The organism is Pseudoduganella sp. GW821-FHT05F09, from assembly GCF_059419605.1.
The window spans coordinates 1-57,671 of the sequence record NZ_JBWKSD010000014.1 but is presented as its reverse complement, the minus strand read 5'-3'; the positions used below and the strand labels follow the sequence as shown (position 1 = coordinate 57,671).

General features: G+C 66.3%; 38 protein-coding genes and 1 riboswitch (1 of these 39 running past the window's edge). Of the genes, 22 read left to right on the top strand and 16 right to left on the bottom strand.

Translation table 11 applies throughout. The features are described from left to right. Window positions 1-8,383, top strand: the 3' portion of a protein-coding gene (locus tag AC07S4_RS29510; RefSeq protein WP_494989984.1) for a glycoside hydrolase family 94 protein. It extends 284 nt beyond the left edge of the window; the window shows 8,383 of its 8,667 coding nt (coding positions 285-8,667); the start codon falls outside the window, past its left edge; the stop codon is at window positions 8,381-8,383. Between the two features lie 40 nt (window positions 8,384-8,423). On the opposite strand, the gene AC07S4_RS29505 is transcribed toward AC07S4_RS29510, so the two are convergent. Continuing rightward, window positions 8,424-8,999: a TMEM165/GDT1 family protein gene (locus AC07S4_RS29505; protein ID WP_494989983.1), complete on the bottom strand. Its 576-nt coding sequence runs from the start codon at window positions 8,997-8,999 to the stop codon at window positions 8,424-8,426. A gap of 16 nt (window positions 9,000-9,015) precedes the next feature. Continuing rightward, window positions 9,016-9,199, bottom strand: a riboswitch (yybP-ykoY riboswitch). An 85-nt stretch (window positions 9,200-9,284) separates the two neighbouring features. On the opposite strand from AC07S4_RS29505, the gene AC07S4_RS29500 reads away from it, so the two are divergent. Beyond that, window positions 9,285-11,138, top strand: a complete 1,854-nt coding sequence (locus AC07S4_RS29500; RefSeq protein ID WP_494989982.1) for a M1 family metallopeptidase — start codon at window positions 9,285-9,287, stop codon at window positions 11,136-11,138. Then, the gene (locus AC07S4_RS29495; protein WP_494989981.1) at window positions 11,135-12,754 is read left to right on the top strand and encodes a serine hydrolase; all 1,620 of its coding nucleotides are present in this window, start codon (window positions 11,135-11,137) and stop codon (window positions 12,752-12,754) included. The genes AC07S4_RS29500 and AC07S4_RS29495 overlap by 4 nt, the downstream gene beginning before the upstream one ends. Window positions 12,755-12,769: 15 nt before the next feature. Here AC07S4_RS29495 and AC07S4_RS29490 read toward each other — a convergent pair whose 3' ends face one another. After that, window positions 12,770-13,597, bottom strand: a complete 828-nt coding sequence (locus AC07S4_RS29490; protein WP_494989980.1) for a hypothetical protein — start codon at window positions 13,595-13,597, stop codon at window positions 12,770-12,772. Between the two features lie 55 nt (window positions 13,598-13,652). After that, a complete protein-coding gene (gene aqpZ, locus AC07S4_RS29485) occupies window positions 13,653-14,345 on the bottom strand; it encodes an aquaporin Z (RefSeq protein ID WP_494989979.1) in 693 nt (230 codons plus the stop codon). A gap of 201 nt (window positions 14,346-14,546) precedes the next feature. On the opposite strand from aqpZ, the gene AC07S4_RS29480 reads away from it, so the two are divergent. Beyond that, complete coding sequence (locus AC07S4_RS29480; RefSeq protein WP_494989978.1) at window positions 14,547-15,233, top strand: substrate-binding periplasmic protein; 687 nt, start codon at window positions 14,547-14,549, stop codon at window positions 15,231-15,233. Here the strand turns inward: AC07S4_RS29480 and AC07S4_RS29475 are convergent, their stop codons facing one another. Then, window positions 15,234-16,055 carry a class I SAM-dependent methyltransferase gene (locus tag AC07S4_RS29475; RefSeq protein WP_494989977.1) on the bottom strand — a complete coding sequence of 274 codons (822 nt, stop codon included), beginning with the start codon at window positions 16,053-16,055 and terminating at the stop codon, window positions 15,234-15,236. A gap of 287 nt (window positions 16,056-16,342) precedes the next feature. Between AC07S4_RS29475 and AC07S4_RS29470 the strand changes: the two genes are divergently transcribed. From AC07S4_RS29470 to AC07S4_RS29425, 10 genes are read left to right on the top strand one after another with little or no spacing between them, the layout of a single operon-like run. Next, on the top strand, window positions 16,343-17,980 hold the full coding sequence (locus AC07S4_RS29470; RefSeq protein ID WP_494989976.1) for a TldD/PmbA family protein: 1,638 nt from the start codon (window positions 16,343-16,345) through the stop codon (window positions 17,978-17,980). A 15-nt stretch (window positions 17,981-17,995) separates the two neighbouring features. Then, the gene (locus tag AC07S4_RS29465; protein WP_494989975.1) at window positions 17,996-19,333 is read left to right on the top strand and encodes a TldD/PmbA family protein; all 1,338 of its coding nucleotides are present in this window, start codon (window positions 17,996-17,998) and stop codon (window positions 19,331-19,333) included. A gap of 26 nt (window positions 19,334-19,359) precedes the next feature. Continuing rightward, window positions 19,360-20,997, top strand: a complete 1,638-nt coding sequence (locus AC07S4_RS29460) for a TldD/PmbA family protein (RefSeq protein ID WP_494989974.1) — start codon at window positions 19,360-19,362, stop codon at window positions 20,995-20,997. Between the two features lie 14 nt (window positions 20,998-21,011). After that, a complete protein-coding gene (locus tag AC07S4_RS29455; protein WP_494989973.1) occupies window positions 21,012-22,349 on the top strand; it encodes a TldD/PmbA family protein in 1,338 nt (445 codons plus the stop codon). 7 nt (window positions 22,350-22,356) lie between these two features. Further along, window positions 22,357-22,974 (top strand): DUF4159 domain-containing protein, encoded by a 618-nt coding sequence (locus AC07S4_RS29450; protein ID WP_494989972.1) that lies wholly within the window; start codon window positions 22,357-22,359, stop codon window positions 22,972-22,974. After that, the gene (locus AC07S4_RS29445; RefSeq protein ID WP_494989971.1) at window positions 22,971-23,969 is read left to right on the top strand and encodes an AAA family ATPase; all 999 of its coding nucleotides are present in this window, start codon (window positions 22,971-22,973) and stop codon (window positions 23,967-23,969) included. The genes AC07S4_RS29450 and AC07S4_RS29445 overlap by 4 nt, the downstream gene beginning before the upstream one ends. Before the next feature lie 24 nt (window positions 23,970-23,993). Beyond that, window positions 23,994-24,914 carry a DUF58 domain-containing protein gene (locus tag AC07S4_RS29440; RefSeq protein ID WP_494989970.1) on the top strand — a complete coding sequence of 307 codons (921 nt, stop codon included), beginning with the start codon at window positions 23,994-23,996 and terminating at the stop codon, window positions 24,912-24,914. After that, window positions 24,911-25,969, top strand: a complete 1,059-nt coding sequence (locus AC07S4_RS29435; RefSeq protein ID WP_494989969.1) for a BatA domain-containing protein — start codon at window positions 24,911-24,913, stop codon at window positions 25,967-25,969. The genes AC07S4_RS29440 and AC07S4_RS29435 overlap by 4 nt, the downstream gene beginning before the upstream one ends. Beyond that, window positions 25,953-28,028: a hypothetical protein gene (locus tag AC07S4_RS29430; protein WP_494989968.1), complete on the top strand. Its 2,076-nt coding sequence runs from the start codon at window positions 25,953-25,955 to the stop codon at window positions 28,026-28,028. Before AC07S4_RS29435 ends, AC07S4_RS29430 begins: the two co-directional genes overlap by 17 nt. Continuing rightward, on the top strand, window positions 28,025-29,701 hold the full coding sequence (locus tag AC07S4_RS29425) for a hypothetical protein (protein WP_494989967.1): 1,677 nt from the start codon (window positions 28,025-28,027) through the stop codon (window positions 29,699-29,701). Before AC07S4_RS29430 ends, AC07S4_RS29425 begins: the two co-directional genes overlap by 4 nt. Here AC07S4_RS29425 and AC07S4_RS29420 read toward each other — a convergent pair whose 3' ends face one another. Continuing rightward, window positions 29,702-30,340, bottom strand: coding sequence for a pyridoxamine 5'-phosphate oxidase family protein (locus AC07S4_RS29420; protein WP_494989966.1), 639 nt, complete (start codon window positions 30,338-30,340; stop codon window positions 29,702-29,704). Window positions 30,341-30,408: 68 nt separating this feature from the next. Between AC07S4_RS29420 and pdxR the strand changes: the two genes are divergently transcribed. Next, window positions 30,409-32,007 carry a MocR-like pyridoxine biosynthesis transcription factor PdxR gene (pdxR, locus tag AC07S4_RS29415; RefSeq protein ID WP_494989965.1) on the top strand — a complete coding sequence of 533 codons (1,599 nt, stop codon included), beginning with the start codon at window positions 30,409-30,411 and terminating at the stop codon, window positions 32,005-32,007. A gap of 33 nt (window positions 32,008-32,040) precedes the next feature. On the opposite strand, the gene AC07S4_RS29410 is transcribed toward pdxR, so the two are convergent. The 8 genes from AC07S4_RS29410 to AC07S4_RS29375 all read right to left on the bottom strand — a co-directional run bounded on the left by AC07S4_RS29410 (window position 32,041) and on the right by AC07S4_RS29375 (window position 42,880). After that, on the bottom strand, window positions 32,041-34,485 hold the full coding sequence (locus AC07S4_RS29410; RefSeq protein ID WP_494989964.1) for a TonB-dependent receptor plug domain-containing protein: 2,445 nt from the start codon (window positions 34,483-34,485) through the stop codon (window positions 32,041-32,043). A 220-nt stretch (window positions 34,486-34,705) separates the two neighbouring features. Next, window positions 34,706-35,476, bottom strand: coding sequence for a spermine/spermidine synthase domain-containing protein (locus AC07S4_RS29405; RefSeq protein ID WP_494989963.1), 771 nt, complete (start codon window positions 35,474-35,476; stop codon window positions 34,706-34,708). 86 nt (window positions 35,477-35,562) lie between these two features. Further along, complete coding sequence (locus AC07S4_RS29400) at window positions 35,563-36,906, bottom strand: sensor histidine kinase (RefSeq protein ID WP_494989962.1); 1,344 nt, start codon at window positions 36,904-36,906, stop codon at window positions 35,563-35,565. A 7-nt stretch (window positions 36,907-36,913) separates the two neighbouring features. Next, on the bottom strand, window positions 36,914-38,281 hold the full coding sequence (locus AC07S4_RS29395; protein WP_494989961.1) for a sigma-54-dependent transcriptional regulator: 1,368 nt from the start codon (window positions 38,279-38,281) through the stop codon (window positions 36,914-36,916). A 33-nt stretch (window positions 38,282-38,314) separates the two neighbouring features. Next, window positions 38,315-39,550 carry an ABC transporter permease gene (locus tag AC07S4_RS29390; RefSeq protein ID WP_494989960.1) on the bottom strand — a complete coding sequence of 412 codons (1,236 nt, stop codon included), beginning with the start codon at window positions 39,548-39,550 and terminating at the stop codon, window positions 38,315-38,317. Between the two features lie 12 nt (window positions 39,551-39,562). Next, on the bottom strand, window positions 39,563-40,876 hold the full coding sequence (locus tag AC07S4_RS29385) for an ABC transporter permease (protein WP_494989959.1): 1,314 nt from the start codon (window positions 40,874-40,876) through the stop codon (window positions 39,563-39,565). Window positions 40,877-40,886: 10 nt separating this feature from the next. Beyond that, window positions 40,887-41,582, bottom strand: a complete 696-nt coding sequence (locus tag AC07S4_RS29380; RefSeq protein ID WP_494989958.1) for an ABC transporter ATP-binding protein — start codon at window positions 41,580-41,582, stop codon at window positions 40,887-40,889. Window positions 41,583-41,611: 29 nt separating this feature from the next. After that, a complete protein-coding gene (locus AC07S4_RS29375; RefSeq protein ID WP_494989957.1) occupies window positions 41,612-42,880 on the bottom strand; it encodes an efflux RND transporter periplasmic adaptor subunit in 1,269 nt (422 codons plus the stop codon). Window positions 42,881-43,220: 340 nt separating this feature from the next. Here AC07S4_RS29375 and AC07S4_RS29370 point away from each other — a divergent pair, with 340 nt between their 5' ends. The 3 genes from AC07S4_RS29370 to AC07S4_RS29360 all read left to right on the top strand — a co-directional run bounded on the left by AC07S4_RS29370 (window position 43,221) and on the right by AC07S4_RS29360 (window position 49,636). Next, complete coding sequence (locus tag AC07S4_RS29370; protein ID WP_494989956.1) at window positions 43,221-46,325, top strand: TonB-dependent receptor; 3,105 nt, start codon at window positions 43,221-43,223, stop codon at window positions 46,323-46,325. 56 nt (window positions 46,326-46,381) lie between these two features. Continuing rightward, complete coding sequence (locus tag AC07S4_RS29365; RefSeq protein ID WP_494989955.1) at window positions 46,382-47,992, top strand: GH35 family beta-galactosidase; 1,611 nt, start codon at window positions 46,382-46,384, stop codon at window positions 47,990-47,992. Between the two features lie 66 nt (window positions 47,993-48,058). Continuing rightward, the gene (locus tag AC07S4_RS29360; RefSeq protein WP_494989954.1) at window positions 48,059-49,636 is read left to right on the top strand and encodes a MutS-related protein; all 1,578 of its coding nucleotides are present in this window, start codon (window positions 48,059-48,061) and stop codon (window positions 49,634-49,636) included. Between the two features lie 2 nt (window positions 49,637-49,638). On the opposite strand, the gene AC07S4_RS29355 is transcribed toward AC07S4_RS29360, so the two are convergent. The 3 genes from AC07S4_RS29355 to AC07S4_RS29345 all read right to left on the bottom strand — a co-directional run bounded on the left by AC07S4_RS29355 (window position 49,639) and on the right by AC07S4_RS29345 (window position 53,827). Continuing rightward, complete coding sequence (locus AC07S4_RS29355; protein ID WP_494989953.1) at window positions 49,639-50,805, bottom strand: acetyltransferase domain-containing protein; 1,167 nt, start codon at window positions 50,803-50,805, stop codon at window positions 49,639-49,641. Between the two features lie 8 nt (window positions 50,806-50,813). Then, window positions 50,814-52,784, bottom strand: a complete 1,971-nt coding sequence (locus tag AC07S4_RS29350) for a phosphoethanolamine transferase (protein ID WP_494989952.1) — start codon at window positions 52,782-52,784, stop codon at window positions 50,814-50,816. A gap of 62 nt (window positions 52,785-52,846) precedes the next feature. Continuing rightward, a complete protein-coding gene (locus tag AC07S4_RS29345; protein WP_494989951.1) occupies window positions 52,847-53,827 on the bottom strand; it encodes a GlcNAc-transferase family protein in 981 nt (326 codons plus the stop codon). 256 nt (window positions 53,828-54,083) lie between these two features. On the opposite strand from AC07S4_RS29345, the gene rpsL reads away from it, so the two are divergent. The 4 genes from rpsL to AC07S4_RS29325 all read left to right on the top strand — a co-directional run. Beyond that, window positions 54,084-54,467 carry a 30S ribosomal protein S12 gene (gene rpsL / locus AC07S4_RS29340; protein ID WP_056392507.1) on the top strand — a complete coding sequence of 128 codons (384 nt, stop codon included), beginning with the start codon at window positions 54,084-54,086 and terminating at the stop codon, window positions 54,465-54,467. Window positions 54,468-54,612: 145 nt separating this feature from the next. Beyond that, window positions 54,613-55,083, top strand: a complete 471-nt coding sequence (gene rpsG / locus AC07S4_RS29335) for a 30S ribosomal protein S7 (RefSeq protein WP_161071442.1) — start codon at window positions 54,613-54,615, stop codon at window positions 55,081-55,083. 111 nt (window positions 55,084-55,194) lie between these two features. Beyond that, on the top strand, window positions 55,195-57,300 hold the full coding sequence (gene fusA, locus AC07S4_RS29330; RefSeq protein ID WP_494989950.1) for an elongation factor G: 2,106 nt from the start codon (window positions 55,195-55,197) through the stop codon (window positions 57,298-57,300). Window positions 57,301-57,374: 74 nt separating this feature from the next. Beyond that, window positions 57,375-57,671 (top strand): GTP-binding protein (locus AC07S4_RS29325; protein ID WP_494989949.1); only part of this gene is annotated, 297 nt, incomplete at its 3' end.

The window sequence follows — 57,671 nt, the reverse complement described above, 5'->3', positions numbered from 1 at the left end:
CGACAATTCCTACCTGATCGAAGAACAGATCCGCACGGCGCGCCGCCACCTGCCCAAGGACTACAGCAAGGAGCTGCCGCGCCTGGCCAAGGGTGCGCCGGACGGCACGCCGCGCGTGTACCAGATCGCGCTGGAAATCATCGCCCACGGCGACGGCCGCGTCGATCCGGAAAGCCTGTGCCGCTTTGTGGACGCCTACCAGGAAGTGGCCGCGCTCAAGCTGGGCGAACTGTGGGCCATTCCCATCATGCTGCGCCTGGCGCTGATCGAGAACCTGCGCCGCGTGGCCGCGCGCGTGGCCGAGAACCGCCTGCAGCGCGACCTGGCCAACACCTGGGCCGACCAGATGATGGACGTGGCCGACAAAAACCCCAGCGGCCTGATATTGCTGGTGGCCGACATGGCGCGTTCCAACCCGCCCATCACCAGCGGCTTCGTGGCCGAACTGGCGCGCCGCCTGCAAGGCCAGAGCGCCATGCTGACGCTGGCGCTGACCTGGGTCACGCAGCGCCTGGCCGAATCCGGCCAGACCATGGAACAGCAGATCCAGGCCGAGATCCAGCAGCAGGCCGCCGAACAGCTCTCCATCGCCAACAGCATCGGCAGCCTGCGCTTCCTCGGCACCATGGACTGGCAGGAGTTCGTTGAGACCATGAGCGCGGTCGAACAGACGCTGCGCCTGGACCCGGCCGATATCTACGGCGAAATGGACTTCGCCACGCGCGACCAGTACCGCCACGTGATTGAAAAACTGGCGCGCTGCTCGCCGCACAGCGAGCAGGAAATCGCCGTGATGGCGCTGCAGCTGGCCAGCGCGCGCAGCGGCAGCGTGGACCCGCGCCAGGCCCACATCGGCTACTACCTGGTGGGACGCGGCCTGCTGGCGCTCGAGCAGCAGGCTGGCGTGCGCCTGCCGCCGCTGGCCTCGCTCCAGCGCACCATGCGCGCCGCGCCGCTGGCGTCCTACCTGGGCGCGATAGGCGCCATCGCCGTGGTGCTGACCGGCCTGCTGGCCGAGCACGCGGGCCGGGAGGGCGTGGGCGGCTGGCCGCTGGCGCTGCTGGCCGTGCTGGCGCTGCTGTGCAGCAGCCAGCTGGCGCAGGCGCTGGTGAACTGGGCCGCCACCTTGCTCACGCGGCCGCATCCCTTGCCGCGCATGGACTACCGGCGCGGCATCCCGTCGGACGCGCGCGCGCTGGTGGTGGTGCCCACCCTCCTGTACAGCAAGGACAATGTGGAGCAGCTGTTCGAGCAGCTCGAGGTGCGCTTCCTCGCCAACCGCGACCACAATCTGCGCTTTTGCCTGCTGACCGACTTCGCCGACGCGCAGGAAGAGGTGCTGCCCGGCGACGCCGCGCTGCTGGAGCAGGCGCAGCAAGCCATTACGCGTCTCAATGCGCAGTACGCGGCCGGCGCGGACGCCACGCCGCGCGGCGCCGCCCCCAACGCGGGGCCGCAGGGCAACGCGGCGGCCGGGCCTTTCCTGCTGCTGCACCGGCCGCGCATGTGGAACGGGTCCGAAAATGCGTGGATGGGGCGCGAGCGCAAGCGCGGCAAGCTGGAGGACCTGAACCGCTTCCTGCGCGGCGGCGCGCGCGACCGCTTCTCGCTGGTGGCGGGCGACACCAGCGACCTGGAAAGCTTCAAATACGTCATCACGCTCGACACCGACACCCAGCTGCCGCGCGACGCCGCGCGCCTGTTCGTGGCCACCATGCAGCATCCGCTGAACCGGGCGCGCGTGGACCAGCAGCTGCGGCGCGTGACCGAAGGCTATGGCATTCTGCAGCCGCGCGTCACGGTCAGCCTGCCCAGCGAGCAAGCCTCGCGCTATGAAAAGCTGTGCGGCGGCGAGCCCGGCATCGACCCCTACACCCGCACCGTGTCCGACGTCTACCAGGACGTGTTCTACGAAGGCTCCTTCATCGGCAAGGGCATCTACGACGTGGACGTGTTCGAGCAGGTGCTGGGCGGCCGCATGCCGGACAACCGCATCCTCAGCCACGACCTGCTGGAAGGCTGCTACCTGCGCGCCGGCCTGCTGAGCGACGCCCAGCTCTACGAGCAGTACCCGGCCCGCTACAGCGACGACATCAGCCGCCGCCAGCGCTGGGTGCGCGGCGACTGGCAGCTGCTGTCCTGGCTGGGCCGCAAGGTGCCGCTGCGCGGCAGCCAGCGCGAACGCAACCCGCTGTCGGCGCTGTCGCGCTGGAAGCTGTTCGACAATCTGCGCCGCAGCCTGGTGGCGCCGGCGCTGACGCTGTCGCTGCTGCTGGCCTGGGCCGCGCTGCCCGACCCGTGGTTCTGGACCCTGGCCGTGCTGGCCGTGATCTTCGTGCCGCCGCTGGCCAGCGCCTTGTACGACCTGCTGCACAAGCCGCGCGACACGCTGTGGACGCAGCACGTCAACGCCAGCGCGCGCCGCAGCGGCATGCAGTTCTCGCACGCGCTGCTCACGCTGGTGTTCCTGCCCTACGAAACCTGGTTCAGCCTGGACGCCATCGGTCGCACGCTGTGGCGCACGCTGGTGTCGAAACGCCGCCTGCTGCAATGGCGCGCCTCCACGCTGGCGCGCGAGGGCGCCGAGGCGGGCCGCGACCCGGCCAACGAAATGCCCGCTTACTGGCGCGCCATGGCCGCTTCGCCCGTGCTGGCGCTGGCCGCCGGCGCGGCGCTGGCGGTTTGGCGTCCGTCCGCGCTGGGCGCCGCGCTGGTGCTGCTGGGCGCCTGGCTGGGCGCGCCGGCCGTGGCGTGGTGGATCAGCCAGCCGCTGCGCCGCGAGCGGGCGGAACTGAACGCCGCGCAGCACAGCTTCCTGCATCTGCTGGCGCGCAAGACCTGGGCCTATTTCGAGACCTTCGTCGGCCCCGCCGACAACTGGCTGCCGCCCGATAATATGCAGGAGCACCCGGTCCAGGTGATCGCCCACCGCACCTCGCCCACCAATATCGGCATGGCGCTGCTGGCCAATCTCACCGCGCACGATTTCGGCTACATCTGCGGCGCCCAGCTGGTGGCGCGCACCGAGGGCACGCTGCACGCCATGAGCCAGATGGAGCGCCACCAGGGCCACTTCTACAACTGGTACGACACGCTCACCATGAAGCCGCTGTACCCGGTCTACATCTCGACGGTGGACAGCGGCAACCTGGCCGGCCATTTGCTCACCCTGCAGCAAGGCTTGCTGCAGCAGATAGACGCGCCCATCGTGGCGCCGCAGATCGTGGACGGCATCTGCACCACCATCGAGGTGCTGGCCGAGGCTGCCGCGCAGCAGGCCGCCGCCGGACCGCAGGGAAGCGCGGACGCGCCGGAAGCGCTGCTGCGCCTGCTGCGCCTGCAGCAGGACATTGCGCCGCTGCGCCCCATGTTCCCGGCCAATCTGCTCGAGCTGCACGCCTGGCTGAAGCAGGCCGCCGCCGCCAGCGCGCAGTACACCCCCGGCGACGCCGGGCTGCAGATGTGGGCCGCCGCGCTGGCCGTGCAATGCCAGGCCGCGCTGGACGACCTGCTGCTGCTGGCGCCGTGGGTGGCGTCGGGCGAAGTGTTCGAGGCCAGCCTGCTGCGCATCCCCACGCTGCGCGAGCTGGCCGCCATGCCGCAAGGCGAAGCGCAGGCGCGCGCGCGCATTGCGGAGCTGGAGCGCCTGGCGCGCCAGGCGCAGGAATACGCGCAGATGGAATACGGCTTCCTGTACAACTCCACCACCAATCTGCTGGCCATCGGCTACAACGTCACCGAGCGCCGCCTGGACGCCAGCTATTACGACCTGCTGGCCTCCGAAGTGCGGCTGGCCAGCTTCGTCGCCATCGCGCAGGGCCAGCTGCCGCAGGAGCACTGGTTCGCGCTGGGCCGCCAGCTGTGCATGCTGGGCGCCAAGCCGGTGCTGCTGTCGTGGAGCGGCTCCATGTTCGAGTACCTGATGCCGCTGCTGGTGATGCCGAACTACCCCAGCACCTTGCTGGACCAGACCTACCATTCCGTGATCGGCGCGCAGATCGACTACGGCAAGCAGCGCAACGTGCCGTGGGGCATATCCGAGTCCGGCTACAACACGGTGGACGCGGCGCTGAACTACCAGTACCGCGCCTTCGGCGTGCCCGGCCTGGGCCTCAAGCGCGGCCTGGCGGACGACCTGGTGGTGGCGCCTTACGCCACCATGATGGGCCTGATGGTGAACCCGGAAGCCTCCTGCAGCAATCTTCAGAAAATGGCCGCCCTGGGCTTCATGGGCCGCTATGGCTTCTACGAGGCGATCGATTACACGGCGGCGCGCCTGCCGCGCGGCCAGAGCCACGCGGTGGTGCGTTCCTTCATGGTGCACCACCAGGGCATGGGCCTGCTGTCGCTCAGCTATCTGCTGCACGACCGGCCCATGCAGCGCCGCTTCGAGGCGGATCCGCTGCTGCAGTCGGCGCTGCTGGTGCTGCAGGAACGCAGCCCGCAGGCGGGCGCCTTCTATTCCAACACCGCCGAGCAGGCCGCCATCCGCAGCGACGCGGCCGAACAGTCCATGCCGATGCGCATCCTGAACCAGCCCAACGCACCGGTGCCGGAAATCCAGCTGCTGTCGAACGGGCGCTACCACGTCATGGTGACGGGCGCCGGCGGCAGCTACAGCCGCTGGAAGGACCTGTCCGTGACGCGCTGGCGCGAGGACAGCACGCGCGACAACTGGGGCGGCTTCTGCTACGTGCGCGACCTGGACGACGGCACCTACTGGTCCACCACCTACCAGCCCACGCTGGTCGAGCCGCGCAAATACGAGGTCATCTTCTCCGAAGGCCGCGCCGAGTTCCGGCGCAGCGACCGCGACCTGGAGCTGTACACGGAAATCGTGGTCTCGCCGGAGGACGACATTGAAATGCGGCGCACCCGCATCACCAACAAGTCGGACCGCCGCCGGACAATCGAAGTGACCAGCTTTGCCGAGGTGGTGATGGCGCCGGCGGCGGCCGACGCGGCGCACCCGGCCTTCTCCAAGCTGTTCGTGCAGACCGAGATCCTGCCGCAGGAGACGGCCATCCTGTGCACGCGCCGTCCGCGCGGCAAGGGCGAACACATGCCCTACATGCTGCACCTGATGACCTTGCACGACGCGGCCATCAGCAACGTCTCGTATGAAACCGACCGCGCGCGCTTCATCGGGCGCGGCAACACCGCCGCCGCGCCGCGCGCGCTGCGCGAGCCCGGCCCGCTGGGCGGCGCCGAAGGCTCGGTGCTCGACCCCATCGTGGCGATCCGCTACCAGATCGTGCTCGAGCCGGACGAATCGGCCACGGTCGATATCGTCACCGGCATGACGGACACGCGCGAATCGGCGCTGCACCTGATCGACAAATACCAGGACCGCCACCTGGCCGACCGCGTGTTCGAACTGGCCTGGACCCACAGCCAGGTGGTGCTGCGCCAGCTCAACGCCAGCGAAACGGACGCCCAGCTGTACGGCCGCCTGGCCAGCCATGTGATCTACCCGAACGCCACCCTGCGCGCCGACGCCGGCGTCCTGAGCAAGAACCAGCGCGGCCAGTCCGGCCTGTGGGCCTACGCCATATCGGGCGACCTGCCGATTGTGCTGCTGCAGATCCGCGACCCGGCCAATATCGAGCTGGCGCGCCAGATGGTGCAGGCGCACGCCTACTGGCGTCTGAAAGGGCTGGTGGTGGACCTGGTGATCTGGTGCGAGGACCTGTCCGGCTACCGCCAGGCCTTGCAGGACCAGATCATGGGCCTGATCGCCTCCGGCATCGACGCCCAGGCCATCGACCGTCCCGGCGGCATCTTCGTGCGCGTGGGCGAGCAGATCGCGCCGGAAGACCGCATCCTGCTGCAGTCGGTGGCGCGCGCCGTCATCAGCGACGAGCGCGGCACCCTGGCCGAGCAGCTCAAGCGGCCCGGCCCGGCGCCGCTGCGCATGCCGCCGCTGCAGGCGGACCCGCGCGGCGAATACGAGGAAGCCGCGCCCCACCTGCAAACCCAGGCCACGCAGGGCCTGCAGCTGGCCAACGGCATCGGCGGCTTCTCGGCCGACGGCAGCGAATACGTGATCGTCACCAGCGAAGGCCAGCGCACGCCGGCGCCGTGGTCCAACGTGCTGGCCAATCCGCAGTTCGGCAGCGTGATCTCCGAAAGCGGCCAGGCCTACACCTGGCAGGAGAACGCGCACGAGTTCCGCCTCACGCCCTGGCATAACGACCCGGTGTCGGACGGCAGCGGCGAGGCCTTCTACCTGCGCGACGAACAGAGCGGCCATTTCTGGTCTCCCACCGCCTTGCCCGCGCGCGGCAGCGGCGACTACGTGACCCGCCACGGCTTCGGCTACAGCGTGTTCGAGCACACCGAGTCCGGCATCGCCAGCGAGCTGACCACCTACGTGGCGCTGGACGCGCCGCTGCGCTACACCGTGCTCAAGATACGCAACGACTCGCAGGCACCGCGCCGCCTGTCGGCCACCGGCTATGTGGAATGGGTGCTGGGCGACATGCGCTCCAAGTCCGGCATGCACATCATCACCGAGGTCGATCCCATCAGCGGGGCGCTGTTTGCCCGCAATCCCTACAACACCGAGTTCTCCGGCCGCGTGGCCTTCTTCAATGCGGACGCCACCACGCGCTCGATCACGGCGGACCGCACCGAATTCCTGGGCCGCAACGGCAGCATGGCCAGCCCGCAGGCGCTGCGGCGCATGCGCCTGTCCGGCAAGGTCGGCAGCGCGCTCGATTCCTGCGCCGCCATCCAGGTGCCGTTCGAGCTGATGCCGGGCCAGGAGCGCGAGATCGTCTTCCTGCTCGGCCTGGGCGGACGCCGCAACGCGGACGCATCCAGCCTGGTGCAGAAGCACGGCGGCCAGGCCGCCGCGCGCGACGCGCTGGCCGCCGTGCGCGCGCACTGGGACCGCACGCTGGGCGCGGTGCAGATCGCCACGCCGGAGCCGGAGCTGGACGTCATCGCCAACGGCTGGCTGATGTACCAGACCATCGCCTGCCGCATGTGGGCGCGCAGCGGTTACTACCAGTCCGGCGGCGCCTTCGGCTTCCGCGACCAGCTGCAGGACGCCATGGCCATGGTGCACACCGAACCGAAGCTGCTGCGCGACCATATCGTGCTGTGCTGCGCGCACCAGTTCGTGGAGGGCGACGTGCAGCACTGGTGGCATCCGCCGTCGGACCGGGGCGTGCGCACGCACTGCTCGGACGACTACCTGTGGCTGCCGCTGGCCGTGGCGCGCTACGTGGCCAGCACCGGCGACCTGACGGTGCTGGACGAAGTGGTCCACTTCCTGGAAGGCCGCCTGGTCAAGCCGGAGGAGGACTCCTATTACGACATGCCGACCCGCTCGGCCGTCACCGGCAGCGTGTACGAGCACTGCGTGCGGGCCATCCGCAACGGCCTGCGCTTCGGCGTGCACGGCCTGCCGCTGATCGGCTCCTGCGACTGGAACGACGGCATGGACAAGGTGGGCGAGGAGGGCAGGGGCGAGAGCGTGTGGCTGGCCTTCTTCCTGTACGACGTGCTGCAGCGCTACGCCGTGGTGGCCGAGCGCCACCACGACGACGCCTTCGCCGCCGAGTGCCGCGAGGAGGCGCGCAAGCTGTCCGCCAACGTGGAGCAGAACGCGTGGGACGGCGAGTGGTACCGCCGCGCCTATTTCGACGACGGCACCCCGCTCGGTTCGCGCGAGAACGAGGAATGCCAGATCGATTCCATCTCCCAGAGCTGGGGCGTGCTGTCCGGCGCGGCCGCCAAGGAGCGCGTGCACGGCGCCATGCTGCAGGTGGACCAGCGCCTGGTGCGGCGCGACTTCGGCCTGATCCAGCTGCTCGATCCGCCGTTCGACAAGGCCGACCTGAATCCGGGCTACATCCGGGGCTACGTGCCGGGCGTGCGCGAGAACGGCGGCCAGTACACGCACGCCGCCATCTGGACCGTGATGGCGTTTGCCCAGATGGGCGACGTGGAGAAAGCCTGGGCGCTGATGCGCATGATTAACCCGGTGCGCCATGGCAGCACGGCGGAGAGCTGCGCGGTGTACAAGGTGGAACCCTACGTGGTGACGGCGGACGTGTACGCCGTCTCGCCGCACGTGGGGCGGGGCGGGTGGAGCTGGTACACCGGCTCGTCGGGCTGGATGTACCGGCTGATACTGGAGTCGCTGCTGGGCCTCACGCGCGCGGCGGACAAGCTCACGCTGGCGCCGCGCATCCCGGCCGCGTGGCCGGGCTACACGCTCAGCTACCGTTATGGCGCGAGCGTGTACACCATCGCGATCAAGCGCGAAGGCCCGGCCGGCGTGACGGTGGACGGCGTGGCGCAGCCCGGCGCCGAGATCCAGCTGGTGGACGACGGCCGGCCGCACGCCGTCACGCTGGGCCTGGCGCCGTAGTTGGCGGGTTACGGCTGCGCCTAACCCGCCACGAGCCGCCTCAGACGCCGAACGAAGCCCCTGCGCCCAGCAGCGTCGCCACGCCGATCGCCGCGAAAATGGCGGCGGCGATGCCGTGCACCAGCTTGAGCGGAATCTTGGCGGCCACGCTCTTGCCCAGGTAAACGGCCGGCACATTGGCCAGCATCATGCCGAAGGTGGTGCCCGCGACGACGGCCAGCAGGCTGTCGAAGCGCGCCGCCAGCGCCACGGTGGCGATTTGGGTCTTGTCGCCCATCTCGGCCAGGAAGAAGGCGATCACGGTGGTGACGAACACGCCGTATTTCGCGGCCGGCTGCTCGTCCTCGTCTATCTCGTCCGGCACCAGTATCCACGCCGCCATCGCCAGGAAGGACAAGCCGAGCACCCAGCGCAGCACCTCCGGTCCCAGCAGGCTGGTGATCCAACTGCCTACCGCGCCGGCGAAGGCATGGTTGGCCACGGTGGCCGTGAAAATGCCCAGCACGATAGGTATCGGGCGGCGGAATTGCGCGGCGAGACAGAATGCGAGCAGCTGGGTTTTATCGCCGATTTCAGCGAGGGCAACGATGCCGGTAGAAATGAGGAAAGCTTCCATGGGGATGAGGTCTTCAGGGCCGGACGTTAACCAAAGATCCAGGAGCAGCTCCGGCCCATAGCGGCCGCCCCTCGATCGATAGTCTCGTCAAGCTGCGCGGCGCGTGCATGCTGCACTTGCTGCGGCCATCTGCACCACGGCCTGCGGGCCGATTATGTTGACGCAGATTCTTCCGGTGGGACCGGAAGCCGACTACTCCCTAAAGTTCAGCCGTCATTATAGCACTGCTTGCCCCCGGCCCTTTATGCTATTCTGCTCCGCGCCCTTTCTTAACCAAAGAAGCCTATGCCCAACCATACCCCCCTGCGCCTGTTGCTGTGCGCGCTGCTGGCACAAACCGGAAGCGCCGCGCTGGCGCAAGACCCGCTCAGCTACGCGCGCTACGACCAGGTCCGTACCACGGACCTGCACCTGGACCTGAAAGCGGATTTCAGCCGCAAGACCCTGAGCGGCTACGCCGAGCTGACGCTGGACTGGCTCGACAAGTCGGCCCGTTCGCTGGTGCTCGATACGCGCCAGCTCAGCATCGCCAAGGTGCAGATACTGCAGCCGAACGGCCGCTGGAGCGCCGCCTCCTACATGATGGACAAGCCGGACGCCGAAAAAGGCCAGGCCCTGCGCATCGCGCTGTCCACCCAGCCGCAGAAGGTGCGCGTGTACTACCACACCGCGCCCACCGCCTCCGCGCTGCAGTGGATGACGCCGCAGCAGACCATGTCCGGCAAGCGCCCCTTCATGTTCAGCCAGTCTGAAACCATCGACGCGCGCTCCTGGGCGCCGGTGCAGGACACGCCCGCCGTGCGCTTCACCTACAGCGCGCGCGTGGACGCGCCAGCCGGCCTGCGCGTGGTGATGAGCGCCGAGAACGACCAGAAGAGCACCGGCCAGGGCGGCTGGAAATTCAAGATGCCGCAGCCGGTGCCGTCCTACCTGCTGGCCATCGCCATCGGCGAAATCGAAGTGCGCAACCTGGGGCCGCGCACCGCCGTATACGCCGAGCCGGCCCGCATCGACGCCGCCGCCTACGAGCTGGCCGACACCGAGAAGATGGTCGAAGCGGCCGAATCGCTGTACGGCCCGTATCGCTGGGGGCGTTACGACATGCTGGTGCTGCCGCCGTCCTTCCCCATAGGCGGCATGGAAAACCCGCGCCTGACCTTCCTCACGCCCACCATGATCGCGGGCGACCGCAGCCTGGTGGACCTGATCGCGCACGAGCTGGCGCACTCCTGGTCCGGCAACCTTGTCACCAACGCCTCGTGGAAGCACTGGTGGCTCAATGAAGGCTTCACCACCTACGTCACCAGCCGCATCGTGGAAAGCCTGTACGGTCCCGAAGTGGCGCTGATGGGCTGGCAGCTGGAGCAGGAAGAACTGTTTACGTCGCTGAAGGACATCCCGGCCGCGAAGCAGGCGCTCATCACGCGCGACCCGGACACCGGCTCGGCCACCTATACCGACGAAGGCCTGGCCTATCCGAAAGGCGCCTGGCTGCTGCACACGCTGGAGGAGCGCGCCGGCCGCGCCGTGTTCGATCCCTTCCTGCGCGGCTGGTTCGACCAGCACGCCTTCCAGTCCGCCACCACCGAGCAGTTCGTGAGCTACCTGCAGAAGAACCTGCTGGCCCAGCATCCGGAGGTGATGACCCAGGCCGAGCTGGAGGAATGGCTGTACGGCGCCGGCGTGCCGGCCAGCGCCAAGCGCGCCGCCTCGCCGCGCCTGGCGGGCCTGGACGCGCAGCGCGACGCCTGGCTGAAAGGCGAACTGCCCACCGCCGGCCTGGCCACCAAGAACTGGGTCGCGCTCGAGTGGATGCACTTCCTGAACGACATCGACGGCAAGGCCAGCGCCGCGCAGCTCAAGGAACTGGACCAGGCCTTCGCCCTGGCCAAGAGCGGCAACAATGAAATCGCCTTCCGCTTCTACCTGGCTTCCGTGAAGGCCGGCTACGACGTGCGCGCGCCGCTCAACACCTTCCTCATGAGCGTGGGCCGCAAGAAGTTCGTGCTGCCGCTGTACACCGCGCTGTTCAAGAGCCCGGCCGACCGCGAGTGGGCGCTGGCGCTGTACAAGCAAGCCAGCCCGCGCTACCACCCCGACACCCAAAAAGCAGTCAACAAGCTGCAGGAGAAGAAATGAAAGCAGTGAACACCAAACTGGCCTTGGCGCTGGCCTTCGCGTTTTCCGCCAGCGTCGCCTTCAGCGGCGCGGCATGGGCCGCAGGCGAATCCGCCACCGCCGCCACGGCCGCCGCCGCGCTGGCGCCTTTCGATCTCGACGCCGATGTGAACCGCGTGCTGAAAACCTTCGACGTGCCCGGCATCGCCATCGCCATCGTCAAGGACGGCAAGGTCATCGCCGCCAAGGGCTACGGCGTGCGCAAGTTGGGCGACCCGGCGCCGGTTACCGGCCGCACGCTGTTCGAGGTGGCCTCCAACTCCAAGGCCTTCACCGCAGCCGCGCTGGCCATGCTGGTGGACGAGGGCAAGCTGAAATGGGACGACCCGGTCACCAAGCACCTGCCCGGCTTCCAGATGTACGACTCCTACGTCACCGGCGCCATGACCGTGCGCGACCTGCTCACGCACCGCAGCGGCCTGGGCCTGGGCGCCGGCGACCTGATGTGGTGGCCCACCTCCAATTTCAGCAGCGACGAGATCATCGAGCGCCTGCGCTACATCAAGCCCGCCACCAGCTTCCGCAACAGCTACGCCTACGACAACCTGCTCTACATCGTGGCCGGCAAGATCATCGCGGACAAGGCCGGCAAGTCCTGGGGCGATACGGTGCGCGAGCGCATCCTCGCCCCGCTGGGCATGGACGGCACCACCACCAGCGTGGCCGCCATGCTGAAGACGGCCGACTACTCGGCCCCGCACAGCAAGGTGGGAGAAACCACCACCGTGGTCAAGCCCATGCCGGTGGAGAACGCCATCGGCGCGGTGGGCATCAACACCAGCGCCGAGGACATCGCGCGCTGGATGAATATGCTGCTGAACGGCGGCAAGACGCCGGACGGCAAGCAGCTCATCAGCGACAAGCAACTGCGCGAAATGTGGACCGCGCAAACGCCGATGAAGATCAGCGACCCCAAGCCGCCGCTGGCCGCCACCAAGCCGAACTTCGCCGCCTACGGGCTGGGCTTCCAGCTGCGCGACTACCGTGGCCGCAAGATCGCCCTGCATGGCGGCGCGCTGCAAGGCTTCTACTCGCGCGTGCTGATGGTGCCGGAGGAGAAACTGGGCATCGCCATCTTCACCAACGCCGAGAACAGCGGCTCGATGACGGCGCTGCAATGGCGCCTGCTGGACCAGTACATGAACGTGCCGGCCAGCGACTGGATCGGCATCGTGTCGGCGGACGAGCAGGCCAAGCACAAGGAAGAACTGGCGAAAGTGGGCACGGCATCGGCCGCGCGCGCCGCCAAGTCGCAGCCCTCGCTGGCCCTGGCCGCGTATGAAGGCGAATACCAGGACGCGTGGTACGGCGCGGTCACCATCCAGCGCGAAGGCGGCAAGCAGGTGATGCGCTTCGTGAAGACGCCGGACCTGGTGGGCGACCTGGAGCACTTCCAGCATGACACCTTCATCGTCCGCTGGCGCCAGCGCAACTTCAACGCCGACGCCTACGTCAGCTTCGCGCTGAACCCGGACGGCAGCATCGAGCGCATGAAGATGAAACCGGTCTCCGCCGAAACCGACTTCAGCTACGACTTCCAGGACCTCAACCTGACCCCGGTCCCGCCGAAGAAATAGCATGCGCAGGGCGGGTTAGGGCACGCGCAGCTCGAACACCCGGCGCTTGTGCGCCGTGATCTCCGCCATGCCGCGCTGGAAGGCGGGGATGCTGTTGAACAGGCGTTCAAAGCTGCCGTCCTTCTGCGCCATGCGCAGCCCGCGTTCGATGCGCACGGCCAGCTCCGGCCGGCTGCGGCTGACGAAGAAATAGAAGGGCACCCGGTAGTGCAGGAAAATGCTGGACTCCACCTGCAGGCCCTCGCCCTGGTGCAGATCGATCTCCGCCCACGCCTCCTGCACGCCGCGCGGCATATAGTCGAAGCGCTTCACGCGCAGCATGGGGAACAGGTATTCATAGCCGCCCGAGGTTTCCACCGGCAGGCCGTTAAAACGCAGCACGTCGGCCGACGGCCAGTTGGCGCCCGCGCCGGCCGTCAGCTTGCGCAGGTCGTCCAGCGTGCGCACCGCCGCGAAGCGGGGCGCGTCCTCGCTGCGTATCAGGAACACCCGATAGTCGTTCAGTTCCTTGAGCAGCGAGATGCGCACCGGCAGCAGTTCGGCTTCGCGCTGGCGGTTGGCGCCGTCCCACATCACATTGATCACGCCATTGTTTTTCAGCTCGATATTGCGCCGCAAGCTGGTCAGCTCGTTTTCGTAGTAGGCCAGTTCGTAAGGGCCGTCGCTGGCCACGGTCTTGTCCAGCGCGAGGCGCAGCAGGCGCGGGAAATAGGCGGCGTGCTCCCTGGCGCTGGCGGAGATGGCGGGCAGCACAAAGCGCTGCGGCGCCTGTGCTGCCGCATGGGCCTGCGGCACAAGGCAGCAGGCCAGCAGCACGGCTTGGAAAAAATAAAACTTGATCATCACGCCGCTATAGTAGCGCATTGGCGCATGGCGGCGGGATGCGGCCCGGACTGCCTCAGTCCTTGCCGTCGCCGCCGATAAAGCGGTACACCAGCGCGCCCAGCACCGCGCCAACGATAGGCGCCAGCCAGAACAGCCACAGTTGTCCCACGGCCCAGTCGCCCACATACAGCGCCACGCCGGTACTGCGTGCCGGGTTCACCGACGTATTGGTGACGGGGATGCTGATCAAGTGGATCAGGGTCAGCGCCAAGCCGATAGGCAGCGGCGCAAAGCCGGCCGGTGCGCGGCGGTCGGTGGCGCCCAGGATCACGATCAAAAACATCATCGTCATCACCACTTCGGTCACCAGCGCGGCCAGCAGCGTGTAGCCGCCCGGCGAATGCTCGCCGTAGCCGTTCGAGGCCATGCCGCCGGCCAGGCTGAAGCCGGCCTTGCCGCTGGCGATCAGGTACAGCACGCCGCCGGCGGCGATGCCGCCCAGAACCTGCGCCACGATGTAGGGCAGCAGCTTGTTGGCGGGGAAGCGGCCGCCGGCCCACAGGCCGATCGATACCGCCGGGTTCAGATGGCAGCCGGACACGTGGCCGATGGCGTAGGCCATCGTGAGCACCGTCAGGCCGAAGGCCAGCGACACGCCCAGCAGGCCGATGCCGACGCCCGGAAACGCCGCCGCCAGCACCGCGCTGCCGCAGCCTCCCAGCACCAACCAGAAGGTGCCTACAAATTCCGCGCCATATGCTTTCATGGATACTCCCTTTTTTGCTTATTAAAAGCGCAATGTAAACCGCTGTGGCGAAAATGTCCATTGTTTGGCGGTACACTGGCCCGTATCCCTGCCGCCGTGCGAGAATCGGTGCGGGAGGAGGGTGTGATGAGGCGGATCTTGGCGGCAGTAGTATGCGTGTGCGCGGCGGCGGCAGCTGCGGCGGCCCCGCATGCCGGAAGCATGCAGATCCTGACGGCCGACATTCCGCCCATGGCCTTTATGAAGGACGGCCGCGTCACCGGCTACTGCGTGGACATCGTGCGCGAAATCCAGCGCCGCATCGGCAACCGCACCGAGATAGAACTGCAGCCGTGGGCGCGCGCCTACCGTTCCGCGCTGGAAGGCGAGAACGTGCTGCTGGTCTGCCCCAAGCGCACGCCTGAGCGCGAAGCCAGGTTCAAATGGGTGGGGCCGCTGTTCACTTCGCAGACCAATTTCTATGCGCGCCCCGCCGACCGCGTGCGCATCCATTCGCTGGAGGACGCGAAGAAGCTGAGCGGCGTGCTGGCGCCGCGCGATTTCTATTCCTATCAATACCTGAGCGATGCCGGCTTCAAGAACCTGGAGCCGACCAACAACACGCTGACCATGCTGCGCATGCTGCTGGGCGGGCGGCGCCCCGTGATGGTGCTGGACCACCGGCAGCTGCAGCCCTTGCTGGAGGAGGCCGGCGCGCAGCCGGAACAGGTGGAGATGGTGTACACCGCCTTCACCATAGGCAGCTACCTGAGCTTCCCCAAGCAGGCACCGGCGGAGCAGGTGGCGCAATGGCAGCGCGCGCTCGACAAAATGAAACAGGACGGCGCTTTCGCGCGCATCTACCGGCAGTGGTACCAGGAGGCGCCACCGCCGGATGTGATGAAGTGATTACGGCTTGACGAACTTGAGCGTCATGCGGTCGCTCTCGCCGATGGCCTGGTACTTGGCGCGGTCCTTGTCCTTGTTGGTGTAGGTCGGCGGCAGCGCCCACACGCCGCCTTCATGGTCGGCCTTGTCCTTGGGGTTGGCGTTGATTTCCGACTTCGCGGCCAGCTTGAAGCCCGCGTTCTCGGCCAGCTTGATCACATACGCTTCATGCACATAGCCCGAGCTGGCCTTGGCGTCCTGCGCCACGCCTGCCGGCAGGCGGTGCTCCACCACGCCGAACACGCCGCCCGGTTTCAGGCTGTCGTACACGCTGCTGAACAGCGCCTTCAGGCTGGCGTCGCCGTTGCCTATCCAGTTGTGGATGTTGCGGAAGGTGAGCACCATGTCCACGCTGCCTTTGGGCGCGTAGCTGAAGACATTGTTGTTCGGCTCGAAAGCGCCCAGCACCACTTTGTCATACGAGGCCGGCACGGCGTTCAGCTTGTCCTGGAAGCGCACAGCGGCTTTGCGCACGTTCTCGTTGGCCGACGTGGGCGTATTGCCGGCGGCGATCAGCTTGCCGTCCTTGCGCAGATAGGGGCCGAGGATCTCGGTGTACCAGCCGCCGCCCGGCGCCAGTTCCACCACCGTCATGTTGGGCTTGATGCCGAAGAAGGTCAGCGTTTCGTAGGGATGGCGGGCGCCGTCGCGCTCCGCGTTGGCGGGCGTGCGCGCAGGGTTGGCGATGGCCGCCTTCAGGGCGTCGTCCGCCAGGGCCGGGGCGGCCAGGCCGCAGGCGAGCACGGCGCCCAGCACCAGCTGTCCAAAATTGAGTTGTTTCATGCATGTCTCCAGGTTGTTGACGACGCGTGGCGGTCGACTGCGCCGATCATCGGGGAACTCGCCAGCCGGGTCAAGCGGATTCGCGCGTGTCCGGCGCCGCGCCGGGTGGACTGTTCGCGGACAGTTCGCGGACACTGCCCGGACACTGTGGCGGACACTCCGGACACACGCTACTTGCCGTTCGCAAGCCTGGCTCGGGCAATGTGACGCGGCCGCGCGCAACATTTGCAATGGCATAAAACTTGCGTACAGATGTGCTTTCCGGCGAAGGTTCTTTTGGAGAGATTATGGAACGACGTGCATTCCTCAATATCAGTGGTTTGGCCCTGGGCACCATGCTGCTGCCCGCATATGGCAGGGCGATCGCAGCCGAAGAGCTGCTCAAGCCGGCGGACACCGCCTTCAAGAAAATGCTGGCCGATACCGCCATGACGGCGGCCACCCAGGCCGGCGCCAGCTACTGCGACGTGCGCGTGGGCCGCTACCTGAACCAGTTCCTCACCACGCGCGACCTGAACGTGGAGAACATCACCAACACCGAATCGGCCGGCGTCGGCGTGCGCGTCATCGCGCACGGCGCCTACGGCTTTGCCGCCACCAGCGACGTGTCGCCGGACGGCGTGGCCGCCGCCGCGCGCCAGGCCGTGGCCATTGCCAAGGCCAACTCCCGCCTGCAAAGCGCGCCGCTGCAGCTGGCGCCGGTGGTGGGCGCGGGCGCCGTGTCCTGGGCCACGCCCTACAAGAAGGACTGGCGCGCCGTACCGATCAAGGAAAAGGCCGAGCTGCTCATCGCCGGCAACAAGGCCGGCCTGGACGCGGGCGCCAGCTTCATGCAGTCGCTGCTGTTCCAGGTGAACCAGCAGAAGTACTTCGCCTCCACCGACGGCTCCTATATCGACCAGGACGTGCATCGCCTGTGGGTGCCGTTCTTCGCCACCGCCGTGGACAAGAGCACCGGCAAATTCCGCTCGCGTTCCGGCCTGTCGTCCCCGGTCGGCATGGGCTACGAATACCTGGACGCGCGCAAGGAAGACAAGTTCCAGGCCGCCGGCGGCGTGACCACGCTGTACCGCAATTCCTACGACCTGATCGAAGACGCGCGCAACGCCGGCAAGCAGGCCCGCGCCAAGCTCACCGCCAAGTCGGCCGAGCCGGGCAAGTACGACCTGGTGCTCAGCCCCGAACACCTGTGGCTCACCATCCATGAATCCGTGGGCCACCCGACGGAACTGGACCGCGTGCTGGGCTACGAGGCCAACTACGCCGGCACCAGCTTCGCCACGCTGGACAAGTGGCAGTCGAAGAAATTCAAGTACGGCTCCGACCTGGTCAACATCGTCGCCGACAAGACCACCCCGGGCTCGCTCGGCGCGGTGGCCTACGACGACGAAGGCGTCAAGTGCAAGCGCTGGGACATCATCAAGAACGGCGTGCTGGTGAACTACCAGGCCACGCGCGACCAGGCCCACATCATCGGCGAAAAAGAATCGCACGGCTGCTCGTATGCGGACAGCTGGAGCAGCGTGCAGTTCCAGCGCATGCCCAACGTGTCCCTGCAGGCGGGCAAGAAGCAGCTCACGCCGGACGAGATGGTGAAGGACGTGAAGAAGGGCATCTACATCGTCGGCGACGGCTCCTTCTCGATCGACCAGCAGCGCTACAACTTCCAGTTCGGCGGCCAGCTGTTCTACGAAATCAAGGACGGCAAGATCACCCAGCCGCTGGAGGACGTGGCCTACCAGTCCAACACCCAGGAGTTCTGGAACGCGTGCTCGGCCCTGTGCGATGAGCGCGACTGGCGCATGGGCGGCTCCTTCTTCGACGGCAAGGGCCAGCCATCGCAGGTGTCCATCGTGTCGCACGGCGCCAGCACCACGCGCTTCAACGGCATCAACGTGATCAACACCGCCCGCAAGATCGGTTAAGGACAGGAAGACGACATGAAGATTTTGAGTCAGGAAGAAACCAAACGCATTTGCGACAAAGTGCTGTCCCTGTCCCGGGGCGATGAATGCGAAGTGAAGGTCACCGGCAGCCGCACCGGCAATATCCGCTACGCGCGCAACGCCGTGTCCACCGCCGGCCTGGTGGAGGACAGCCAGCTGGCCGTGGCGGTCGCCTTCGGCAAGAAGCAGGGTGTCGCCACCATCAACGAGTTCGACGACAAGTCGCTGGAAAAAGCCGTGCGCCGCGCGGAAGACCTGGCGCGCCTGGCGCCGGACAATCCGGAGTTCATGCCCACGGTGGCCAGGCAGGAGTACAAGGCCAGCAACACCTACAGCAAGAGCACCGCCGATATCGATCCCGAGTTCCGCGCGCAGGTGGCGGCCTACAGCATCGAGAACAGCCGCAAGAACAAGCTGCAGGCGGCGGGCTTCTTCACCGACAGCACCTCTTTCGAAGCCATCGCCAATTCCAAGGGCGTGTTCGGCCACCAGCAGGAAACCGGCGTGAACTTCACGCTCACGGTGCGCACCGAGGACGGCCGCGGTTCGGGCTGGGTACGGCGCGACGCGGGCGACGTGAACAAGTTCGACGCGCGCGAGGCGTCCGACGTGGCGATCGAAAAGGCGCTGCGCTCGGTGGACGCCAAGGCGCTCGAGCCGGGCCGCTACACCGTCATCCTGGAACCGGCCGCCACCTCCGACCTGCTGGCCTATATGTTCGGCTCCCTCAGCGCGCGCAGCGCGGATGAAGGCCGCAGCTTCCTGTCCAAGAAGGGCGGCGCCAACCGCCTGGGCGACAAGCTGTTCGACGAGCAGGTCAACATCTGGACCGACCCGTGGGACAAGGACATCGCCGTCACGCCGTGGGACAACAACACCTACCTGGCGCGCGAGCGCATGGACATCATCAAGAACGGCAAGGTCGCCGCGCTGGACTATTCGCGCTTCTGGGCGCAGAAGCAGGGCAAGCGCGCAGTGGGCTCGCCGGGCAACTTCATCATGGCCGGCACCAACAAGGAAACGGCGGAACTCATCGCCAACACCAAGAAAGGCGTGCTGGTCACGCGCACCTGGTATATCCGCATGGTGGACCCGCAGGCGCTGCTGCTGACCGGCCTCACGCGCGACGGCACCTTCTACATCGAGAACGGCAAGATCAAGCACCCGATCAAGAACTTCCGTTTCAACGAAAGTCCGGTGACAATGCTGAACAATATTGAAGAAGTGGGCAAGCCGGTCATACTGGGCGGCGACGAATCGCCTTACAAAATGCTGATCCCGGCGATGAAGGTACGTGACTTCAACTTCACGTCCCTGTCGGACGCCGTGTAGAGCCAGAACGCAAATCGGGAGAAATTGTGGAACGACGTACATTTTTGAAAGTCAGCGCCATCACCGGCGGCACCCTGCTGGTGCCGGTGTTCGGCAACGCCATCGCGGCCGAGGAGCTGCTCAACCCCATGGCCGTGCAGTTCAAGAAATCGCTGGCGGACGCCGCGATGAACGCCGCCACCAAGGCCGGCGCCAGCTACTGCGACGTGCGCATCGGCCGCTACCTGAACCAGTTCATCACCACGCGCGACCTGAACGTGGAAAACATCGTCAACACCGAATCGAGCGGCGTGGGCGTGCGCGTGCTGGCCAATGGCGCCTACGGCTTCGTGTCCACCAACGTGATGACGCTGGACTCGGTGGCCGAAGCGGCGCGCCAGGCCGTGGCCATCGCCAAGGCCAACGCCCGCCTGCAAGCCGAACCGGTGCGCCTGGCGCCCGTCAAAGGCGTGGGCGAAGTGGCCTGGGCCACGCCGTTCACCAAGGACTGGCGCACGGTCGCCATCAAGGACAAGGCCGACATGCTGATCGCCGCCAACAAGGCCGGCATGGACGCGGGCGCGAGCTTCATGCAGTCCACGCTGTTCCAGGTGAACCAGCAGAAGTACTTCGCCTCCACCGACGGCTCCTATATCGACCAGGACATCCATCGCCTGTGGTCGCCGTTCACCGCCACCGCCGTGGACAAGGCCAGCGGCAAGTTCCGCACCCGCCAGGGCCTGTCCTCGCCGGCCGGCATGGGCTATGAATTCTTCGACGCCAAGCCGCAGCACAAGGTGCGCGCGCCGGGCGGCGTGACCACGCTGTACAAGGATGGCTACGACCTGATCGAGGACGCCCGCGCAGCCGGCAAGCAGGCGCGCGAAAAACTCAGCGCCAAGACCGTGGAGCCGGGCAAGTACGACCTGGTGCTCAGCCCCGAGCACCTGTTCCTGACCATCCACGAATCCGTCGGCCACGCCACGGAGCTGGACCGCGTGCTGGGCTACGAGGCCAACTACGCCGGCACCAGCTTCGCCACGCTGGACAAGTGGCAGTCGAAGAAATTCAAGTACGGTTCCGACATCGTCAACTTCGTGGCCGACAAGACCGCGCCGGGAGCGCTGGCCACCGCCGGCTACGACGACGAAGGCGTGCAGTGCAAGCGCTGGGACATCATCAAGGACGGCATACTGGTGAACTACCAGGCCACGCGCGACCAGGCCCACATCATCGGCGAAAAGGAATCGCACGGCTGCTCGTATGCGGACAGCTGGAGCAGCGTGCAGTTCCAGCGCATGCCCAATGTGTCCCTGCAGGCGGGAAAGAAGCAGCTCACGCCGGACGAGATGGTGAAGGACGTGAAGAAGGGCATCTACATCGCCGGGCGCGGTTCCTTCTCGATCGACCAGCAGCGCTACAACTTCCAGTTCGGCGGCCAGCTGTATTACGAGATCAAGGACGGCAAGATCACCCAGCCGCTGGAGGACGTGGCCTACCAGTCCAACACCCAGGAATTCTGGAACGCCTGCTCCGCCATGTGCGACGAGCGCGACTGGCGCATGGGCGGCTCCTTCTTCGACGGCAAGGGCCAGCCTTCGCAGGTCAGCGCCGTGTCGCACGGTTCGAGCACCACGCGCTTCAACGGCGTCAACGTTATCAACACCGCCCGCAAGATCGGCTAAGGAGTCACTGCAAGATGAAATTTCTGACCCAGGAAGAAGCAAAGCGCGTTTGCGACAAGACCATCGCCTACTCCAAGGCCGATGAGTGCCAGGTGAGCCTGAGCGGCAACCGCACCGGCAATATCCGCTACGCCAACAACGCCGTCTCCACCGCCGGCCTGACCGAAGACACGCAGCTCAACGTCAGCGTGGCCTTCGGCAAGCGCGTGGGCACCGTCACCATCAACGAGTTCGACGACAAGTCGCTGGAACGCGCGGTGCGCCGCGCCGAGGAAGTGGCGCGCCTGGCGCCGGAGAACCCGGAGTTCATGTCCACGGTCGGCCCGCAGCAGTACAAGGCCACGCCGACCTGGAACAAGCGCACCGCCGACATCGATCCTGAGTACCGCGCCGAAGTGGCCTTCCGCAGCATCGAAGCGGCGCGCAAGGCCAAGCTGCAGGCGGCCGGCTTCTTCGACGACCGCACCGCCTTCTCGGCGCACGCCAACTCCAAGGGCGTGTTCGGCTACCAGGAGCTGACCAATCTGGGCTTCACCGTCACCACCCGCACCGAAGACGGGCGCGGCTCCGGCTGGGCCAAGCGCTACGCCAACGACGCCGGCAAGTTCGACGCGCTGGAAGCGTCCAGCATCGCCATCGAAAAGGCGGCGCGCTCGGTGGACGCCAAGGCGCTGGAGCCGGGCCGCTACACCGTGATCCTGGAGCCGGACGCCACCTCCGACATGCTGAGCTTCATGTTCGGCGCGCTGGACGCGCGCCAGGCGGACGAGGGCCGCAGCTATCTGTCGAAAAAAGGCGGCGGCAACCGCGTGGGCGAGAAGCTGTACGACGAGCAGGTCAACGTCTGGGCCGACCCGTGGAATCCGGAAGTGCCGGTGCTGCCGTGGGACGGTTCGTCCATGCTGGCGCGCGAACGCGCGGACATCATCAAGAACGGCGTGGTGGCTGGCCTGGACTACACGCGCTTCTGGGCGCAGAAGCAGGGCAAGCGCGCCATCGGCCGCCACGGCAACATCATCATGTCCGGCGGCAGCAAGAGCACCGAAGAACTGATCGCCAGCACCAAGAAGGGCGTGCTGGTCACGCGCACCTGGTACATCCGCATGGTGGACCCGCAGTCGCAGTTGCTGACGGGCCTCACGCGCGACGGCACCTTCTACATCGAGAACGGCAAGATCAAGCATCCGATCAAGAACTTCCGCTTCAACGAAAGTCCGGTCGCCATGCTCAACAACATCGAGGAACTGGGCAAGCCCACCGTGGTGGGCGGCGTCAACGCCGGTTTCCAGATGCTGCTGCCGGCCATGAAGGTGCGCGACTTCAACTTCACTTCCTTGTCGGACGCCGTGTAAGCACTGAATGGCCTTCGACTTTTACTTCACCCGCCTGACTTACGAGTCGGGCGACTGGGATGTGGACATCCGCATGCCGAGCAACGTGCTCAACTCGCTGGTCGAATACACGACCTTGCGGGTTGATCCCGTCGAACGCATCGTGGCGCTGTCCGACCCCCGCATGCTCGAAGCGCCGTTCTGCTACCTGGCCGGCCACAAGCTGGTGCAGTTCACCCCCGCCGAGCGCCAGAACTTCGAGCGCTACGTGCGGGGCGGCGGCTTTGTCTTCGTGGACGACTGCAACCACGACATCGACGGCCTGTTCGCCAAGTCCTTCGAGGCCGAGCTGGTCAAGATGTTCGGCCCGAAGGCGCTGCACAAGATCCCCAACAGCCACCCGGTGTATTCGAGCTTCTTCAAATTCGACGGCCCGCCCAACACCAGCGTGGAGCTGAACGGCTGGGGCGACGACCTGGTGCACGACTACCTGAAGGCCATCGAGTTCGGCGGCCGTGTTCGGGTCTTGTACAGCAACAAGGACTACGGCTGCGAGTGGGATTACGACTTCCGCAACAAGCGCTGGCTGGTGGTGGACAACACCCGCTTCGCGGTCAACATAATTCAGTACGCATTGGGAGCATGACAGTGTCTGTGCAGTGGAATGAAAATGAAATCGGCGACCTGACCGCCAAGGTGGGCGCCCTCAAGGCCAGCATGTCGAAGGTGATCATCGGCCAGCAGGACGTGATCGATTCGCTGGTGATCTGCCTGCTGGGCGGCGGCCACGCGCTGGTGGAAGGCGTGCCGGGACTGGGCAAGACGCTGCTGGTGAAGTCGCTGTCGCAGGCCACCGATATGGAGTTCCGCCGCGTGCAGTTCACGCCGGACCTGATGCCGTCCGATATCGTCGGCACCGAAATCCTGGAGGAGGAACACGCCACCGGCAAGCGCGAGTTCCGCTTCCAGCAAGGGCCGGTGTTCACGCAGGTGCTGCTGGCCGACGAGATCAACCGCGCGCCGCCGAAGACGCAGTCCGCGCTGCTCGAAGCCATGCAGGAGCGCTCCGTCACCTTCGCTGGCCAGACCCACAAGCTGCCCAAGCCTTTCTTCGTGCTGGCCACGCAGAACCCCATCGAGCAGGCGGGTACCTACCCGCTGCCGGAAGCACAACTGGACCGTTTCCTGCTGCGCATCGACGTCGGCTATCCGACCGAGGCGGAGGAGGTGGCCATGGTGTCCGCCACCACGCACGCGGGCCTGGCGGACGCGCAGCCGGTGATGGACGTTGCCACGCTGCTGCGCCTGCAGCAGCTGGTGCGCGACATTGAAATCGGTGACCACCTGCTGCTGTACGCAACGCGCCTGGTGCGCGCCACGCGGCCGAAGGAGAGCAGCGTGGCGGCGGTGCGCAAGCACGTGGGCTGGGGCGCTGGACCGCGCGCCGGCCAGGCGCTGGTGCTGGCCTCCAAGGCGCGCGCGCTGATGCACAACCGTTTGGCCGTCACCCGCGAAGACATTGCCGCCATGCTGCTGCCGGTACTGGCGCACCGCGTGCTGCGCAACTTCGAAGCGGAGGCGGACGGCATCGCCATCGCCGACATCCTGGCTGCGCTGCGCAACGACATCCGCCCGGACTGACCCAACGCTGATGCTGGATTCCTGATGCTGGACTCTCCTGCGCTGCTGGCGCACACCAACGACCTGGACCTGGTCATCCGCCACGTGCTGGCGGGGCTGGGCCACGGCATCCACGCGGGCCGCGAACGCGGCGCGGGCGTGGAGTTCTCCGAGTACCGGGCTTACGCGCCGGGCGACGAGTGGCGCCGCGTGGACTGGAAGCTGCTGGCGCGCGCGGACCGCTACTACGTGCGCGAAGCGGAGCGCGACAGCCACGTCGCCACCTGGCTCTGGCTGGACGCCACCGCGTCCATGTCCGAGCCGAGCCGCCAGGTGCCGAACGTGGACAAGCTGCGTTTCGCCGCCACGGTACTGGGCTGCATCGCCGCCGTCGCGCAGCGGCAGGGGGACGCCTTCGGGCTGGTGGTCTGCACCGATGGCCGCACCGAATTCACGCCCGCCTCGCGCGGGCCGCGCCAGTTGCAGCGCGTGCTGGCGCAGTTGTCCAAGGCGCGGCCGCAAGGCGCTATGCCGGATGCGGCCGCGCTCAAATCCAGCCTGCATTTCGCGCGCGCACCCAGCCTGGTTTTCGCCGCCAGCGACTGCCTCGAATGGCCGTCGCCATTATCCGAAGCGCTGCTGCGCCTGCGCCACATGCAGCACGACGTGCGCCTGCTGGCTGTGCGCACCCAGGCCGAAGCGGACGCCAGTTTCAACCCCGGCTCCGGCTACCGCGACCCCGAGGGTGGCACATCGCCATCGGACGCCACCGCTGCGGGCCTGCATATGCTGACCGAATCGGGCCGCGCCTCCTACCGCGCCGCGATGACGGCGCACTTTGCCGGCGTTCGCGCCGCATGCCGCCAGCACGACATTCCCTATTACGAAGCGCGCGTTGAGCAGCCGCTGGCTGCCGTGCTGCGCGGCTGGCTGCAGCTGGCGTCGCCGCGGGCGAGGGCGCGATGATATCGAGCGCACTTACCCTGTGGTGGCTCGCCTTGCCTGTGCTGCTGCTGCCCATCTGGTGGCACCGCCAGAAGCGCCAGCGCGTCAAATCCGAGCCGCTGGCAACCGCGCGCTTCCTGCCCGCCGCCCCGCCGCAGACCGCGCGCATCTGGCGCTGGGAAGACCTGATACTGCTGGCGCTGCGCTGCCTGCTGCTGGCCGCCCTGATCGCCTGGCTCGCCGCCACCACCATGCCGTGGCGCGGAGACACCATTTTCATCTCCCCCGCGCTGGCCGCCCGTACCGACGCGCAGGTGCAAGCCTGGATCAAGCAGCAAACCGCCGCCGCCGGCATGAGCGCCGCACCTGGCATGCCGCTGCCGCCGGACGCCCTGCAATGGCTGCAAGCGAATGAAAGCGAATGGCGCCCCGGCGCGCGCATGCTGATCCTGGCCGAATCCATCCCCATGCCCGCCCAGCTCCCGCCGCTGGCCCACGCCGTGGACATCCGCCTCCTGCCCGCCGCCACCGCCGTGCCGCGCCCGCAGCGCAGCGTTGTCGTCGCCGCGCCGCCCGAACGCCTGGCCGCCTGGCGCGCGATGTTCGCCGCCTTCGAATCGGCCGACGGCAGCCGCTACCTGATTGAAGACCAACCCGGCGCGGAAACAGAGCTGATCGTGTGGGACTCGCAGGCCGCGCCGCCGTCCGATTGGCGCGCGCCTTTGTGGTGGCTGCCGCCAAGCGCCAGGCCGGCCGCACTCGGCGCCACCGAAGCGGCAAGCCAACCGATCGCCGTCAACGGCCTGCAACTGCAGATCGCCAGCAGCCCGCAAGGCCGCGTATGGACCTCCGCCGCCATGCCCCCGCAAAGCGCCGACGCCGCCCGCGCCCTCTACGAAACCTGGCAGTCGCTTGCCCGGCCTGTCCAGCCATACCCCATGCCCGCGATGCAGCTCGCCCCGCGCCGCAATTCGCCCCTGGCCATGCCCAACACGCCGCCAGCCACCTGGCTCGCCTACCTGCTGCTGGCCCTGTTTGCCCTCGAACGCTTGATGACCCATGTCCGCCGACGCTGACTTCCGCTCCACCGTGCTGCGCCGCTTGTGGCGCGCCGTCCTGCTGCGCCGCGCACCGCTGTGGGCCGCCGCGCTGCTGCCGCTGCTGGTGCTGGCGCTGTTCCCGCTGCTGCGTCCAATGCCGCTGACCGCCGCAACGAAAGCCTCCCCCATCCTGCTGCTGGCCGCATGGATTATTTGGTTCGCCCTCGACCTGCGCGCCTTGCGCGGCCGCGTCCACGCCGAATGGGCGCGCTGGCTGGACGCCGCCGTGCCAGCGCTGGAAGACAGCAGCACCCTGCTCGCCACCGAACCCGCCACACCGGTGGCCCGCCTCCAGCGCAACCGCCTGCAGGCGCGCCTGCTCGGCGCGCTGGGCGAAGAAGACTACCGCGCCATCGCCCGCACCCGTATCCGCTTCACGCTCCTGCCCATCATTGCCAGCCTGCTGTGCGCGGCGTCGGCCTACGCCTGGCAGCAGACCCAAACCGCGCCTTCAGCAACAGGCGGCAAGTCCGCAGGCCAGTCCAAACCAGCCGCCCCAGGCGAAATCGTCCTGCGCGTCACACCGCCCGCATACACCAGGGCCGCCGCCTTCGAATCCGGCGCCGCCGACATCCAGGTTCCCCAACACAGCCGCGTGCAATGGTGCTACAGGCGCAGCGGCGAGCCGCCCGCCACGCTGGAACTGAGCGACGGCCAGACGCTCGCGCTGACGCAGGACTGCGCCGGCTGGACCGCCACCGAATCCATCTTCTGGCGCGTGCGCGGCGGCGCGGCCAGCCGCCACAACATCCGCGTTACCATAGACCAGGCGCCGCAAGTCGCCATCACCGCGCCCACCGAAGCGATCCAGATCCTGCCTGCCGGTACGCAGTCCGTGCAGCTGTCCGTCTCCGCGCGCGACGACTACGGCATCGTGCGCGCCAGCCTGCACCTGACGCTGGCGCGCGGCAGCGGCGAGAATATCCGTTTCAGCGACCGCGAAATGCCGCTGCCGCAATCGCCGGACCCGCGCACGCGCAACTGGCAGAAGAACTGGCCGCTCGCAGAGCTGGGCATGGAGCCCGGCGACGAGCTGTATTTCTTCGTCCGCGCCACGGACAATGCCCCCGGCCAGCCGCACACCGTGCAGACGCCAACCTACACGCTGCGCCTGCCAGGTCCGCAAACCGAAAGCCTGGATTCCTCCGCGCTGCCCACACTGGTCAAGCCGGAGAGCTTGCGCAGCCAGCGCCAGATCATCATCGACACCGAACAGCTGGTGGCCGACATGCCCCGGCTGAACGCCGCCACGCTGCGCGAACGCAGCGAGTCCATCGCAGGCGACCAGTCGGCCCTGCGTTTGCGCTACGGCCAGTTCCTGGGCGAGGAATCCACCCTGTTCGGCGACGAGCATGGCCACGACGAAGGCCATCAGGCCGGGCACGGAGAAGGCGCGGGCGGCTTCAAGGACGGCAGCATGGCTAGCATCGTCGCCGAGTTCGGCCACAAGCACGACGAAACCGACAACGCCACCATCTTCGACCCCAAGACCAAGGAAGTGCTGCGCCGCGCGCTCAAGGCCATGTGGGACTCCGAGAAGCAGCTGCGCGCCATGCTGCCCAAGGCGGCGCTGGCGCCCGAGTACAAGGCGCTGGACGCCATCAAGGAACTGCAGCAGGCCGAACGCGTCTATCTGCACCGCACCGCATTTGTGCCGCCCGCCATCAAAGAGGAAAAGCGCCTGACCGGCGACGTGGTTGGCGCGCAAAGCTACAAGCGCGCGCAGGGCGCGGTGGACGACAAGGTGCCGCAGGAGGTGCGCGAGCTGGTGCAAGCGCTGGCAGGCGGCGGGGCGCTGCCCGCCTTGTGGAGCAAGAGCGCGCGCAGCATCATCGCCGAGCGCATCGGCGGCGACGAACAGAAGCTGGCTGCGCAGCGCGCCGTGCAGGACGTGGCCGACGGCTGCACCAGCTGCCGCGCCGTGCTGCGCGCCTACCTGCGCGCCACGCTCACCGAAGCGGCGGTGGTGCTGCAGGCGAAGCCGCAGTCCGACAGTAAATTCCGCCAGGCCTGGCGCGGCAAGGAGCAGCCATGATGGCAAGCATGGAAATGTTCGGCATAGCCTTCAGCGTTGGCGCGGCCAGTGCTGGAGCGCTGCTGGCGGGACTGGTTAGCGCTGCGCTGTATATCCGCCGGAGCCAGGAGCTTAACGCTGTGCTGTCGCTGCTGGCCGCGTTGTCGCTTGCCGCCATGCTGGCTTCCCCCACGCAGCCCGCAGCCCGCGCTGGTGAAGTGGCCATCGCAACCGGTGCGCCGTCCGCGCCGCCGGGCGACGCCCTGGCGCGCGCGCTGCTCGCCGTGCCGCAGGCCGGATCGATCGCGCTGACCGGCCACGGCTTACGCGCCGCGCAATGGGACGACCTGCCTGCACGTCCGCTGCGCTGGACCGCGCCGCAAGGCGATCTGCTGCGCCTCGAATTTCCCCGCACGCTGCCGCTCGGCCGCAGCTTCGTCCTCTCCGCACGCCATACCGGTGCACAAGCCGGCTGGCGCCTGCAACTGCTCGCCGAAAACGGGCAAGTGCTGGCAGAGTCGCCCCAGGCAGCCAAGCCAGCCCAAGCCGCGCTCTCGCTGACCTGGCAGCCGCCGCTGGCCGAACAGATGCTGCTGCAGGCCCGCCTGCTCGACGCGGCCGGGAAGGCCATCGCGCAAGGCCCGGTGCCGCTGCAGGTCACACCGCCGGTTCCGCTGCAAATCATCGGCCGTTTCGGGGCACCATCGTTCGACGCGCGCGCGCTGAACCAGCTCCTGTCCGACAGCGGCGCCTTGCTGGACTGGCAGACCACGCTGGGCAAGGGCCTGAGCCGCAGCGAATCCGCGCGCGCCGATTTGACCGAACCGAACGCGCAGGTCGTCGATGCCGCCTGGTTTGAATCGCTGTCCGCCCCCGCCCGCGCCGCGCTGCTGGCGCAAACAGGGCAGGGCGTTCCGCTGCTTGTCCTGGCTGGCAACGCGGCCAGCGCCGCCGTCTGGCAGCGGGATCTGGCGCTGCGCCTCGTGCCGCAAAACCAGACCACGGAAAAGGAAGATATCCGCCAGTTCAGCATAGGCGGCGAGCAGCTCGCCATGCCGCCCGCCGCTCTCAATCCTGCAGCCCAGCCGGGCGAAGGCTGGAGCGCCGTGGCGGTGGACGGCAAAGGCCAGCCCTGGCTTTGGCAGCGCGCATGGAAGAAAGGCAGCATCGTTTGGGTAGGCGTATCGGACTGGCACCGCTACGCCATTTCCTCGCCCGCCGCGCTTGGCCTATGGTGGCAAACGCTGTTCGACAAAGCCGCCGCCGGCGCCATGCAGAAGCTCGTTTGGCAGCAGCCGGACCCGATGCCCGTGGCAGGACTGCGCACCGAGGTCTGCGCGCAGGGCGCCGATGCCGGAAGCACTTTGCACATCGATGGACAGCCAGGCTTGGTGTGGCAAGCGCGGTTTGCTAAAGCCGAAACGGTATGCGCTGCATTCTGGCCGCAGCAAGCTGGATGGCTCACGCTGCGCAGCGGCGCCTCCGAGCATCGCGTCTACATCTACGCCACCAGCGACTGGCCGCAATGGCAGCAAGCCCTGCGCCAGGACGCCACCGCCCGCTACGCCGCCCGCTCTACCGAGGCGGTGGCCGCAAGCAGCCCGCGCGCGCCATTCCCGTCGTGGCCCTTTGCGCTGGTTATCGCGGCCAGCATGCTCGCCCTTTGGCAGCGCGAGCGCCGTAACGACCGCTGACTAGCGCTTGCCCTGCCACTGCTGGATGTAGGCGGGTGCTTCACCCGCATCCTCGGCGGGGATGGGCGCGGCACGCAGGCGCTGCAGCGGCAGCACGCCGGTCCAGGTATCAATCACCATGTCTTCGGCGTCATCCTGCGGACCGCCTGTGCGCACTTTGCACGCCGCTTCGTCCAGCGCAATGCGCATCACCGTGGTGGCGGCGTATTCCTTGTCGCTGCCGCCGCGCACCTGCGCCTGCCGGCCCGGCAGCAGCTGCTCCATGAACGCCTCCATTGCGCCGCGCTTGGCGTCTTCTTCCACAATCTCGAACTGGCCGTACACCATCGCCGAACGGTAGTTCATCGAATGGTTGAAGGCCGAGCGCGCCATCACCAGGCCGTCCACATGCGTGATGGTGACGCAGGCTTCGCTTTCCGCCAGCCGCTTGAGCATGCGGCTGCCGTTCGAGCCGTGGATGTATAAATGGCCGCCTTCGCGCCAGCATGCGGTCGGGATGCAATGCGGGCCGCTGTCGTCGCTGAAGGCGATGTGGCAGACGTAGGCTTCGTCAATGATGGCGTAAAGCGTAGCGCTGTCGTAGGCTGCGTTGGTGGGGATGCGGCGCACCCGCGTGCGTGGGGATGGATGTGTTTTCATGTAGTGCAATATAATCAATGCATGGCTCTGAAAAAAGATCCAGAACGTTAGAATATTTTGGAGCCACGATGGATTACGCCTTGCTTGTTTCCTCCTTCATGCAACGCCATGCCGGGCAAGGCTGGCCGCGCCAGCGCATGCTGCACGAATGCCTGCGCGCGGCGATCCGCGACGGCACGCTGGCTGCCGGCACGCGCCTGGTGGCCACGCGCACGCTGGCGGCGGAGCTGGGCATGGCGCGCAACACCGTGCTGTATGCCTACGAGCAGCTTGCATGCGAAGGCTACGCGGCAAGCGACCGGCGCGGCACCGTGGTGGCGCCGGTGGCGGCCGCCATCGCAGCCGCTGGCGCCCCCGCCATCGCCTATGCCGCCACGGGTGCTGCTACTGGCGCTGCCATCTCCGCCGCCGCCGCGCAGGCCGGCAAGCGCGCGCAGGCGCAGCAGGCTGCCGGAGAGCCCCACCACAGCCTGTCGCGCCGCGCGCGCAATCTGCGCGAGGTGGGCGGTCCAGCGCACCAGATGGGCGCTTTCGTGCCCGGCGTGCCGGCGCTGGACGCCTTTCCAGCCGCGCACTGGCGCCGCCTGCTGGACCGCGTGTGGCGCGGCCTCAATCCGGCCCAGCTGAATTACGGCGACCCGGCCGGCGAAGAAGCGCTGCGCAGCGCCATTGCCGACCATCTGCGCGCCTCGCGCGGCGTGCTGTGCGGCGCCAGCCAGGTCTTCATCACCGACGGCACGCAGAGCAGCCTGGACCTGTGCGCGCGCGCCTGCGCCGACGAAGGCGACACGGTCTGGATCGAACACCCCGGCTACCTGGGCGCGCTGGCCGCCTTCCGTGGCGCGGGCCTGAAAGTGGAGGGCATCGCCGTGGACGAAGGCGGCATTGCGCCCACGCCGCAGGACTGGCGCCAGCGCCCGCCACGCCTGATCTACACCACGCCCTCGCACCAGTATCCGGTGGGCGGCGTGCTGGCTTTGGAGCGCAGGCTGGCGCTGATAGCCGGCGCGCGCGCCGCGGGCGCACTGATAATCGAAGACGACTACGACAGCGAGTTCCGCCACGACGGCCCGCCGCTGGCAGCCATGCAGGGCCTGGCGCCGGACGCGCCGGTGCTCTACCTCGGCACCTTCAGCAAGACCATGTTCCCGGCCCTGCGCATCGGCTTCCTGGTTGCGCCGCAAGGCCTGGCCGAACCGCTGGCCGCCATGCGCGCGCAGTCCGCCGCGCGCGGCCGGGTGGCCGAACAGCTGGCGCTGGCGGAGTTCCTGCGCAGCGGCCAGTTCGCGCTGCACCTGCGCCGCATGCGCCGCCTGTACCGCCAGCGGCGCGACGTGCTCGTGGCCTCGCTGCGCCAGCATCTGGGCGCGATAGCGGAAGTGCATGGCGCATCGGCCGGCATGCACCTGGCGCTGCGCTTCACGGACCCCGCGCTGGACGATGCGGCAATCAGCGCGCGCCTGGCGCAGGAAGGCATCGTCGCCCATGCGCTCAGCATGCATGCGACCTGCGAACGCACCCAGGCCTGGCATGGCCTCATGCTCGGCTATGCGCAGATTCCGGCGGACTTGATGGAGGGATTTGTGCGGCGGCTGGCGGCGGTGATCCACCTGGCGGCGTATGAGGCGCGCCCGCCGCGCGTTGTAACGCGCAAGCGGGCGGCTTAGTAATGCAGACTGGCGGTGTGGCTTAGCTTAAGCTTAGAACACCGTGTCGAACTTCACATACATCGAACGGCCGTTTACGCCGAACGGGCAGGTCTCCCAGCAGTACTTGAAGCCCAGTTTCGGGAAGTCGCCGCCGTTTTTCCACTCGGACGGATAGGTGTCGAACAGATTGTTCACGCCCACCGACACGCTGGTCTTCTTGCTGAAGTTGTAGCGGCCGCTCGCGTCCACGATCCACTTCGCGTCCCAGGTCTGCAGCGGGCTGAAACCTTCGCCCTGCACTTCGCCGTAGTAGTTGGCGCGGGTGTTCACGTTCCACTGGCCCAGCGTGTAGTCCGCCGCCACCACATGGTGCTTGCGCGGCTGGCCGCGTTCGATCAGCGTCACCTGCGCCTGGTTGAACAGCTGCGCGCCGCTCAGCAGGCTCGATGGCGAATGGCGCTTCGTCACTTCGGTCTTGTTGAAGCCCAGCTGGCCGGACAGCACCAGGGTGGACGCGTCGAACTTGGTGGTGTGGTCGGCTACGATGTCCAGGCCCTGGGTCTTGGTGTCGACCGCGTTGGTGAAGAACTGCGCCTGGCCTACCTTCAGCGGGTTCAGCACGTTGGCGATAGGACCGCCGCCGGCTTCAGGCGAGATCTCGCTCGAGAACACGATACGGTCCTTGATCTTGATCTGGTACACGTCCGCCGTCAGCGACATGTTCTTGGCCGGACGCAGCACCATGCCGAAGCTGGCGTTGCGCGAGGTTTCTTCCTTCAGCGGCTTGATGCCCAGCGCGGTGGTGACGGCGCTGCCTTCGCGCGCGGTCAGGGTCTCGGTCAGCTGGCCGGCCGAGTTCAGGTTGGTCGACACGGAGCTGTAGAACTTCTGCTGCACGCCCGGCGCGCGGAAGCCGGACGACACGCTGCCGCGCAGGCCGAATTCCTTGCTCGGGTCCCAGCGCGCGCTGAACTTGCCAGTGGTGGTGCTGCCGAAGTCGGAGTACTTCTCATAGCGCACCGCGCCGGCCAGCAGCAGTTCCTTGAACGGACGGTATTCGCTGTCCAGGAACAGGGCGATGTTGTGGCGGCCCTCATCCACGGCGGTGGCCGGGGTGTAGCCGGGGAAGCCCTGCGTGCCGGATGCCGCCACGCCGCCGGTCTGGTCCTTGATCACGATGGCCGGGTTGTTGGTGCGGCCGTACTGGTAGGACACCGGATCGCCCGCGACGATCTGGTAGTTGTCCTGGCGGTACTCGAAGCCGGTGGCCAGGAAGATCTCTTCGCCGCCCAGCTTGACCGGACCCTTGATGTCGGCGTTGAAGGTGGTCTGGTTGAATTTCAGCTTGCCGGTGTCGGCTTCAAACGGCGACTGCGCGTAGATGCCGCCGCCCGGTTTCGGTTCGAACCAGTAGGAGATGTTGATGGTTTCCTTTTCGTGGAAATCCAGCTCGCTCATGCCGTGGTTGATGCTGACGTCGGCCTTCCAGTCGTTGGCCAGGTCGCGGCGGTAGCCGAAGGCGAAGGAGCCGTCCTTCACGGTGGTGCGGATATTCGGCAGGAAGCCTTCCGGATACACGGACGGCACGTTGCGGCCGTCGCCCTTGGAGCGGTAGAAGCCGGACGAGTCGCCCTTGCGCTTGGAGAAGCCGCCGAAGGCGTAGAACTCGCTCGATTTGTCGATCGGCAGGGCCGCGTTCCACCATGCGTAGGCGTCCTTGGCGTCGCTGTCGCCGATGCGCTGGGTCACGCGCGGCGGGTTCACGCGCAGCGAATCGACGCCGGCGCGGTTGGTTTCCTCGCGTTTGCGCGCTTCCACCGACAGGTTGATGAAGCCGCCGTTCTCGCCCAGCGCCCAGCCGCGGTTCACGCTGCCGGAGATCATGTCGCCGTCGCCTTCCTTGGTGGTGCCGATCTGGCCGCTCACGGCGGTCTCGTTCACGTTCGACTTCAGCACGATGTTGATCACGCCGGCGATCGCGTCCGAGCCGTATTGGGCGGCGGCGCCGTCGCGCAGCACCTCGATGTGGTGGATGGCCGACAGCGGAATGGCGTTGATGTCGGTACCGGCCGAGCCGCGTCCGATGGTTTGCTGCACGTTCACCAGCGCCTGCTGGTGGCGGCGCTTGCCGTTTACCAGCACCAGCAGCTGGTCAGGGCCGAGCGAGCGCAGGGTGGCCGGACGAATAATGTCCGTACCGTCGCTGATGAAGGTGGTCGAGAAGTTGAACGACGGGTCCAGCGTCTGCAGCAGCTTGCCCAGCTCCAGCGGACCGGCCGACTGCATGTCCTTCATGTTGATCAGGCCGACCGGCGAGGAGGTGTCCAGCGCGGTCTTGGCGGTCGAGCGCGAACCCAGCACGACCACGCTCAGCTCTTCGCCCTGGGGCGCGGCGGCGGTCTGTGCGTAAGCTTGGGAGGCGGCCAGCAGGACGGCGCTGGCGAGCAGGGTGCGTTTGAAGCGGAAAGGCGAAGCCTGGCGTGCTGCTATCTTCATGTAAGGTCCATTCTCTCTCGTTATAGTGGCGCGGAAAGCGGGGTAAGCTTCCGGCAGTGCGAAAATACTAACGCGCACAATTGAGGGGACCAAGAGTTAATGCACACCAGATGCATTCTTTTAGTGCATTTGTTGTAAAAACGAATAATCTTTATTAAATTGCGTGATTTCTCCAGAGTAATATCGTAAGGTGGTGCATTGGGCGCTGATTATTGCGGCCTTATTGTTGATCCAACATCCACCCCTTGAGTCCGTCCACCCACGCCTTGGCGCGCAGGTTCAGGCGGTTCTTGATCGCGCCCGCGCGTTCGTACAGCACGCTGAAGTCGATCTGCGGCGACTGCTTGAACGCGATCACGACGATATTCGCGTCGTGCACCTCGGGCAGCCACACCACCGCATCAAACACCAGCTCCATGGCCTGCAGGTTCTTGTCGTAGTTGCTGAACTCGCCGAACACATTGGTGGTCATGATGCCCTTGTCGCCCAGGCAATCGAAGCAGGCCTGGTAGAACTCCGGCGTATCGAGCACCGGGCCGCGCGCCTCCTCGTCGTACAGGTCCACCTGCAGGATGTCGACGGTGCCGTGGTTGGCCGGGTCCATGACGAAATCGAGCGCGTTCATTTCCACCACGTTCAGGCGGGCGTCGTTGTCGGGCAGGCCGAACAGCGCGCGGCAGATGGCGATCACATTCGGATTGAGCTCCACGGCGGTGACCTTGGCGTCCGGGAAGCGCTGGTAGCAGAACTTGGTCAGCGCCGCGCTGCCCAGGCCCAGCTGGACGATATGGCGCGGCTGGTCGTGGAACAGCATCCACATCATCATCATCTGCACATATTCGAGCTCGATGGCGTCCGGCTTGGCGATGCGCATGGCGCCCTGTACCCAGGAAGTGCCCAGGTGCAGCGAGCGCACGCCCTGGAATTCGGTGATGGTGGCCGGCGGATGGCCGGGCTGGTCGTAGCGGGCGGAAGTAGGCAGGGATTTCATGCCGCCATTATAAATGTCGCCCCAAAGACAAAAGGGGTCAGGGTTGATATTCCCGCATGGGAATATCAACCCTGACCCCTTTTGTCTTAGCTGCAACTGGTGGCGAGCGGCAGGATGAGGGTGACGGTGAGGCCGCCGCCGTCGCGGTTGGCGAGCGTGATGCGGCCGCCGTGCGCTTCGGCGATCTCGCGCGCCAGCGCCAGGCCCAGGCCGGTGCCGCTGCGCTTGGTGGAGTAGAAGGGCACCAGGGCGTTGGCCAGCACTGCGTCGCTCATGCCGGGGCCGCGGTCCTGCACCTCGATGCGCACCAGCCCCTGCACGCGCCGCACCGCCAGGCTCACGCCGTCCGCCGGCGAGCCGGATTCGTGCGCGTTTTTCAGCAGGTTCAGCAACGCCTGCTCCATCTGCGCGCCGTCGAAACAGGCGCCGTCCGGCGGCGCTTCGCCCACCAGCGTGAACTCGGCCTGGTCCTTGAGCTGGGCGATGAAAGCGGGCCACTGGTGCTGCTCCAGGCGCGGCGTGGGCAGCTTGGCGAAGCGGGCGTAGCCGAGGATGAAGCTTTCCAGGTGGCGCGTGCGCTCTTCGATGGTGGCGAGGATTTGCGGCAGGCGCTCGGTCTGGCCGCGCCGCACCAGTTCGGCGCCGGAGTGGGCCAGCGAGGTCAGCGGGGCGAGCGAGTTGTTTAGTTCGTGGCTGATGACGCGGATGACTTTTTTCCAGGTCTGCACCTCCTGCCGCCGCAGTTCCAGCGTCAGCTGGCGCAGCAGCAGCAGCTCGTGCTTGCGGCCGTTCAGGTTGAAGCTGCGCCGCGCCAGGTGGTAGACCTCTTCATCTTCGGCCTCGCCGGTGGTGAACAGGCCGTCGCCGCCGCGCGCCATGGCGTCCACCAGCGCCGGCGCGGCCTGGGCCAGGATGGCGTCCAGGCGGTGGCCTTCCAGGCGGCGGCCCTGGTGCAGCAGCTGGCGCGCGGCCAGGTTGGCGTAGACGATGGGGCCGTTGTCGCTGACCAGCAGCATGGCCACCGGCGTGTTCTGCACCATGGTGTCGAGCAGCAGTTCGCGCTGCACCAGGCCGAGGCGCTGTTCGCGCAGCACCTGGCCCAGCGCGTTGTGCGCGCCCACCAGGTCGCTCAGTTCGTCGTTCTGCGGCCAGTGCAGGCTGAACGAGAAGTCGCCGTCCTGGTAGCTGGTGACGGTGCCGGTCAGCGCGCGGAACAGCGACAGCATGTGTTCGAGCTGGGCGCGGATGGTGATGATGGCGATGGGGATCACCGCCAGCAGGCAGATGCCGACCACCAGCGTGGGCTGGTCGGGCAGCAGCCGCGTCAGCGCCAGCGCGATCAGGATGCCCAGCGTGAGCAGCGTGCCCACCAGCGCGGACCAGCGCGTGAGCAGGGATAGGCGTATGCCGAGGTCGCGCTTTCCGCTCATGGGCCGCTCACGGCCCGCTCATGCGCGCGATGCCGAGCCGCTCCATGCGGCGGTACAGCGCCTGGCGCGACAGGCCCAGTTCGGCGGCGGCCTGCGCCACCACGCCGTGCGCGCGCCGCAGCGCCTGCGAGATGGCCTCGCGGTCCGGCTCGGCGTCGGCGGCGGACGCGGCGGACAGCGCCGGCGACGGCGGCGCGGCGGCGGGCAGGCCGAGGTCGGCCGCCTTGATGACGTCGCCGCTTGCCAGCAGGCACGCGCGCTGCATCACGTTCTTCAGCTCGCGCACATTGCCGGGCCAGCTGTGCGCCTGCAGCGCCGCCTGCGCGTGCGCGTCCAGCGTCTTGCGCCCGTCCAGGAAGTGCAGGGCCAGCGGCAGGACGTCGGCCGGGCGGGCCGCCAGCGGCGGCAGGTTCAGCTCGATCACGTTGAGGCGGTAGAACAAATCCTCGCGGAAGGTGCCGGCCCGTATCATCGCCTGCAGGTCGGCGTTGGTGGCGCTGACCACGCGCACCCGCACCTGCCGCTCGCGGTTCGAGCCCAGGCGCTCGAAGCGGCCGGTCTCGAGCACGCGCAGCAGCTTCATCTGCCCGGCCAGCGGCAGGTTGCCGATCTCGTCGAGGAACAGCGTGCCGCCGTCGGCCGCTTCGAACTTGCCCTCGCGCGCCTTGGAGGCGCCGGTGTAGGCGCCGGCGTCCGCGCCGAACAGCTCGGCCTCGATCAGCTCGGCCGGCAGGGCGCCGCAGTTGAGCACCACGAACGGCCCGTCGCGCACGGCCGAATTGGCCTGGATGATTTCCGCGATGCGTTCCTTGCCGCTGCCGTTCGGGCCGCTGATCAGTACCGGCACGTCCGAGCGCGCCACCTGGCAGGCCAGGTGGATCACGCGTTCGGTGGCCGGGTCCTGCCACACCATGCCGCGCAGCTCGTGCTTCTCCAGGTCGCGCCGCTGGCGCAGCTCGCTCTGCATGCGCTGCGACAGCGCGCGGTTGGCCTGGCCCAGCTCGATCAGATTGGTGACGGTGGCGATCAGGCGGTTGTCGTCCCAGGGCTTGGCCAGGTAGTCGGCGGCGCCGGCCTTGATCAGGTCGACGGCGGCGTTCAGGTGGGTCCAGGCGGTGAGCAGTATCACCGGCAGGTCGGGATGGCGCGCGCGGATGGCGCGGAACAGCGCCACGCCTTCCTCGCCGGAGGTGGTGTCGGCGCTGAAGTTCATGTCCTGGATCACCAGGTCGATGGCGGCGCTGCGCTGTTCCAGCAGGGCCAGGCCGGCCTCGGGCGAGGCCGCGCGCAGCGCGTCGATGTCGTGCAGCGAAAACAGGACTTCGAGCGCGACGGCGATGGCGGCATTGTCGTCGATTATCAGTACGGTAGGCATGCCGCCAGCATAGCGTAAAACCGCGGTGGCGGGTTAGGCGCTGCGGGTCGCCAGCGCCGGCGAGGTCGATGCCGCGCGCCACGCCGGGCCGTACACCGCCACGATGCCCAGCACCCAGAACACGCCCGCTCCCACCAGCATGTAGGCGGCCGGCAGGCGTTCCATTTCCAGCTTGCTCACCAGCAGCTGGTTCAGCGCCAGGGCCAGCAGCACGCCGGCCGTCACGCCCACGCTGGTGATGAGGATGTTCTCGGTGATGAAGTAGCGCAGGATGTCCGCGCGCCGCGCCCCCAGCGCGCGCCGCACGCCGATCTGCTTGCGCCGCTGCGTCACCCACAGGCTGGCCATGCCGACGATGCCGCTGGCCGTAATCAGCAGCAGCAGGGCGCTGACGGTGATCAGCATCCATGCCAGGCCAACGTCGGCGCGGTAGCGGTCCTTGCGGTCGTCGTCCAGCGTCTTGGACTTCACCACCACCTGGTTGTTGCCGGCTTTGCGCAGCGCTTCCTCGGCTTCCTTCATCACGCGGTCGCGCTGGCCCGGTTCGGCGCGCACGGTATACAGCGAGAAGCTGTCGCCGGTCAGGCGCACCGGCACGATGGAGGTGGTTTCACCATCCACGCCCAGCTGGGCGCCGGGCGACTGCAGGCGTTCGATCACGCCGATCACGCGCGCCGGCTTGGCCTCCGGACCCACGCCCATGTACAAGGTCTTGCCGACGTAGCTGGTGGCGTCCGGCCAGGCCCGCTCGCCCAGCGTCTTGCTGATCATGATGACGGACGGCTGTTCCTTGCTGGTGTTCTGGTCGATTTCCATCACGTCGGACGGCATGAAGTCGCGCCCTTCAATCACCTTCAGTCCCCAGGTCTTCACCAGGGAATCGGGAGATATGTAGTAGGAGGTGGCGGCGGTCTGCTTGTCCTGTTTCAGGTCGGTGACGAAGCTGTTGTAGCTGCCCGAGCGCGACAGCGGCACCTGGTTGGTATCGGCCACCGACAGCACGCCGGGCACGCCGCGCAGCGTGGCGGCCTGCGCCTTCTGCGTGGCCAGCTGCTCCTCGTGGCCGCTCTCGCGCAGCCTGCGCACGATCAGGTGGAAGATGTCGCTTTCGGCGGTTATGCCGCTGGGGCGCGCAGTCACCGCCTGGCGGATGTTCACGATGTGCAGCGCGTTGGCCAGGATGGCCAGGCTCAGCGCCACCTGCACGGCCACCAGTATCGGGCCGGTCTTGTTGCGCATCAGCGCGGAGAAAATGGGACGGATTTCCATGGTCGCGATTCCTTATTGGGACTTGAGTTGCAGCGCCGGCGTGACCTGGCAGGCGCGCCAGGTCGGCAGCAGGCCGGCCAGGATGGCGGAGGCCACGGCCATCAGGAAGGTGGCGCCCATCATCACCCAGTCCATATGCGCCACCACGGTGAGCTGCTTGGACTGCATGGCGATCAGGGCCAGCGCGCCGAAGGCCAGCAGCAGGCCGCTCACGCCGCCGGCCAGGCCCACCACGGCGGTCTCGATCAGGAACTGGCTGAAGATCTCCTTGCGCGAGGCGCCCAGGGCGCGGCGTATGCCCACCTCCGGCGCGCGCACCGAGAACTTGGCCAGCAGCAGGCCGATGGTGTTGACCAGGCACAGGACCAGGAAGCCGAACGCCAGCCAGGCCGACAGCTTGTTGTCGTTGCCCACCACTTTCAGGTATTCCAGCCATTCGTTCACGTTGTACAGATGCGTGGGCGCCTGGCGTTTCAGGCGGCCCAGCTTGAACTGCTCGGCGGAGTAGGCGTCCAGCCAGTTCTGCAGGGCGGGGCGGTCGGCCGCCGAGTGCAGCTCGATCCAGCCCTGTATCCACGTGCATTCGGACTTCAGCAGCGCGTCGAAGCCGGGGTCGCGGTAGGCGCTGCAGCTCATGCTGCCGTTGTGGCCGTACTCGTGGCGGATGGCGGAGGAGAATGGGATGTAGAACTCGTCCTCGCTGCCGAAGGCGCCGGGGCCGCCGATGATGCGCACATAGCGCGGCACCGGGTTCCAGGTGTCGTACACGCCGGTGATCTGGTACTCATGGCCCAGCAGCGTGACGCGCTGGCCGACCGGGTCGGCGTCGCCGTACAGCTTCTCGGACAGTTTGCGGCTCAGCACCACCACGTCCGCGCCGGCCTTGTCGTGCGCCTCGCTCCAGGCCTGGCCGTGCAGGAAGGGCACCTCGAACATGGCGAAGAAGTCGCGCGTCGGCGCCAGGCCGCTCACGTTGAACACGTTCAGGTCCTTGCGCGCCGGCTCGATGGCGCCGGCCACGCCGTACATCACGGTGCGGCGGTCGCCCTGCTTGCTGGCGACGACGTTGGCCGCGTCGATATAGGACAGCTGGCGGTCGTTCGGCTTGTCGCCGGGGGTGTAGCCTTGCAGCGGGCCGTTGTCCAGCATCGGCACGAACAGGCGGTCGCTCTTGCCGGGAATGGGGTCGCCGGACATCACGTGCAATATGGTCAGCGTGGCGATGCTGGCGGCCACGCCCACCGCCAGCGTGAGCACCATCAGCGCGGTCAGCGCCGGGTTGCGCCGCAGGCTGCGTATGCCGAGCAGGAAGTAGTAGGAAAACATGGGCCGCTCCTTATGCCGACACCAGCGTTGGCGCCTTGCGCACCAGGTCCGACACCTGGCCGTCGATGATGTGCACATTGCGCTGCGAGCGCACCGCCAGTTCCGGGTCGTGCGTCACCATCAGGATGGTGGTGCCCTGCGCGTTGATTTCCTCCAGCAGCTCCATCACGCCGCGCGCCATGGCGGTATCCAGGTTGCCGGTCGGTTCGTCGGCCAGCAGCAGCTTGGGCGAACCGGCCAGCGCGCGCGCGATGGCCACGCGCTGCTGCTGGCCGCCGGACAGCTCGGCCGGGTAGTGCTTCATGCGCGAAGCCAGGCCCACCTTGGCCAGCGCGTCCTCGATGCGCTCCTTGCGCTCGGCGGCGTTGAAGCCGCGGTAGCGCAGCGGCACGTCCACATTGTCGAACAGCGACAGGTCGGGAATCAGGTTGAAGCCCTGGAAGATGAAGCCCAGCTTTTCGTTGCGCAGGCGCGAACGGGCGTTGTCGTCCAGGCCTTTCACATTGGTGCCGTCCAGGATGTATTCGCCGTCGGTGAATTCTTCCAGCAGCCCGGCGATGTTCAGGAAGCTGGTCTTGCCGGAACCGGACGGGCCGGTCACGGTGACGAACTCGCCCTGCTTGACGTTGATCTCGAAGCCGCGCAGCGCGTGGGTTTCGATCATGTGGGTGCGGTAAACTTTGCTCAGGTTTTGCATGCGCAGCATGAGGGGCCTCTTTCGGTTGGCTGGTGCGATTATTGGTTGACCGAGACGCGCGCGGCGTTCTCGAAGGTTTCGGTGCCGGCGACCACCACTTTGTCGCCTTGTTTCAGTCCGCTCAGGATTTCCACCGCCGTCACGCTGGTGGCGCCTAGCTTGATCGGCGTGCGCACGGCCACGCCGTCGCGCAGCACGTAGGCGTAGCGGCCGCCCTCGGACTCCACGAAGGAGCCGCGCGGCAGCATCAGCACATTCGGTTTTTCGTCGATCAGCAGGCGCGCGCTCACGCGCTGGCTCTGGCGCAGGCCATCCGGCTGCTTGCCGTCGAAGCGCACCCGCGCCAGCACCTGGTTCTTCACCACCTCGGGCGACAGCGCGGACAGTTTGCCCATGGCCTTGCCGCCGCCGACCTGGATTTCCGCGCTCATGCCCAGGCCCAGGTCGGCCACATAGGTCTCCGGCACTTCCACTTCCACTTCCAGCGCGGACAGGTCCACCAGCGTCATCAGGGGCGCGTTGGCCGGCACCACGCTGCGGTTCGGCACCGACAGCGTGCCGATAAAGCCGTCCACCGGCGCGCGCACGGTCAGCTCGTCCACCTTGCGCTGGGCGTTGGCCAGGTTCAGTTTCTGGCGCTCCAGCTGGGCCGACTTGGTCTTCAGCTCCAGCAGCACGTTGTCGCCTTCCAGCTCGGCCGCCTGGGCCGCGTGGCGGGCGCGGATCTCGGCCGCCTGCAGCGCGTCCTTGGCTTTCTGGTAGTCGATCTTGGCCACCACGCCCTCGTTGGACACGCTGTCGTAGCGCTCCAGCGTGCGCTGGGCGGACAGGCGCTCGATCTCGGCGGTGTCTGCGTCGCGCCTGGCCAGCATCTTCTGCTTGCGCGCCAGGATCTGCTGGCGCGCCACTTCGGCCGTCAGCTCCTGGAAAGTGGCCTGCTCGCGTTTCAGTTCGTCGGTGAGGTCGGGCGATTCCAGGATGGCCAGCACGTCGCCCTTTTTCACGGTGTCGCCAGCATGGGTTTTCAGCGTGACGGTGGACGGGGAGGTCGAGTACAGCGTGGGGCTGACGGCGGCCACGATGCGGCCGTTGACGGCGGCGTCGCGCACCAGCGTGCCGCGCGTGACGTCGGCAATGCGCAGGCGCGCCGCGTTCACCGAATGGCTGCTGCCGCTCCAGTTGTTGTACAACACGGCGCCGCCTGCAACGACCGCCACTGTCACCGCCAGCGCGATCAGCTTGCGCTTCAGCTGCCGGCCGGCCGGCGGCGCGATGACGGTGTCTTGATGGGAAGTATCTCGGATCATGGTGGTGTGCTTGTGAAAAATGTAAGCACGTCAATGCAGAAAGCGTGCCAGGCGTTTTTCGCCGCTAAGTGCTTGATTTTTATAGAGCGGACAAGGGCTGTCCGCTGTCCGGCTGTCCGTGCCTGTCCGCCCGGACAGCGGGCGCAGCGGAAATGATTGCGGCTAACAACAGGAACTTTCTTTATTTCATGATGCGCTTAGGTAACGGGTGTAACGCACTGTATCCAAGGAGAAAATTGTAAATGGTTGCGCATAACATTCGATGTTAGAAAATGTTGACAATGATGAGAAAAGCCTCCTACACTGATAAAAGCAGTACGACAAAAACCAGGAGACGGAAATGATCAAGCAGCATGGAAAGCACGCCTCGCAGGCGGGCAAGCAGGTGGTATTGGGTCTGACGGTAATGGCCAGCATGATTGCGCAGGCCTACGCGCAGGAGGCGGCCACGGCGCCAGCGGCGCCGGTTGCGGTTGCGGCCGAGCCGGCCCAGGGTGGTGCAGCGGAACTGCAAACCGTCAAAGTGACGGGTTTCCGCAACAGCTTGATCTCTTCCGCCAAAGATAAAAAAGAATCCATCGGCTTCCAGGATTCGATCAACGCCGAAGACCTCGGTAAATTCCCGGACAAAAACATCGCCGAATCGCTGGCCCGCGTGCCGGGCGTGGGCGTGACCCGCGACGTGACGGGCGAAGGCATGACGATCCAGATCCGTGGCCTGGGTTCCTCGTTCACCAAGATCCTGCTGAACAACTCGCCGGTCGCCGTGGCTTCGTCCGGCCCGATCGACGGCGCCAACACCAACCGCGAGGTCGACCTCGACCTGCTGCCGACCGACCTGTTCACCAAGCTGACCGTCAGCAAGAGCCCGACCGCAGGCCAGATCGAAGGCGGCGCGGCCGGCGTGGTCAACCTGCGCAGCGCGCGTCCCTTCGACAAGGAAGGCCGCCAGACCTCCATCAGCCTGACCGGCACCAAGCAGCAGATCGCCGACAAGGCCGGCGCCCGCGGCACGGCCATCTGGTCGAACACCTGGGACGGCAAATACGGCATCCTGGGCGGCATCTCCTTGTCGCGCCAGGAAGCCCGCACCACCGGCTTTGAAACCGTCGGCTGGACCAACCCCAACCTGACCGCAGCGCAAAGCACCTCGCCAACCCGCAACAACACCGGCGGCGGCAACTGGACCATTCCGGCCACCGTTCCTGCCGGCGCAGGCAACGGCCTGGTGGCGGGCACCGTGATCGACCAGGCCTTCCTGCTGGCGCACAATCCGGGCCTGACCATCCAGCAGATCGACAATGCCATCGTCCCGCGCCTGGGCCGCACGATGGAATACTACGGCACCAAGGACAAGATTTCCGCCGTGCTGTCGGGCGAATACCGTCCGACCGAGAACCTGCACTTCTACGTCGACACGATGTACAGCAAGAAGGACGACGACATGCAGCGCAATGCCTACACCTGGGCAGTGCGCAACAATGCCGGCATTCCGCTGAACATGCAGGTTGACAAGACCGATTGCGCCAACGGCTGCACGGTCACCGCCGGCACCTTCGCCAACGCGCTGAACTTCATCGAGTTCGGCCCGCGCCGCGACAAGGTCGACCTGCTGGGCATCAACCCTGGCGCGGAATGGAAGATCACGCCTACGCTGGCGCTGGACGTGGCCGGTAACTACAACCGCAGCCGCTTCACGCACGAAGCGCCGACGGTGATGCCGATCACGGCGCCGAACAGCGGCAATACCATCACCTACGCCAACAACGGCGGCGTGCCGTCGATCACGTCCAACCTGGACCTGACCAGCCCTGCCAACTACCAGTGGAACGGCGGCCGCGTCAACATCCAGAACGAGCTGCGCGAAACCGAAACCAAGGGCTTCCACACCAACCTGGTATGGGGCGACAAGAAGCTGACCATCAAGGGCGGCTTCGCCTGGGATGACATCGACCGCCAGATCCGCGCGCAGGACAACTCCGCCGCATGGCAGGCTGCCGTCTGCGGCAACAACCCGACCGTGTTCCTGCAAGGCCCGAACGGCGCTCCCGCATGCAACGGCGCCAGCACCCCTGGCGCCAGCGCTGCTGCCCTGTACCCAGGCTATGGCACCGGCTACACCTCGGGCCAGAGCGCACCGCTGACCTATCAGGGTTCGCTGATCACCAACGCCGCGCTGCCTGGCTATCTGGTGCCCGGCCCATACGGCAACCTGGCGCTGGACTGGGACCGCTTCCGCAAGGATTCGAACTACGACTACTACAACAGCACCGCGCCGGATTCGGGCGCATCGTCCACCGGCGCAAGCGCTGGCTACATCCGCGAGAAATCGAAGGGTGTGTACATGGAAGCGAGCGGTGAACTGGCTCCGGCCGGCTTTGCCACCCGCTGGAACGTGGGCGTGCGCTACGTGCGCACCAACCAGCAAGTGGGCGCGCTCAATTCGCAGTCCGATCCGCGCAATGCCAACCTGACCCTGAACGGCAGCAAGTACCCGAACATCAGCGAGTGGGTGTACCAGAACACCGACTACAACAACACGCTGCCATCGGGCACCATCGCTGTCGACCTGCGCAAGGACATCGTGTTCCGCGCCGCCGCATCGCGCAGCATGACCCGCGTCGATCCGAACGCACTGCGTCCAGGCATCAACTTCTCCGGCGTGTCGGCTGATACCGGCACCATGGGCAACCCGACCCTGAAGCCTTACCTGTCGGATAATATCGACCTGGGCCTGGACTGGTATACCGGCCGCGAAGGCTACGTTTCGGTCACCGGCTTCCAGAAGCGCGTGAACGGCTTCACGGTGCAGGAGAACATCAGCATGCCGTTCACCGCGCTGGCGCAGTACGGCATCAACTACGGCACGCTGATCCCGGCGCAGCAGCAGGCGATCGACTCGCGCGGCGGCCCGAACGCGGCGCAGGTCGTGATGACCCGTCCACGCAACGCCGACGGCATCCTGCGCATCCGTGGCCTGGAACTGGGCTGGGTGCAGCCGCTCGACAAAGTCCTGCCTATCAAGGGCTTCGGCTTTAACGAGACGCTGACGCTGATCAACCAGCAAGCCAGCGGCGAAGGCTCCAGCGGCTTTATCGCACTGGGCGTACCGAAGAAGACCAACAACTTCACCGTGTACTACGAGAACCACGGCTACATGGCGCGCTTCATGCACACCTATTCGCAGGGCAGCCAGGTCGCCACGGCGAACCAGAGCGGCATCACGCAAGCGGCGCTGTTCGGCGACACCTACAAGCAGTGGGACTTCTCGTCGGCCATCGAGCTGGACCAGGTATTCGACCGCGAAGGCCTGCCGTCGCTGACCTTCGACATCGTGAACCTGAACAAAGCCAAGCGCCGCGGCTACTTCCAGTTCCCGAACGCCACCATGTCGCAGTATGATCCGGGCCGTACCTTCGCGGTTGGCCTGCGCATGAAGTTCTAAACCGCATGAGCCCTCGCTTCCCCAAGCGATGGCGGTCTGCGGCAACCCTGGCGGCGATGCTCTGCGCATCGTCCGCCGCGCTTGCCGCCGCCGATGCACCCGTGCCGCAGTTGCGCAAGCAGGGCACGGCAGTGCAACTCATCGTCGACAACCATCCCTTCCTGGTGCTCGGCGGAGAGTTGCACAACTCATCCGCTTCACATCTCCCTTTTCTTGAAAAACTGTGGGCGCCGCTGAAAGCAGCCGGCGTGAATACGGTACTGGCTCCGATTGAGTGGGACCAGATCGAACCGCAGGAAGGCCGCTTCGACTTCACGGTGCTGGACGGCATGCTGAAGCAGGCGCGCGCCGGCAACAGCCGCTTGATCCTGCTGTGGTTCGGCGCATGGAAGAACTCCATGTCCACCTATATGCCGCCCTTCGTCAAGCGCGACCAGCAGCGCTTCCCGCGCGCGCGCAACCGCGCCGGCGAGGTGCAGGACATCCTCTCTCCATTCAGCGCCGCGACGCTGAAGGCCGACTCGGCCGCCTTTGCCGCCATGATGAAGCACCTCGCGCAAGCGGACACGCAGCGCACCGTGCTGATGGTGCAGGTCGAGAACGAGATCGGCATGCTGCCGGACGTGCGCGACTACAGCGCGCCCGCCAACGCCGCCTTCGCCGGTCCGGTCCCTGCGCAGCTCACCGCCTACCTGGCCGCCAACCGCGCCACCCTGCACCCCATGGTGCGCAAGCTGTGGGAAAGCCACGGCGGCCGCAGCGCGGGCAGCTGGGGCGAGGTGTTCGGCGACTCCATCGAAGCGCAGGAAGTGTTCCAGGCCTGGTACTACGCCGCCTTCACCAACGAGCTGGCGGCGGCGGGCAAGGCCGCCTACGGCCTGCCCATGTTCGTGAACGTGGCGCTGAACCGCCCCGGCAAAAAGCCCGGCGAATATCCGAGCGCGGGGCCGCTGCCGCACCTGTTCGACGTCTGGAAGGCCGCCGCGCCGGCGGTCGACATACTCGCCATCGACACCTATTTCGCCAACTTCGCGGAATGGGCGAGGCAGTTCAAGCGGTCGGACAATCCGCTCTTCGTCCCCGAAGGCAACCGCATCGGCCGCCCGGAGCTGGGCGCCAATGCCTTCTTCTCGATAGGCGAACTGGATGCCATCGGCTACTCGCCCTTCGGCATCGAGGACATCGAGCGCGCGCCCAACGATCCGCTGCGCGGCGCCTACGCGCTGCTCAGGCAAATGGCGCCGCTCATCATGCAGTCGCAGGGCAAGGGCGTGATGCGCGGCTTCAAGGCCAACGTTTCGTATGACGGCGTGGTCGATCCCGCGCCGGCCAAAGTGGCGCTGGGCGGCTACCAGCTCGAAGTGAGCCTGGCCAACCAGTGGGGCAAGACCGAGAGCCTGGAGTTCGAGAGCCGTGGCGGGCTGGTGATCCAGACCGGCGAGGACGAATTTGTCGTCGCAGGCAAAGGCCTCACCGTCACCTTCCGCGACCCGGCAGGCCCGGCCACGCTGGTGGGCATCGAGAAAGCCGCCGAAGGCAGCTTCAAGGACGGCGTGTGGCAGGACGGGCGCTGGATGAACGGCGACCAGACCCACCAGGGCCGCCATATCCGCCTCGACGGCGACCGCTGGTCCGCGCAGAAGGTCAAGCTCTACAAAATCCGCTGAGCATGCGTATTGAATTCCTGGCAATCGCCTCAACTTGCCAGGAATTCAACCACTGCTACTGCGGACATGTTCAAACTGCTGGCCGGCTTCACCGCACCCCTTATCGACTATCCCTTTGCCCGCAGCGACGTGGCGCAGTACGCCCGCGCGCTGTCCGCCTCCGGGGAAGCCCCGCCCGCGCTGCTGGACCAGCAAACCTGGGACGACATGCTGCTCGACCAGTATGCGGACCGCCTGGCGCCTGAAACAAGCATCTTCGGCCAGCAGGAGTTGCACCGCCGCCTGCATGGCGGCGTAGCCGGTCCGGATGCCGTCGCCCGCGTGCGCGCGCTCGCGGAGGACGAAGCAGGCCGCAGCGCCTTGCAGGCCGCCTGCAGCGGCCTGCGTGCCGCCGAAGCCGAGATTGCCGCCATGCTGTTCGGCGCGGGCCCCGCCGCCGCGCCGCGCTGGACCCGCTGGCTCAAGTTCCTGGGACCCGCCATGCTGGCCGTTGCGGCAGCGACGCTGCTGTGGTGGCCCGCCAGCGTGCTGGCGCTGGGGCTGTGGGCGCTGCTGATGGGCGTGCAGGTGAAGTACTACGATCAGTCGCAGCAATGGGAGCGGCTGGTGCAGGCCATGCAGCTGCAGCTGCGCGCCCACAGCCTGCTCGGCAAGCTGGGGGAGGGCGCCGTCGCCATCGCCGCGCCATTCGCCGGCGGCGCCGCGCAGGCGGGCAGGATCAGCCGCCAGCTGGGCCGCTCTCCGCTGGAGGGCTTCATACCCGGCTTGAAGGAATATGGCGAATGGATAGGTTTGACCAACATCCGCCGCTACTTCGCCGGGCGCGACCTGGTGCTCGCCCAGCGCGGCTTCCTGCGCGAAAGCTTCCGCATGGTGGCCGGCCTCGAAGCCGACCTTGCGCTGGCCCGCGAACTGCGCGCCGCGCCCGTGGTCTGCTGGGCCGCCGCCGCCGCCGCCGATGGCCTGGCAAGCGGCGAGCTGGCGCTGGACGGCGTGGTGCACCCGCTGCTTGAGCAAGCCATGCCGCTCACGTTTGCGCTGCCAGGCGACGGCGGCGGCGCCTTCATCTCCGGCCAGAACGGCATCGGCAAAAGCACCTTGCTGCGCACGCTGGGCCTGAACCTGATCACCGCGCGCGCCTTCGGCTTCTGCTACGCGCGCAGCGCCAGCGTGCCGCTGCTGCCGGTCTATTCGAGCATGCAAAGCGAAGACTCGCTCTCGGGCGGCGAAAGCCTCTACATTGCCGAACTGCGCCGCGCACACGAGCTGCTGGCGCTGGCCCGCACTGGCCGCGCCTTCTTCATCATCGACGAAATTTTCCGTGGCACCAACCACCTCGAATCCGTCTCCGGCGCCGCCGCTGTGCTGGATACGCTGGCGCAGCACGGCACGGTGGTGGTCTCCTCGCACAACCTGGTGCTGGCGCCCTTGCTGGCGCACCGCCTCGCCCCCATGTGTGTCGGCGCCGAAGACGGCCAGCTGCGCGTGCGTGCCGGCGTACTGGCGCAGACCAACGGCCTGACCCTGCTCGCCACGCACGGATTCGGCCCCGCCATCGAAGGAAAAGCCGCCCAGGTCCACGCCTGGCTCAGCGACTACCTCGCCCACCCCGACGATTGCGGCCATGTCCTGAAAGCGGCTTGACGCTATCTGGCGCCTGCATTTTGCACCGCAGCTGCGGGTTGGCGCCAGCGCAGCCACAGGCGGGTGAGGGCGTACATGATGAGCAGCATGCAGAGCCAGGCCAGGTAGACGGCCGGCAGCGAGGGCTCGTAGCCGGCGGGCATGCGGGGCGTGGGGCCGTTGAAGTCGGGCGTGCCGCCGAAGCGCAACGCGAAGTAGAGGTTGCCCAGCAGGTGGATCAGCGCGATGTGGACGGTGTAGAAGAACATGGGCGTGCGGCCGAACAGCTGCAGCCAGGCCAGCGGTTCCGGCTTCAAGCGCTCGAACACGGCCAGCAGCGCCAGGCCTATGCTGCCGGTCACCAGCAGATATTGCAGCGACGGCGGATATTTGTGCACGCGCACGAAGGACATCAGGTCGACCATCCAGCCGCGCCCTTGCGCGCTCCACGGGCCGGGGTCGCCGTACAGGTTCACGGAGCGCAGCAGCACGAAGGCCAGCATCAGCGCGGCGGCGGCGAGCCATAGCTGCCGCTGGCGCCGCGCGGCGGGCACGCCGGGGCCGAATAGCGGACCGGTCGCGTAGCCGGCCGCCATCAGGCCCAGCCAGGGCAGCAGCGGGTAGGCGAACACGATGCCGAAGCTGTCGCCCACCGGATGGTAGCCGCGTTCGTGCAGGGCCAGCCATAGCGGGCCGCCCGGGTGCCAGCCGTCGAGGGCGTTGTGGCCGCAGATCAGCAGCGCGGCGACGAGCGCAATGGCCCAGCGGGGCAGCCACACCAGCGCCGACAGCACCACCATGCCCATGCCGATGGCCCAGATCACTTGCAGGATGATGACGCTGTAGCCGAACTGCCAGCTGAAGCTGATCCAGGTCGCCTCCAGCACCAGCAGCAGCACGCCGCGCGTGGCGAGGTAGCGGGACAGGGCGGGTCGGGCGTCGCCGGCCTGGCTTGGCCTGGCGCCGCGCAGCCAGGCGGAGGCGCCGGCCAGGAAGACGAACACGGTGGCGCACATGTGGGTGATCCAGCGCGTCCAGTACCAGGCGGGCGTGGTGGCGGCCAGGTCTTCCGGGTCGAACAGGGCCGGGCCGAAGAAGTCGCGCGTGTGGTCAAGCGCCATCAGGACGATGACCAGGCCGCGCAGCATGTCGATGGAGGTGAGGCGCAAGCGGGTGGTCATGGTGGCCATGGCGGTCCTTACTCTTGTTTGAGCGGTTTGCTTTTGTCGATGACTTCGCGGCAGTCGCCTTTGATGATGGCGTTATCGTAATTGGTCCAGCCGTAGCTGTCGACGTAGCGTTTGTGCTGCTTGAATTTCGGGCTCAGGAAGCTCCACTCCAGCCGCTCGCCTTCATAGCGGATGTCGCCCATGTCGAGCAGGGTGTGGAACATGTTCTCGGTGGCCAGCCGCGCCTTCTTGTGCTTGAGCAGCTGCTGCACTTTGCCGGGATAGCGCTCCTCGTACCGCTCGGAATACCAGACGAAGGCGGGCACGTGGAATTCATATTGCGTGTTGTGGCCGTGGAAGGCCAGGCGGCAGCTGCCGTCGTACAGGGTCTGGCCGTGGTCGGCCACGTACAGCATGGAGGCGTTGATGCGCTTGTCCTTGAGCGTGCCGATCACTTGCGACAGGAACCAGTCGGTATACAAGATGGAGTTGTCGTAGCTGTTGTTGAGCTGCGGCTTGAGCTTGAGGTCGGTGTAGGCGGGATTGCTCACGCCGTACAGCGAGGGCTGCCATTTGTCGAACTCCTTGGGGTGCCGCTGGCTGTAGTTCCAGTGGCTGCCCAGCGAGTGCAGCACGATCAGCTTTTTCGGCGCGGGGTCGGCCAGCGCGTGCTTGAGCGGGTCGAACAGCACCTGGTCGAAATTGGAGTTGTTGGTGAAGCCGCCCAGGTTGAGGAACTGGATCACGTCCGCTTCCTTGGCGAACACGGACACCGGCGTGTCGTACTGCCCGAACGAGATCTGGTTCGACAGCCAGTAGGTCTTGAAGCCCGCTTCCTTGTAGGCGGTGATGAAGGATTTTTCCGCGAAGCCGTCCTTCAGGCTTTGCGTGGCGGGCTTGCGCGAGATGATGACCGGCACCGACAGGCGCGTGGCCGACACCGGCGTGATGACGTCGCGCAGCGTGACGAGCTTGTCCTCCTTGGCCAGCAGCGGGTTGGTGTTGCGCTCGTAGCCGTTCAGGCTCCAGCGGTCGTAGCGCGACGATTCGCCCAGCACCACGACCACCACTTGCGGTTCGGCCGGGGCAGAGCCTGCCTCGCCGTCCTGGTGCGCCTTGAAGGTGAAGGTGCTGCTGCGCTGTCCCAGCTCGGCCAGGTGCTGGCGCTCGTGGTAGAAGTCCAGTCCGCGCCACATCAGTCCGAAGGGCCAGGTATTGGTGAAGGCCGAGAAGTCCACCGGCACCCGGGCCCACCAGGCCAGCGGCGCCAGCTTCCAGCCGGTGCGGGCGGCGGCCGGGCTGGCGCCGCTGCTCGCCGTGCTGTCCGCTTCTTCCTCTTCCTCCGCGTCTTCCACTTCGGCCGAGGCGCCGTCGCCAAAGCCGGAGGCTGGCACGCTGGCCGATGCCGATGCCGATGCCGGCGCGGAGGCCGAGGCATGCGCAGGCTTGGCGGCGGGCTTGCCCGCCACGCCGAATTCCCAGCCGTAGCCGGCCACGGCCGCCAGCACCGCCACGATGGCCAGCCCGACCCAGCGAGAGGCGCCGCGCCAGGCCAGCGCCTGCGTTTTGAGCGCCGCGTACCAGCTGGCAAAGAACCAGGCGATCACGCCGGCCAGCACCGCCGCCATCAGGTAGACGGTGCGGCCCAGGAACTCCATCGCCTCCTTGGGGCTGGTCTCGGCGATGATGCCCAGGTGGTGCGTCGAAATGCCCTGGCCGTAATAGACGATCAGGTAGACCTCGGTGGGCAGCGCCAGGAAGGCCGGCAGCAGCAGCCAGTGGAACCAGGCCGGGCGCTGGAACACGGCCCACACGGCGGCCCAGGCCACCACTTCCATGCCCAGCGTCTGCCAGGGCGCTTCCACCGGCTTGCCCAGCAGCAGGGGCACAAAGGGCACGGCCGACAAGGCCAGGTAACTCAGCAGCAGGAAGAGCCGGGCGGCCTGTGGCTTGGCGGCAGGAGCGGAAAAACCGGAAGAAGGGCGAAACAGATGACGCATGACACCAGACATGAAAAAAAAGTTTCCCATTATCCGGCCCTTTGACGCGCGCGGCGAGTTTTTCAGCAGAGCTGGCCGTTGAAGGTGTCGCGCACGGTGCCGGTGCGGTAGTCGATGCCGCTGAAGGCGCTGTATTGCTCCATGCTGCGCACGCTGCCCAGGCCGTAGGCGCCCGGCAGGCCGTCGCCGCACAGCAGGCGCTTGAGGCGCTCGGCCGCGCGCGCCGTCAGGTAGGCGCCGCTGAAGGCGCGCAGCTGGTCTACCTCGCCGTGCCAGTGGTGGCTTTCGTGCGGCGTGTTGGGCGCCTTATATAAGTGGTAGAGCGGCACGTGCAGCGGGTGGTAGATGTCCCAGCCCCGGGTCCAGGCGCGCACGGCCAGGCTCTGCTCCTCGCCGTGGAAGTATAAATACGGGTCGTAGGGCACTTCCTCGATGAAGCCGCCCTCGCAGAACACGAAGCCGCCGGCGATGTGGCAGGCCGGCACCGGCCGGTCGGTGAACAGGTGCTTGGCGATGAAGCGCAGCACCACCTCGCCGCCGGGCGCCAGCGGCGTTTCCGGATGCGGCCGCAGCACCAGCACCGTCTTGCCTTCCGGCGCCGCATACTGCGGCTGGCCGTCCACCATGTCGAAGCGGTAGGGGTAGGTGCTCAGCACCGGCTTGGCCGACAGCTCGCGCAGCTGCGTGTGCTGGCGCCGCAGCGACTCGTCCCAGCCGGGCTCGAAGCAGGTGTGGGAGTCGATCTGCAGCAGATACTGCTCGCCGTCGTACAGCGAGAAGGCCTGGTTGCGGGCCCAGCTCACGCCCAGCGTGTCCTGCACCTGCACGTGCACATAGCGTATCAGCCCGGCGAAGGGCAGCGCGGCGATGGCGGCGCGCTGGCTGGCATAATGCTGGTCCACCACGGCGATGCGCAGGCGCTCCGGACGGGCGGCCTTGGCCACCGCGTCATTGAGCGTGAAGAACAGCATCGGGTCCAGGTAGGACGCCAGGCTGATGAAGATATTCTGGTTCGGCATGGCGGAAATGGTAACAGTTTCCATATGGCAGGTATGCTGCCGAAATGCCGCAGCGGCGGGCCCTCCGGCGGCGAAAGGGTTTGACTCGTCTTGTTTACCAGTCTATACTCGCGAGTTCTCGATTTATTCTGCGCATCGTATACGCTTTTTGCAGGCCGCTCCTGGTGAGTGGCTGCTCGCGCCTTCGATGCCGCATTCAAGTAGTGAGTCGGGACTAGGTTTTAGCCCCCGGACGCTTGTCCGGGTTGTCAACGGTAGTAATTTTGTTGGATTAACAACGATGCCAACCATCAATCAATTGATTCGCAACCCACGCGTTTCGCTGCGCGTGAAGAGCAAATCGCCGGCGCTGGAAAACAGCCCGCAAAAACGTGGCGTTTGCACCCGTGTGTACACCACCACTCCTAAGAAGCCTAACTCGGCACTGCGTAAAGTTGCCAAAGTGCGTCTGACCAACGGTTTCGAAGTGATTTCGTACATCGGCGGTGAAGGCCACAACCTGCAAGAGCACAGCGTTGTTCTGCTGCGCGGCGGTCGTGTAAAAGACTTGCCGGGTGTGCGTTACCACATGGTTCGCGGTGCACTGGATACCCAGGGCGTTAAAGACCGTAAGCAAGCTCGCTCGAAGTACGGTACCAAGCGCGCTAAAGCAGGTAAGAAGTAATCAAGCATTACAAGTTTCACCTGGTGGCAGCTAACTAAGTGAATGTATCGGTCGAACTGACCGAGTAAGTGGACCACTATGATGGTGATCCGCGAGCTGCGGAACATATCGCCGCAAGCTCAACTGAAGATTGAAAGGAATTGATATGCCACGTCGTCGTGAAGTACCCAAGCGCGAGATTCTGCCGGATCCAAAATTCGGCAACACTGATGTCGCCAAATTCGTTAACGTGCTGATGCTGTCGGGCAAAAAGTCCGTCGCAGAAAACATCATCTACGGTGCTTTCGAGCACATCGCCGCCAAGTCCGGCAAAGACCCGCTGGAAGTGTTCGCTACCGCGATCAACAACGCCAAGCCGCTGGTTGAAGTGAAATCCCGTCGCGTTGGTGGTGCAAACTACCAGGTGCCGGTTGAAGTCCGCCCAGTGCGCCGTATGGCTCTGTCGATGCGCTGGCTGCGTGAAGCTGCGAACAAGCGCAGCGAAAAATCCATGCCACAACGCCTCGGCGGTGAGTTGCTGGAAGCGGCCGAAGGCCGTGGCGGTGCGATGAAAAAGCGTGACGAAGTGCACCGCATGGCTGAAGCGAACAAGGCGTTCTCGCACTTCCGCTTCTAATAAAACTGGCTGGAGCCTGGTGCTCCGGCCGTTTAATCATTTGTTCGAAGCCGGGCTCATTTTGGAAGAAATGGCGTCCGGTTTTGTACATTAAAAGATTTAGGATCTATTATGGCCCGCAAGACCCCCATTGAGCGCTACCGCAACATCGGTATCTCCGCTCACATCGACGCTGGTAAAACCACCACCACCGAGCGCGTGCTGTTCTACACCGGCGTGAACCACAAAATCGGTGAAGTGCACGACGGCGCAGCCACCATGGACTGGATGGAGCAGGAACAAGAGCGCGGCATCACCATTACTTCCGCAGCGACCACCTGCTTCTGGAAGGGCATGGCGAACAACTTCCCTGAGCACCACATCAACATCATCGACACCCCGGGCCACGTTGACTTCACCATTGAAGTTGAACGCTCGATGCGCGTGCTGGATGGCGCTTGCATGGTTTACTGCGCAGTGGGCGGTGTACAGCCACAGTCGGAAACCGTATGGCGTCAGGCTAACAAGTACAAAGTGCCACGTCTGGCCTTCGTCAACAAGATGGACCGTACCGGCGCCAACTTCTTCAAGGTCTACGAGCAGATGCGCGCTCGCCTGAAGGCGAACCCGGTCCTGATCCAGATCCCTATCGGCGCTGAAGACAACTTCAAAGGCGTGATCGATCTGGTCAAGATGAAAGCCATCATCTGGGACGACGCGTCCCAGGGCATGAAGTTCGACTACGTCGATATCCCTGCAGAGCTGGCCGCATCGGCCGCCGAGTGGCGCGAGAAGATGGTTGAAGCCGCTGCTGAAGCGACCGAAGACCTGATGAACAAATACCTGGAAGAAGGCGACCTGTCGGAAGCCGAGATCAAGAAAGCGCTGCGCGACCGCACCATCGCTTCCGAGATCGTTCCTATGCTGTGCGGCACCGCCTTCAAGAACAAGGGCGTGCAGGCCATGCTGGACGCCGTGATCGAATACCTGCCATCGCCAGTCGACATCGACGACGTGACCGGTACCGACGAAAACGAAGAGCCAGCATCGCGCAAGGCAGCCGACGACGAGAAATTCTCGGCGCTGGCCTTCAAGATCATGACCGACCCGTTCGTCGGCCAGCTGGCCTTCTTCCGCGTGTACTCGGGCGCCATCAATTCGGGCGATACCGTGTACAACTCGGTAAAAGGCCGTAAAGAGCGTCTGGGCCGTATTCTGCAGATGCACGCCAACCAGCGTGAAGAGATCAAAGAAGTGCGCGCCGGCGACATCGCCGCTGCGGTTGGTCTGAAAGACGTGACCACCGGCGAAACCCTGTGCGATCCATCGTCGATCATCATCCTGGAACGCATGGTGTTCCCAGAGCCGGTGATCCAGCAGGCTGTCGAGCCTAAGACCAAGGCCGACCAGGAAAAAATGGGCCTGGCGCTGAACCGCCTGGCACAGGAAGATCCGTCGTTCCGCGTGAAGACCGATGAAGAATCGGGCCAGACCATCATCGGTGGTATGGGCGAGCTGCACCTGGAAATTATCGTTGACCGCATGAAGCGCGAATTCGGCGTGGAAGCGACCGTCGGCAAGCCACAAGTGGCTTACCGCGAAACGATCCGCAAGGTGTGCGAAGAGATCGAAGGCAAATTCGTCAAGCAATCCGGTGGCCGCGGCCAATACGGCCACGTGGTTCTGAAGATCGAGCCGCAAGAGCCAGGCAAGGGCTTCGAATTCGTCGACGCGATCAAGGGCGGTACCGTGCCTCGCGAATACATCCCTGCAGTAGAAAAAGGCGTGCGCGAAACGCTGCCTTCCGGCGTACTGGCCGGCTACCCAGTGGTGGACGTGAAGGTAACGCTGTTCTTCGGTTCGTACCACGACGTGGACTCGAACGAAAACGCGTTCCGCATGGCTGCTTCGATGGCCTTCAAGGACGGCTGCCGTAAAGCGGCTCCAGTCATCCTGGAACCAATGATGGCAGTGGAAGTGGAAACGCCGGAAGACTACGCCGGTTCCGTGATGGGCGACCTGTCGTCCCGCCGCGGTATGGTGCAGGGCATGGACGAAATCCCAGGCGGCGGCGGCAAGATCATCAAAGCCGAAGTGCCTCTGTCGGAAATGTTCGGTTACTCGACCACCCTGCGTTCCGCAACGCAAGGCCGTGCAACCTACACGATGGAATTCAAGCACTACTCGGAAGCGCCTAAGCACGTAACCGATGCAATCGTGACTGCTAAAGCGAAGTAAAATAATGAATTGACCGGCCGGGGGACGATCCCCCTGGCCGGACAACTTTAAATCTTGTTCTAAGGAAGAATAAAATGGCAAAAGGTAAATTCGAGCGGACCAAACCGCACGTCAACGTCGGCACTATCGGTCACGTTGACCACGGTAAAACCACCCTGACCGCAGCAATCGCTACCGTTCTGTCGAAGAAATTCGGCGGCGAAGCTAAAGCTTACGACCAGATCGATGCAGCACCAGAAGAAAAAGCACGCGGCATTACCATCAACACCGCCCACGTCGAGTACGAGACCGCAGCGCGTCACTACGCTCACGTTGACTGCCCAGGCCACGCCGACTACATCAAGAACATGATTACCGGTGCTGCGCAGATG

What these genes read in the sequence shown, in the direction of transcription:
- AC07S4_RS29505 (WP_494989983.1), bottom strand. Translation starts at nt 8,999, where the DNA reads ATGGAAGCTTTCCTCATTTCTACCGGCATCGTTGCCCTCGCTGAAATC.
- AC07S4_RS29500 (WP_494989982.1), top strand. Translation starts at nt 9,285, where the DNA reads ATGCCCAACCATACCCCCCTGCGCCTGTTGCTGTGCGCGCTGCTGGCA.
- AC07S4_RS29495 (WP_494989981.1), top strand. Translation starts at nt 11,135, where the DNA reads ATGAAAGCAGTGAACACCAAACTGGCCTTGGCGCTGGCCTTCGCGTTT.
- AC07S4_RS29490 (WP_494989980.1), bottom strand. Translation starts at nt 13,597, where the DNA reads ATGATCAAGTTTTATTTTTTCCAAGCCGTGCTGCTGGCCTGCTGCCTT.
- aqpZ (WP_494989979.1), bottom strand. Translation starts at nt 14,345, where the DNA reads ATGAAAGCATATGGCGCGGAATTTGTAGGCACCTTCTGGTTGGTGCTG.
- AC07S4_RS29480 (WP_494989978.1), top strand. Translation starts at nt 14,547, where the DNA reads ATGCAGATCCTGACGGCCGACATTCCGCCCATGGCCTTTATGAAGGAC.
- AC07S4_RS29475 (WP_494989977.1), bottom strand. Translation starts at nt 16,055, where the DNA reads ATGAAACAACTCAATTTTGGACAGCTGGTGCTGGGCGCCGTGCTCGCC.
- AC07S4_RS29470 (WP_494989976.1), top strand. Translation starts at nt 16,343, where the DNA reads ATGGAACGACGTGCATTCCTCAATATCAGTGGTTTGGCCCTGGGCACC.
- AC07S4_RS29465 (WP_494989975.1), top strand. Translation starts at nt 17,996, where the DNA reads ATGAAGATTTTGAGTCAGGAAGAAACCAAACGCATTTGCGACAAAGTG.
- AC07S4_RS29455 (WP_494989973.1), top strand. Translation starts at nt 21,012, where the DNA reads ATGAAATTTCTGACCCAGGAAGAAGCAAAGCGCGTTTGCGACAAGACC.
- AC07S4_RS29450 (WP_494989972.1), top strand. Translation starts at nt 22,357, where the DNA reads ATGGCCTTCGACTTTTACTTCACCCGCCTGACTTACGAGTCGGGCGAC.
- AC07S4_RS29445 (WP_494989971.1), top strand. Translation starts at nt 22,971, where the DNA reads ATGACAGTGTCTGTGCAGTGGAATGAAAATGAAATCGGCGACCTGACC.
- AC07S4_RS29440 (WP_494989970.1), top strand. Translation starts at nt 23,994, where the DNA reads ATGCTGGACTCTCCTGCGCTGCTGGCGCACACCAACGACCTGGACCTG.
- AC07S4_RS29435 (WP_494989969.1), top strand. Translation starts at nt 24,911, where the DNA reads ATGATATCGAGCGCACTTACCCTGTGGTGGCTCGCCTTGCCTGTGCTG.
- AC07S4_RS29430 (WP_494989968.1), top strand. Translation starts at nt 25,953, where the DNA reads ATGTCCGCCGACGCTGACTTCCGCTCCACCGTGCTGCGCCGCTTGTGG.
- AC07S4_RS29425 (WP_494989967.1), top strand. Translation starts at nt 28,025, where the DNA reads ATGATGGCAAGCATGGAAATGTTCGGCATAGCCTTCAGCGTTGGCGCG.
- AC07S4_RS29420 (WP_494989966.1), bottom strand. Translation starts at nt 30,340, where the DNA reads ATGAAAACACATCCATCCCCACGCACGCGGGTGCGCCGCATCCCCACC.
- pdxR (WP_494989965.1), top strand. Translation starts at nt 30,409, where the DNA reads ATGGATTACGCCTTGCTTGTTTCCTCCTTCATGCAACGCCATGCCGGG.
- AC07S4_RS29410 (WP_494989964.1), bottom strand. Translation starts at nt 34,485, where the DNA reads ATGAAGATAGCAGCACGCCAGGCTTCGCCTTTCCGCTTCAAACGCACC.
- AC07S4_RS29405 (WP_494989963.1), bottom strand. Translation starts at nt 35,476, where the DNA reads ATGAAATCCCTGCCTACTTCCGCCCGCTACGACCAGCCCGGCCATCCG.
- AC07S4_RS29400 (WP_494989962.1), bottom strand. Translation starts at nt 36,906, where the DNA reads ATGAGCGGAAAGCGCGACCTCGGCATACGCCTATCCCTGCTCACGCGC.
- AC07S4_RS29395 (WP_494989961.1), bottom strand. Translation starts at nt 38,281, where the DNA reads ATGCCTACCGTACTGATAATCGACGACAATGCCGCCATCGCCGTCGCG.
- AC07S4_RS29390 (WP_494989960.1), bottom strand. Translation starts at nt 39,550, where the DNA reads ATGGAAATCCGTCCCATTTTCTCCGCGCTGATGCGCAACAAGACCGGC.
- AC07S4_RS29385 (WP_494989959.1), bottom strand. Translation starts at nt 40,876, where the DNA reads ATGTTTTCCTACTACTTCCTGCTCGGCATACGCAGCCTGCGGCGCAAC.
- AC07S4_RS29380 (WP_494989958.1), bottom strand. Translation starts at nt 41,582, where the DNA reads ATGCTGCGCATGCAAAACCTGAGCAAAGTTTACCGCACCCACATGATC.
- AC07S4_RS29375 (WP_494989957.1), bottom strand. Translation starts at nt 42,880, where the DNA reads ATGATCCGAGATACTTCCCATCAAGACACCGTCATCGCGCCGCCGGCC.
- AC07S4_RS29370 (WP_494989956.1), top strand. Translation starts at nt 43,221, where the DNA reads ATGATCAAGCAGCATGGAAAGCACGCCTCGCAGGCGGGCAAGCAGGTG.
- AC07S4_RS29365 (WP_494989955.1), top strand. Translation starts at nt 46,382, where the DNA reads ATGCTCTGCGCATCGTCCGCCGCGCTTGCCGCCGCCGATGCACCCGTG.
- AC07S4_RS29360 (WP_494989954.1), top strand. Translation starts at nt 48,059, where the DNA reads ATGTTCAAACTGCTGGCCGGCTTCACCGCACCCCTTATCGACTATCCC.
- AC07S4_RS29355 (WP_494989953.1), bottom strand. Translation starts at nt 50,805, where the DNA reads ATGGCCACCATGACCACCCGCTTGCGCCTCACCTCCATCGACATGCTG.
- AC07S4_RS29350 (WP_494989952.1), bottom strand. Translation starts at nt 52,784, where the DNA reads ATGCGTCATCTGTTTCGCCCTTCTTCCGGTTTTTCCGCTCCTGCCGCC.
- AC07S4_RS29345 (WP_494989951.1), bottom strand. Translation starts at nt 53,827, where the DNA reads ATGGAAACTGTTACCATTTCCGCCATGCCGAACCAGAATATCTTCATC.
- rpsL (WP_056392507.1), top strand. Translation starts at nt 54,084, where the DNA reads ATGCCAACCATCAATCAATTGATTCGCAACCCACGCGTTTCGCTGCGC.
- rpsG (WP_161071442.1), top strand. Translation starts at nt 54,613, where the DNA reads ATGCCACGTCGTCGTGAAGTACCCAAGCGCGAGATTCTGCCGGATCCA.
- fusA (WP_494989950.1), top strand. Translation starts at nt 55,195, where the DNA reads ATGGCCCGCAAGACCCCCATTGAGCGCTACCGCAACATCGGTATCTCC.